Genomic DNA, 57,671 nt, shown 5'->3' with positions numbered 1-57,671 from the left:
TGGCTGATACATTCCCCTGATTACTGTGTAAAACTTGCTGAATATGCTCCCATTGTAAGCGTTCTGTAGACATAACCGTCGTTGCAGGATCCACTGGTAGGTCAGAAATAGCATCGCTTACACCTTTTAGCGCTTTAACTAAAGTCAGCATATCGACCGGCTTAGTTAGGTAGTCGTTAGCCCCTAAACGCATTGCTTCAACGGCGGTTGCTATACTTGCAAACCCTGTCAGTAACACCAAGTGAGAATTCGGTAATATATTACGCAACGGTGAAATCAACGTTAAACCATTGTCGTCTGCTAATTTCATATCTAATAATATATGAGTGGGTAAAAACGTTTTTGCAACGAGTAACGCATTGTGACTATCGTGCGCTTTTTCGCAATTAAATCCTTGTTTGGTGAGGCCGCGCGCGAGCGTATTTGCTAAATTAATATCATCTTCTATGATAAGTAACTTCATAAAACGGCCTCTTGTTTTGCCGTTATTGCTAATTGAACTTTCGCTACACCGCCGCCTTGAGGGTGGTTAAATAACGTTAATGATCCTTGCAGGCGTTCAAGCGTCACATTTGACAGTAGCACTGCCATTCCCATACCTGTTTCGCTGGGCATAAGTTGGCCTCCTAGCTCGCTTAATTGATCTGCTGTAAAGCCCTTACCAAAATCTCGAATTGATAAATTAATCGCAACAGGTTGTTTTTGCGGAAATAGCTGCCAACTTAATGTGATTGTTTGTTTTGCTGTTTGCTGATTTGCTGTTACCGCATTTTGAAGCAGATTTAAAATGGCAGGTAACAACATTGCATCGCTGATAACCGTGTATTGTGGTGTTTCATTTTCCCATATTAGTTGTTGACTAGGGTATTGTAACAACATCGTATCTTGTATTTGCTCAGCTAAGCTAGATAAGGGCATTGAAACTGTTTTGCCTTGAGATCTTAGCTGCTCTGATAGCCGTCTAAAATTGCTCAACTGATTAGTGCATTGCTGTAAGGGTTGCTGCATATCGGCAACAATTGGGTTATCGGGTTGCTCATCAATTAATTCTTCAAACAGTAATTGTAAGTTTGTTATTGGACTTGCTAATTGATGAGTTATTTGCGCAGCTGCGCCATCGAGAGTTACAAGCTGCTCTGCTCTTAATTGTTTTTCGCGGGTGCTGGCAATAATGCGTTCTCTTGAATGTAGTGCACGGTTCATTGCCCCGACTACCAGTGCTATAACACTGGCGCTTATGACAAAGTTAACCCACATCCCGATAAAGTGACTGGTCATATCCATATGATGCATAGTGTGTTGTGGCATTTTAAATAATAAAATACTGTATGCGGCAATTGCTAGCATGGCTATATATGCAAGTCCTTTAGCGCTTACGCTCACTGCTGCAATCATAATAGGTAATAATAATAACGATACAAACGCATTTGTTGCCCCGCCACTAAAGGAGAGTAAGACAGCTAAAAAAAGTACATCAGCCGTAAGCTGCATCAACATCCCAAGCTCTTTAGCTTTACCAACATTACGATAAGCAATAACACTTAAAATCTGAAATACGGCTTCTAGCGAAATAACCACCAGCAAAGGCAGTAATGCTATTTGATGACCTAATAAAAAGTATACGGCAATAACCGCGATGAGCTGAATTACAATTGCGCCACTGCGTAACATCAGCAAACGACTAATAGCAGGATCTGTGCGCATTAAAAATGCCATATTTTTTGCCTAAGGAGTTTTTGAGCAAATAAAAGAGTAGTGGTGTTTAATCGTCATCCATCGAAATACTAAAAACAGCACAGGGAGTGCCTTGATGAAAAACCATTTTCCAATGTCCATCGGTTAAGCGCCACAACGACATACGTAATGAGTAATTAAATTCAGCTCGCGCTGAGCGCCGATAAGCAGCTTGATAGCTTAGCTGTACGATTTCATCACTAAGCATACGCCCTTTAAAGTGTTGATTATAAAATTGCGGAACAACCTCTGTCGGCAATCGTGTTAACACTTGGTACTTATTAAAAACAGTCCCATTGGCAGCAATTTCGATAAAATCATCGTCTAATAACGCGTCCAAAGCTTGCTCTGATTGGCGGACTTCTGGATCAAGTAATTGTCGTTCTGCATCAATTAAATGATTAAACAATGATGCCTTTATTTTGCTGCCCATGATGTACCTTACAATTGGTTTTTATATACGTTGCCTGCTTTCATCACAAACTGCACATTTTTTAATGTCGTTATGTCATCAAGAGGTGAGCCATTTACGCTGATGATATCTGCTTGTTTACCAACACTCAACTGCCCTAGCCTGTCTTGTTGGCCAAGTAACTTTGCTGCATCAACCGTTGCTGACATAATAGCCTGTTTTTCACTCATTCCATATTTAACTAACAGCACAAACTCATCCGCATTAAGCCCATGACGAGAAACGCCTGAATCAGTTCCAAATGCAATGTTAACCTTGTTTTTAAGTGCCAGCTTAAATGAGGCTTCCATTTTAGGGGCGACCTCGCGTACTTTGTCAGCAATGGCTGTTGGCATGTTTGGATTACTAAGCACCTCTTTACTCACCGTTGCACCAGCTAATAATGTTGGCACTAAATACGCGTTGGTTTTATTAAATAGTTCCATGCTCTCTTTTGTTAAATAAGAGCCATGCTCAATTGAATCAACACCTGCTTTTAGCGCCGCATTAATACCTTGCGTTCCATGGGCATGAGCTGTGACCTTGCGCCCTAAATGGTGTGCAGTATCGACTATTGCAGCCAGTTCATCATCACTTAATTGTTGATTAACACCCGCGGCAGTATTACTCAACACACCACCTGTTGCTGTGATTTTGATCACGTCAGCGCCATTTTTTATGACATTTCGTACAGCTCGGCGGCAATCATCGGCACCATTGCACACGCCTAAACTGCTCGTCATTACATCACTTACTTCTTTACGGTAACCATGTAAGTCGCCATGTCCGCCGGTTGCTGTTATTGCATTTCCCGCAGCAAAAATTCGTGGCCCTGTAATATCACCTCGTTCTACTGCGCGCTTAAGCGGAAAAATAACTTTATAATTCCCTCCTAAATCACGTACCGATGTAAACCCAGCATCTAAACTGCGTTTTAAATATTTTATCGAACGCAGCGCGTTATCAGCTTCATATTCAGTTAGCCATTGATGCGGGTTAACTGTCGCATCACGCTCAAAAGTTACATGAACATGCATATCAATAAGCCCTGGCAGCACAAACTGATTTTTTAAATCAAAAACATGCGCATCAGGTAATTTAAGTTCGACAACACTTGGAAAGCCTTTAACAATGTCTGTGATAATGTTGTCTTTAATTATTATGGTGCGCTGTTTTTCAAGTGTTTGCTTCGCCCCTAATAACACGGAACCCGCATATATAACGGTGGTATCTGTTGCAATACTTTGCGGTGAAAGTAGCGTTAAGCTCAAAGTTGCGAGTGTAGTTAATAGTTTTTGTTTCATGTTTGCCTCTTTTTTCAACTACCATTACCGTAATTAACGTGTAATTACCATTATTTACGATGTAACAGACCTATGACCTAGTCTTGTAGCTGGGTTTTTGGTATAAAACACACCATAGATGAAAGATTTCTGACCATTTAAAGAGAACACATAATGACTTACGCACATATAACTGGTTGGGGTAAATGCATTCCACCGGCTCGTATCACTAATGATGATATTAGCCAAATTGTTGATACTAATGATGAATGGATCACCTCGCGCACTGGGATAAAAGCCCGCAGAGTAAGCCATGTTACTACTGCTGAACTGGCAACAGTTGCAGCTAAACATGCGCTTGCCTGTGCTGGCGTTGATGCTAAAGATATTGACCTAGTCATACTCGCAACCTGCACCCCCTCTACAATGGTGGCTAATACGGCATCGCTTGTGCAAAAAAATATTGGTGCCGTAGGTGCAGCAGCTATGGATACAAATGCTGCATGCTCAGGTTTTTTATATGCACTACAAGCAGCAACAGCACAAATACAAGCAGGCATGATTAAAAAAGCAGTGGTTATTGCCGCTGAGCGGATGACTTGGTATATAAACTGGGAACGTCGTGACAGTGCAGTATTATTTGGTGACGGCGCAGGAGCGGTTGTTCTTGAGGCTGCAGAGTCACCCGCTGGACTACTTGCTACTAAAGCGGGTTGTGATAGTGAAGATCGTGATATTTTACACATTAGAAACTGTGGCAGCGACTTAAATAAATACCAGCCTATTGGCCCGTCAGACTTACTCTTTGAAGGCCGTGAGATTTTCAAACGTGCAGTTAAAGGGATGAGCGAAGCGTGCGATGATGTGTTAACACAAGCAGATTTAAGCCTTGATGAAATTGATGTACTTGTTCCGCATCAGGCTAATTTACGTATTATTCAGGCTATTCAACAGCGCTTAAAAGTTGCTGACGAAAAAGTAATGGTAAACATTGGTGAATACGGTAATACATCAGCGGCAACCATTGCAATCGCATTATGTGAAGCTGTAGAGCAAGGTTTAATAAAACCACATGCCAATATAATGTCTGCTGCATTTGGAGCAGGTTTAACGTGGGCTGCAAGTTATATTAAATGGGGTAAGCGTGTAGAACCGATTGCCATCAGTGATGCCGTATTACCGCCATGTGATAAAACAGGGTTAGAGCTAATTGCACCCGCTGTAGCAGCATGCGAAGGTACCGATCGCAAATAACCACGCTGTCGGTAACTATATCAATAAAAAGTAGCGATAAAAAGTATCGCTAAATAGTTACCTAAACAGCATTAATGAGCTTTACGATAAATGCCTAAGCACCATCGTAAAGCTCATTAATTACTTTAATTACTTTAATTACTTTAATTACTTTAATTACTTAAAACGGTTTTGTAAGTAGTTAAATACCGCACGAATACCTAAAGCTTCACCGCCAACTGGGCGCCCCGGTAATGAGCGAATATTCCACGCCATAACATCAAAATGTACCCATGGCGTTTTCGGCTCTACAAATTCTTTTAAATATAAAGCTGCGGTTATTGCACCACCAAATGGAACACTGGCACAGTTAGCCATATCAGCTACGTCACTTTTTAACAAACTTTTATACTGCTCAAATAAGGGTAATTGCCATACAGGATCACTCACATGCATACCTGCATCAATTATACCGTTAGCAACATCACGCTCAGTTGAGAAAAAACCCGGTAACTCGGTCCCTAAAGCAACACGGCAAGCACCCGTTAGCGTAGCAAAATCAACAATCAACTCTGGATCATCATTTTGGGCTTCAGTAAGTGCATCACATAATACTAAGCGCCCTTCGGCATCTGTATTATCAATTTCGACCATTATCCCTTTACGCGTTTTAATCACATCCCCTGGGCGAAATGCATTACGTGACACTGCGTTTTCAACAGCGGGCACTAACACACGTAATCGCACCGGTAAATTGGCTGCCATAATAAGCTGAGCTAATCCTATAACATGCGCTGCGCCGCCCATGTCTTTTTTCATGTTGCGCATACCTGAGCTTGGTTTTAAATCAAGCCCACCCGAGTCAAAACATACACCTTTACCTACTAACGTAATCAAAGGAGCATCTTTTTTACCCCAGTGTAGGTCAAGTAATCGTGGTTTATTCTCGCTCGCACGTCCAACCATATGAATTGTTGGGTAGTTTTGCTCTAGTAACTCATCGCCAACCCACTCGCTAAACTCACCTTCGTAGGTTTGTGCCAAATCCGCCATTACTTGCGATAAATGCTGCGGCATCATGTCTGCGGCGGGTGTATTCACTAAATCACGAACCAAATAAATAGCATTAGCTTGTTGCTTTAAGCGTTCAAATAGCACTTCATCTGCAATTGCTAATTGTGCTTTTACTGCGCTTTTTTCTTTATATTCGCTAAACTCATAGCCGCCTAACATAAAACCAAGTGCAATCTGTTCTAGTTGTTGCTCACATTCTTGTATTTGGTAAGTGCCAGCAGGTAGCTTATTTGCAAGATCTCCAGCTAACCAGAAATCATCAATACTATGTACTAAACAATAAACATGGCTTAATGCGCCACTTTGTGGATTAACAACTAAAGCGAGGCCTTGTTTCTCAAAATCACAACTGTTTAACCAATTTTGTAAAAAAATCGGCTGTTGTTCTTGCCATTCAGCTAAGCCATTTTTAACAATGAAAGATAAGGGTATACCAGAGGAACTATGACGAATTAATGCGCTCATTAAATGACTCATTTAAAATAATATAATGAACAAGCATACCAATATCTAATCCTAAAAGGTATAGCTTGATAACTATCCATTTAACTCGCTGGCATTATTTTTTTACATTTGTCTCATGCTTTTTAGCCTCAGCATCTTCTAAGGCAATCTGTTTATCTATCTCTTTAATCGGTTTATTAATATTAAAAGAACTCGGTAAAACATCAACACCCACCCATTGTCCTAATTTAACAACCAAAGGAATAGTAATAGGCGCAAAGGGTAAAACAGCAAACACACCAAGCCCTAACCCTTTAAGAATATCAACAAATTGTGCATTTGCTTTTTGTAAATCCTCTTTACTTACATCTCCTTGGGTGTAACGCCGGTAAATTGTAAGCATCTCTTTCGTTTCTTGCTTCTCTTGTGCCAAAGCAAGTTTTAAAGCCACCATAGCGCGCCTAAAACGCAACTGTTGGCGCTTTTTACTAATTTTTGCCACCCGCACAGGAGCTCGGTGAATAACTTTATATATTCGCATAAACTCTATTCTCACATAGCCTAAGCACTTAACAAAGCACAATTTAATAAGTCGTATATATATTTGAAAAAAGAAGTGTTTGCTATCAAAAATGGGCTCATACGCTATAATAGTTTCTTTTTAAATCTCCAATATCAACTAGTGAATATAATGCAACAAACTAAAGCAGCGCCCAAGCCACAAAGTGAACAACCAAAGCCACAAAAGCCAGCACCTGATGAATGTTGTGGTGGGGGGAGTTGCTGTCCATGTGTATGGGATGAATACAGAGATAAATTAAAACAGTGGCAACAGAATTTTAGCTAGCAAGACTAAAATCTCCTACTAAATCAATTCAATATGATGTCATAAAAACAACATATACAATTTATTTTTTAACATTTGACCTCATAAACAGCTTAATTTTCAACCACTTCATCTTTCCTTTTCAAAAAAAAGCATTTATTTTCAGTTAGGTAAGTTTACTTTCAATTTTCCTCTATACGAAACCAAAAAAAATTACATTATATTAACGATTTGCAAAATTCATTAACCGTATGTATAACTTATTAGCGTCGAAATTTCATCATTATGGATTTTTGCGAAATAAATATAACTAAACAATCTAATTCTAACCGGGGAAAGTCAGAATGAAATTTAAAAGTAATGCGCTGCAGCACGCAGTAAAGTTCGCACTAGCGACAACAACAGCAGGCTTATTTATGTCTGGTTCTGTGATGGCTGCCGAAGCTGATCAGAGTGAGAAAACCAAAGTTAACAAAAATGTAGAAAAAATCGCCGTGGTAGGAACTCGTTCTGCACCGCGCTCAATTGGTGATTCACCAGTACCTATCGATATTATCGGTGGCGAAGAACTTGGCAAATCAGGTAATACCGATATGCTCGAGCTGCTAAAAGGTGCCATCCCTTCTTTAAACGTTCATTCAATGCCTATCAGTGATGCTGCATCACTTGTTCGTCCTGCTAATTTACGTGGCCTGCCTTCTGATAGCACATTAATTTTACTTAACGGCAAACGTCGTCACCGTGCATCGGTTATTGCTTTTTTAGGCGGCGGTATTAATGATGGCGCACAAGGTGCTGATATTTCAGTTATCCCTAGCATTGCACTAAAACAAGTTGAAGTACTGCGTGACGGTGCTGCGGCTCAATATGGTTCTGACGCGATTGCAGGTGTAATGAACTTTGTACTCAAAGACGCCTCTGAAGGTGGTAGCCTAGAAGTTCGCAAAGGCCAGTATTACGAAGGTGACGGCGATACAACACAAGTCTCTGGTAACATTGGCTTACCATTTACTGATAACGGTTTTGCAAACTTAAGCTTTCAATATAAAACATCGGATGCGACTAGCCGCTCAGTGCAGCGTCCAGACGCTGCAGCACTTGCGGTCGCTGGGGTTCAAGGTATTGCGCCTTTAACTCAAGTTTGGGGAGCTCCTGAAGTTAACGATGATATTTCAATATTTGGTAATGTAGGCTTAGAGCTTACAAATGACTCTGAATTCTATATGTTTGGTAACTACTCAGAACGTGATGTTCGAGGTGGCTTTTATTATCGTAACCCTACTACCCGACCTGGCGTTTATGGCGGTACTATTCGCGATGTCAATGGTACTAATATGCGCCGCCCTGGCGATGATAATCCTGAAGGCCAAAAAGCATGGGATGCTGCAACGCCAACGGTTTTAGTTGGCTCACTTGATGGCTATGATCAACAGTTAGCCTGTCCACTTGTTGAACTTCAAGAAAATGGTGCACCCGATCAAGCAGCAATCGACTCTCTTACTGCAGCAAACTGTTTTGCATTTAATGAAACTATTCCTGGTGGGTTTACGCCTAACTTTGGCGGTAACATTACTGATACATCGTTAACTATCGGTACTAAAGGCGAATTTACCGGTGGTTATCTTGAAGGTGCATTTTATGACTTAAGTGGTACCGTTGGCTTTAATGAATCTCGCTACTTCATTTACGATACATTAAACGCATCCTTAGGCTTAGATAGCCCAAGAGATTTTAGCCCGGGTAAATACACGCAACTTGAGAAAAACTTTAACTTTGACCTTTCTAAAGGTTTTGATTTTGGTTTAGCGTATGACCTGAATGTAGCTGGCGGTTTAGAGTGGCATGAAGAAACCTTTACTGTTACCTCTGGCGATGTAGCATCATTTACAGCAGGCCCTTATACTGATCAAGGCTTTGGTATTGGCTCAAACGGCTTTCCGGGCTTTAAACCTTCGGATGCTGGCGAATACACTCGTCGTAACTACGCCGCTTATGTTGACTTAGAAGCCCCCTTTACTGAAGATTTTTTAATGGGCTTAGCACTTCGTTATGAAGATTATGACTCTTTTGGCTCAACAACTAACTATAAGCTAACTGCTCAATACCACGTAACTGAAGACCTTAATATACGAGGGTCAATTAGCTCAGGTTTTCGCGCTCCGACTGTTGGCCAAGCAAATGTCAGTAATGTACAAACAAATTTAAGCAGCGGCGTATTGGTTGATTCAGCTTTATTACCACCAACAAACCCTATTGCAATACTTAAAGGCGGAACCGAGTTACAACCAGAAGAGTCAAATAGTTATACATTTGGTGCTGTTTACACTATGGGTGATTTGTTCTTCACAGTAGATTATTACAACATCAAAGTGGATGATCGTATTAGCCAGTCTGAAAAAATAGAACTTAGTCAAGCAGATAAAGATGTATTAGATGCAGCAGGTGTTCCTAATGTGCAAAGCCTTGCCCAAGTAAGCTTCTTCACTAATGACTTTGACACTACAACACAAGGTATTGATTTAGTAGCAAACTACTCTGCAGATTTACTTAATGGTAGTTCAACCTTTAGCTTAGCCTACAACTGGAATGAGACGGAAGTAACACGCTCTAGTGATATTACAGGCGCATTTAAAGTAAGCCGACTAGAAAACGACTTGCCAAATCATCGTGCAACGCTAAGCTGGGCACAACAGTGGGAAAGTTTCTCTGCGTTTACCCGCCTAAATTACTTTGGTGAATACCAAGGTGTTCATGTTGATTACGATGCAACGGCAAAAACAGCGGATGCTGCTGTAACACTTGACGCCGAAGTAACCTACTTTGTAAATGATTCAATTAGTTTGTCAGTCGGTGCACAAAACTTATTAGATCAAGATGCTGAAGAGCTGGATTTTACTGCCGCTCCTAACAATAACTGGGGTGGTAAGTACTACGAAACATCGCCATTTGGTATTAATGGTGGTTTTTACTACGTTAAAGCAACTTATACTTTTTAAACAAAGTTAAAAGACGCAGGCGAAATGCTCAAGACATTTCGCCTTTTTCGTTTTATAGTAACTAAAAAACAAATAGCTATAATGTATGCTGCTAAAAAAAGCCAACCAATTACTTGCCGACAACCGTTTAAAAGAAGCTGAATTTCACTTTAAAACCTTACTCGATACGGATCCCCAAAACGGTGAAGCTTTGTTTGGCCTTGGCCGTATTGCACTTAGGTTAGAACGTTTTGATGCCGCAGTATATTTACTACAAAGATCCTGTGAACGATTGCCAAACATGCTTGAGCCATTGCATGCCTTAGCGGACGCATTTAACGGCGTAAACTCCCCCAATGATGCACTTAAAGTACTTGAGTACGCGAAAGCATTGGCAAGTCATAATCCTGAGCCACACTATTATCTTGCCCAGCATTACTTAACCCATGGGGAGCTTGATAAAGCACACACCACTTTTGCGCAAGCCCTCAGCCTTGGGCTCTACCCAGTTACAGCGTATATTTTACTTGAATTAGTGCAATTAGGACGATTTGATAAGCAACATAATTATACCAGTAATTTGCATCATCTTTTAACGCAAACAAATAACCTACACTTAAAAATGATCTGCTATTACGCATTAGCAAAAAGCTACGATCAACTAGATGATATTGAACAAGCAACCAATTACTATACCCTTGCAAATAAGCTACAACGCCAGCTAAGTGATTTTAATACAGATGAATTAACCGCATTTTATCAGCAAATTATTGCGCATAATCCAGCTCCCTTGTTTACGAATATAGAACAAGGATTTAAAGGCACTATTACACCGGTGTTTATAATTGGTATGCCGAGATCCGGCTCAACCTTACTTGAGCAAATTTTAGCAAGTCATAGTGAGTTTGCCAGTATTGGCGAAGATACCAGTATCAGTAATCATGTCGTGGCGTTTATTGAGCAACAAACGAAGCTTCCCTACCCAGAATGTTTAACAGCCTTAACCCCCACATTAATTGAACAAGGCCGTGCTATTTATACAAATAGGCTTAAACAAGCGAAGCCAATCCGCGCTTTTATGGTCAATAAACTACCAGCTAATTATCAATCATTAGGACTCATTAAGCGCTTATTCCCCAATGCCAAATTTATTGATTTAAAACGTGATTTTAACGCCACCGTTTGGTCTGTATTTAGTAACTACTTTGCAGAAAATGAGCCTTATTTTTGCTCAGTACCTGAGTTTAAAACTTACTATGATCTTTACCAAACACTTATGGCACATTGGCACAATGCTCTACCCAATGCGATTTTTACACTTGAGTACGAGCAATTAGTTAGCAACCCGAAAGAACAGCTCAGTCAATTGTTTGGATTTTTAGGCTGTAATTTTGAGCCCCAATGTCTGGATTTTTATAAATCTAAAAAACCAGTTTCCACACTAAGTAAACACGCAATACGCCAGCCCTTAAATAACAAGGCCGTTGAACGTTGGAAACGTTTTGAAGCCCCGTTGCGTCAATTGCTTAATACGCAGCAAACCAATTAACTAAATCGGTAAATTGATCCGCTTTTGCGTTAGGATGAGTCAGCATATTAATGTGATCATAATCAAATTGATGGCCGTGCTTACGCCCATAAATACGTAAGTCTTGCACGCCTTTACCTGACTCATCAATGAACTTTTGAATATCAATAGGTTGAGCAAGCGCCTTATCTTTAACACCTGCAATATGCAGTGTCGGTGGCAAGTGCATCTCACTCACAGCCGCGCCGTAATCAAAGCCATCATCAGAGTCAATCCACGGTTTTTTCTTTGCCCATTGCATACTTTGATAGTGTGACTTTTTAGTCTCATCATCACTGCCCCATTTAAGTTTTTTAGCCGGTAAGTAGCCATGCTTGTTAGCTAAAATTGGCGCTAAAAAATACCAAATAACATTCCCTTGAAAGTACTTTTTAGGGTGATGATTATACAATGAGCGTTTAGTACCAAAATACGCACACGCTTTAACATCCGCAATATAGTGCGGAAATCGAGCAAATACGCTGTTCATCAATACGCCTCCCCACGAATGAGCAACCCAATATGCTGGTGGCTTGCCTTCTAGTTCAGCTATTTTATCTATAAAAGCGGGTATATCCTCGGTAATCGCCTCTGTTTGACCATAATGCGCATGCTTTGAAATACCCGGTTTACTTTCGCCTCGACCACGTAAGTCAGCCACATAACAAACATAACCTTGCTCAGCTAAAAATGGAGCCAATCCTTTATTACTATGTGTATAAAAAATCTTGCCATTTTCAACTGCACCATGCACAAATAACACTGCAGGGCCTTGGCTATTTGGGTTATATATACGTCGTAAATGCAACGTTTGTTGGTCGGCTAATTTAATAAAAACCGACTCTTGTTTAATTGTCATCAAATTACCTATTATTATTTTTAAAGCCCAACTCATCCTACCAGTAAATACACGCTAATATAAGCATGTATACCAAATGACCTCAAGATGCGAACGTCATTGGAATTAAAAGCAATTTAGACAAGGCATTGATTGTAAAGTAAGACCTTGATATTAAGTCCCCGATGAAATGATGAATTTTGTATACTGGGGCGGCTTAGGGATATTTACACCTTAAAATAAATATCTGTTAAACTAATCAACCTGTTTACTCTGCTAGCTATCAATAATGAAATCAGTGCCTAAAAAAGCCAAACTACATCCACGAAATCGCCATAACCAAGGTTACGACTTTGATCACCTTATAACGGTTGAACCTGCATTAAATGTCTTTGTTTCACTCACTCAGTATGGCGAAAAGAGTATTGATTTTAGTGATAATAAAGCAGTCAAAACCCTTAACCAAGCGCTACTAAAAGCATATTACAAGGTCGACTTTTGGGACTTCCCTGAGCATAACTTATGCCCACCAGTCCCTGGACGCGCTGATTATATCCATTACTTAGCTGATTTATTAGCCGCCGACAACCAGGGCGCGATCCCACAAGGTCGGCAAGTAAAAGCGCTTGATATTGGTACCGGCGCAAATATTATCTACCCATTACTTGCAAGCCACGAGTATAACTGGAGCATGACAGGCAGCGATATTGATCCTGCGGCTGTAAAATTAGCCAAACAAATAGTGCAGTTTAATAATCGTAAAATCACTGTGAAAGTTCAAAAACAGCCTGAGCATATTTTTCAGGGCATTATCAATGCCAAAGATTTATTTCATTTAACACTATGTAACCCACCATTTCATGCCAGCGAACAAGAAGCGAAACAAGGCAGTGATCGTAAATGGCGTAATTTGGGCAAAACCCCGACAACTAATTTAAATTTTGGTGGCCAAAATAACGAACTATGGTGTGAAGGCGGTGAAGCACAATTTATTACGACCATGATCACAGAAAGTGCTTTATTTGCAGAGCAGTGCCTGTGGTTTACATCATTGGTGTCTAAAAAAGAAACTTTGGTAACACTGCAAAATGAACTCGCTAAGCACCCAGTTGCAGATGTTAAAATAATTGAAATGGCTCAAGGTCAAAAAGTAAGTCGATTTATTGCTTGGAGCTATTTTGACGAAGCAACTCGCAAAGAAATTTGCCAAGAATTTACACCCATGGAGACACCATGATCGATTTTCGTTCTGATACAGTCACAAGACCTTGCGATGCAATGCGTAACGTGATGTTCAATGCACCTCTGGGGGATGATGTATACTCAAACCTGAGGGATCCCCACGAATATTTATTCATGTAATCCCTCAATATTGACTGTTAAATTTGAGAGTTCGGACAATACACCAATGTTGCTGATCACATCGATATTAATACCATTGCTCTGGTGTTAAAAGAGCGGGGAATTTTAATAAGCCCGAGTAAAACCTTACGTTTAGTTACGCATTTGGATATTACTCGAGCCAACATTGATACATTTATTGAGGTGATATCAAGCGCTCAAGCGCTCCATATTTAACGCTGCTTTATAATGCTTGCGGCACACTGATACATATCGGTCGTTGCCGCCTATTTCTACCTGGTTGCCATCGGCAATTGCATTGCCATCTTCGTCTGTTCTCAATACATGATTAGCTTTACGGCCGCAATGGCATACCGTTTTCAATTCAATCAGTTTATCAGCCCATGCGAGTAAATATTGAGAGCCGCTAAATAACTCGCCTCTAAAATCATTACGCAGCCCATAACACAACACAGGAATGCCCAAGTAGTCCACTACATCGGTCAGTTGCATGACTTGTTCTTTTGATAGGAATTGGCATTCATCGACAAGTATACAATGGCGCTTTTTTTCGCTGTTTAATGACTTTATTAAGTCAAATACATCTTTATTTGCATCAAAAATATGCGCTTTAGCCTCAAGCCCTATACGTGATGACACCTTACCCACACCCGCGCGATTATCTATGGCAGCCGTTAATATTACGGGCTCCATACCTCGCTCGCGGTAATTAAATGCTGATTGTAATAATGTGGTGGATTTACCTGCATTCATCGCAGAATAATAAAAATACAGCTGAGCCATAAAAGTGCCTACCAATAAAAAGTGCGCTAATGCTACATCAAATAACCCATAACATCACCCCTGACTTGGGTAACCTTCGTGTTTAAGTAACCATTGTTTACGCTCAAGCCCACCAGCGTAGCCAGTTAACTTTCCACTGGCACCAATAATTCGATGACACGGCACTATTATGCTAATAGGGTTTTTACCATTTGCAGCACCCACAGCTCGTACCGCCTTTGGGTTACCAATAGCGCGAGCTATATCGCTGTAACTTTGTACTTGCCCAAATGGCACATTTAACAATGCCTGCCATACACTTTTTTGAAAATCAGTGCCTTTGGTATCTAAGTTAATAGTGAAAGTGCGCCGCGTATCATTAAAGTATTCATCAAGCTGACTTATGCACTGATGTATATGAATATTATTTACATCTTTCAATATCTGTTCTGGGTATTCTTTTGCCGGGTAAAAGCCAACATAACTCACTCCTTGCTCAGTCGCTTGAATTATAATGTCATCGAGTGGGCTGGCGATCTTAATTTGTACAATACTCATAATAATTGCTGCCATAGTTGAAATGTTAAATATGAACGAAATGGTGCACACAGTTCATCATTAAAGGGCTTTGCTGCTGCTTGCGCTTTTTTTACTCCCAAGTCACCCGCGAGTAAAATATCAGGCTGGCTTTGCCCCCTAAGTTTTGCGTAATTGACCGTCCAGGGGCCTATACCTTTTAACCCTAACCATTCATCCAACTGTTCGCAATCAGGATTATCAGCACAAAATTGGGCTAGCGCACGTAATGCGTTTTTACGAGCCTGCGGCATTTTAAAAAAATCTAACTCACTGTTTGCAACCGCTTGCGGGTGAGGAAAATAAATACGGTCTTGCTCTTTTTCACCTAATGCTTGAACTAATTGCGCCACTAAGTTGTGTGCAGCCGTTACACTCACCTGCTGACCTAGCACAGCCCGAATGCCCGCCTCAAACGTTGACCAAATACCCGGTAATCGTAACCCTGTTGTTAATTTAATTGCGCCGTGAGTATGTGTCTCAAGGTGATCTTCAATTAATGTAGTATCCGCATCTAAATCAAGTATACGGCGTATCTGAGTTAAAATGGGGTGTAAATAACGCGGTTCATCAATATCTATTGATACTAAAAAATGATGTTTTTGTTCAATAAACTCAGCCGTAAATTGCCCTTTACAACCATGCGTATTAAAACTTCGTCCATAACTATTATCACTTAACCATTCCATAGGTGATATAAGCCTGCGCGCTAAAAACTGATGTAATGCAGCCCAATTATAGGGTGGCCTAAAAGGCAATTTGATCGTCAATGTGGGGTTACTTGGTTTATTAGTTGCGCGCATTTTACTGGGGCAAATATGCAGCTGCTGTAAAAAGGCATCATTAAAACGGCGGATACTGCTAAAGCCCGATGCAAACGCAATTTGCGATACGGGTAAATGTGTTTCTTGCAGTAATTTTTTAGCAAAATGGCATTGATTAAATAGTCGATACTGGGTGACTGAAATACCAAAATACTGCATAAATAAGCGACGTAAATAGCGGCTGCTAACACCTAACCGCGCAGCGAGGTGTTCACAATTTTGTGGCTGGATTAAGTTTTGATCAATTAAGTATTTTGCACGTAATGCGCTGGTTTTGGTTCCTTGCCATGCGCCACTACCTGGGGCACTGTCAGGGCGACATCGTATGCAAGGCCTAAACCCTGCTTGTGCAGCACTATGCGCATATTGATAGTACTGAACATTGTGTTCTTTGGCCGTGGGGGCGGGACAAATTGGTCTGCAATAAATACCGGTACTTTTTACCGCAATAAAAAATACGCCGTCAAAGCGATGATCGCGACTTTGACGGGCACGTTGCCAATGGCTATTATCCATGGAGCTCTCATAACTAACTTTATCTATCAATTAGATTACGTGAAAAACCATACATTACTAGCCATTTTCGGCACTCAATAAAATGTTATGAAATAGCGTCTAGATAACGTCGTTCCACTTCATTCCAATTAATCACATTATAAAAAGCGGCGATGTATTCTGGGCGGCGATTTTGGTATTTCAAGTAGTATGCATGTTCCCATACGTCTAAACCAAGAATAGGTGTATTACCATGCATTAAAGGGCTGTCTTGGTTTAAGCTGCTTTCCACGATTAACGTTTTATCTGCAGTCACACTTAACCATGCCCAACCACTGCCAAAACGACTGACTGCCGCAGCGGTAAATGCCTCTTTAAAGCTGTCAAAGCCTGCAAGCTGCTCAGTGATAGCATCAAATAAAGTACCTGTGGGCTCTCCCCCACCATTTGGACTCATAACAGTCCAAAATAACGAGTGGTTTGCGTGACCGCCACCATGCTCTTGCACAACCTTATTTAATGGGCTTGCTATTGTATCAATATTACGTAATAGCTCATGTACATCCGTATTAGCATACTCAGTATTTTCTAATGCAGCATTGGCTTTATTAATATAAGTTTGATGATGTAATGTGTGGTGAATCTCCATAGTTTTTGCATCTAAGTGCGGCTCTAATGCATCATATTCGTAAGGTAACGCGGGTAATATAAACGCCATAATTGCTCCTTTGGGCTTGCGTAACGTGATCAATGTACTGTGGCAGTATGATCCGGGGTATAACTTAAAGTGTGGTTAATTTTTTCAATTAGTTGCGGGCAGTGGCTGTGGCTTTTTGCAAATTGCACAAGCTCTGTATACGTTTTGTGATGATGATGAGCAACCACGGTGCGTATGGTATTACAAGGGTGCTCAATTAAATGGCTCAGTGTTATATGAACATCACATAACCACTGGCAAGCTTGATCTGATTGGCTCATCGCTCGATAAGTGTCAGCTAAATTATGTGCCGCCACAACCAGCGCTGGGCAACAATGCTCTATGGCTGCAATGACTGACTGGCACGTTTGTGCTTGACTAAACTGGCTTAATAAGTGAGATGCTAAAGTATGTGCGGTGGTGTATTTATCACGCGCTTCCAACAAGGCACCACGTTCAAACGCATAATTACCCGCCATTATATTAGATTGCCAAGGGCTGAGTGCTTGATCTACCTGTGGAAGTTCGGCTTTATTACTAAGCTGGGGATGTGCCATAAAAATCACCTGCGCAAAATTAAATGATGTGCATAATCTACACACCATCACAACTTAATACAAATGATTTTTATTTATATTGCTATTTATTTTCTGCGAAATCTATTAATGCTTGACCAGTTAAACGATAAATTATCCACTCATTTTGAGGCTCAGCGCCCATGCTATTATAAAAATCAATAGCTGGCTTATTCCAATCAAGAACCACCCATTCAAAACGGCCACACTCTTTTGCTATGGCTTGGCGTGCAAGATGTTGCATAATGAGTTTACCCGCTCCTTTACCGCGGCTATCGGGACTCACATACAAATCTTCTAAATAAAGGCCATTTTTGCCAAGCCACGTGGAATAATTATAAAAGTAAACAGCAAAGCCAATCGGTTCATCGCCATCTAAACAAATAACGCTATGGGCTGTTGCGCCATCACTGAATAATGTTTTTAAAATAGCTTGTTCATCTGTTTTAACTGCATCAGGCTCTTTCTCATAAATTGCCAGTTCGGTAATAAAATGCAAAATAGTCGCAGCGTCGCTTGGTAACGCATCGCGTAATATTATCGATGTAGAATTAGTCATGTACTGAGGTCACCTTTGTATGTGAGTATCTGTTGGAATAAAAAGCTCAATGATATTGTTCAAGCTTTTCTTTGAGGGTTTGTAACTGAATCGGCTTGGTAAGATAATCATCCATACCTGACGCTAAGCACAACTCTTTATCTTCATCCATTGCATTAGCAGTTAATGCAATAATAGTGATTTCTTGATGCTTTGTACCTGCATTTCCTTGGCGTATTGAACGTGTTGCATCAAAGCCATCCATAATCGGCATTTGACAATCCATAAGCACCAAATCAAAAAAGTGTGCGGGCTTTTGTGCCAAAATATCAACCGCTTCTTGGCCATTTTCAGCCAACGTTACCTGATAATTTAATTTACTCAACATAAGTTGAGACACTTTTTGATTGATCAAATTATCTTCAACTAACAATAAATGATGTGTTGGATCCTGTTTAGTGTTGCGCAATGAAGAAATATAACCCGAGGTTATCATTGGTAAATCAAGTGCTTTATCTTTATCAGTGATCACTGCCATTGCAGAAATTAAATCGGCCGTGGTGATTGGCTTTGGAAAATACGCTTGGAAACCAGCATCACTATAGCGCTGCGCGCCTTCTAATCCTGCAATACTCGTCATCATAACTAAAGGCATGGCTTTAAAATGCTCGTTTGCTTTTAACAATCGGCACAATTGGATCCCATCCATTTTAGGCATTTGCATATCCAGTACTGCGATATCATACAAGGGATCTTTATTATCAATACACGTTTGGCACATAGCCAAAGCCTGTTCAGCATCGCAAGCTAAGGCAACCGATGCCCCCCAGTGGGCCAATTGTTGACTAATTACCAACCGGTTTGTTTCATTATCATCCACAACCAGAACACGTAATTTATGCATATCTATTGTTGGAATACTGCGTTCTTGTTCGGTGCCTAACTCTAGCATTACTGTCGCCGTAAATTCACAGCCATTGTCAACTTCACTGTACAAAGTAACAGCCCCGCCCATCAACTCACATAACTGTTTGCATATAGCTAAACCTAAACCTGAGCCGCCGTATTCACGCGTAGTCGAGGCATCCACTTGTGAAAATGGGCTAAACAAACTTTGCTGCTTGGCAAGCGGTATACCAATACCCGAGTCTTTGACCTTGATGCTCAATTGGTACTGTTGATCAATGTTTTGCACAGCTGCAGTGATAACAACTTCCCCTTGAGAAGTGAATTTTACTGCGTTGCTAAGTAAGTTTGTCAACACTTGGCGTATTCGCCCAGGGTCACCTTTGAACTGAGATGGCACTAAAGCGACTAAATCGAGAATAATCTCTATTTGTTTTTCTTGCGCCTTAAGCGCCTGCGACTCAGCTACCTCACCAATCAAGTCTCTGGCATTGAAATTAATTGATTCTAAATCAATTTTACCTGCTTCGACTTTTGAAAAATCTAAAATATCATTGATCACGGACAAAAGTGAATGCGCACTATTTTTAGCAATCCCCACTTTAGTTTCAACGGGTTTGGTTAATGGTTCAAGTTCTATTAGCTCTAACATACCCAGTACACCATTCATTGGCGTACGTATTTCATGACTCATAGTTGCTAAAAACTGACTTTTAGCAAGTGCAGCATCATTTGCTTTGGCAAGTGCAACTTTTAATTCTTCCGCTGTTTTCTTACGACTTTGCGACATCAAAACACTGCCAACCAATGTAGCTAAAGAACGCAAATAAGTTTCTTCATTTTGGCTCCAATTATGCTGTTCTCCAACACTCTCAGCACACAAGACACCTAAAATCCCTTCACCTGTTGAGATCACTGCATCCAACATTGATTTGATATTCAACGGCCTTGAATAATCTTTTACAAAATCTAATGATGCGTGGTGAGTGTCCACATTATCTATTGCGACTAAGCCATTTTCAAATATCGCTTTAAAATAATCAGGGTACGCTGTGATATCTAAACACAAAGTATCTTGCGAAAAGCCAGAGCCATCAACATAGAGACTGACGCAATGCATTTTATTAGTACCACGCTCTAATATCCATACAGATGCACGCTGCACGTTAAGTACATCACACATAGATTGTGCGACTAAATCTTTAACCGCGCTAAAATCACCCGCTAATACGTCAGGAGAAACCGTTATACTTGCTAAATTAGTATTATATTGGTTGGTTTTTTCACTTTCTAACTCTAATCGTTTGTAGGTATCTATATTTTGAAAAGAACCATAAACACGAACACAGCGTTCATCTTTTAATTCAACTTGCCCTATCGATTTAACCCAACGTTCTTTACCTGTTTGTGTAATGATGATCAGTTCAACATCCCAACTATTGCCACGAATAACCGCATTTTCGAACAGTTCACTAATTTTGTCTCGGTGTTCGCCTTCCTTATAAAAGTCTAGTGCCTGGGTTATGACTGGCTCAAAATCATCACTTACTTCGTGAATAGCTTTGACTTCTTCAGACCAATAAATCGTATTCGCTTCTAAGTCGACTTCCCATGCACCAATTTGCCCTTGCTTACTCATTGTTTCGAGTAAACTTTGCTGACGATATAATTGCAATTGAGTATTGTAGCGCTCAGTTATATCTAAAATAAAACCGTCTAGATAAAGTACATTCCCTTGTGAATCATATACTCCTTGACCTTTTTCATGTACCCAATGGACGTTACCATCTAGTGCAATCAGCCTATATTCCACAGACCAAGGCAGTTTGAGTGCAACCTGTTCATTTATTACTGTTTCAATGTGTTGAACATCGTCAGGGTGCACTATTTGTGCAAAACTTAATTGGTAGTTATCTACAATATCAAAAGGCTCATAGCCGGTAATCGCTTTAGTCTGGTCGCTCATATATAGCATTGTCCATTGCTTATCATGTTTACATCGATAAACAATGCCTGGAATATTGCCCACCAAAGACGCAAATCTATCGCGACTTTGCTGAAGTTGATATTCAGTTTCCTTGTGTGCCGTAATATCTAAGTGAGTGCCAATCATACGTTTTGGTGTGCCGTCGCTATTCCATTCAACAACACGGCCTGTATCTAAAATCCAAACCCATTGACCATTTTTGTGCTTCATACGTGATTCGGCAACATAGTTGTCAGATTGACCACAAAAGTGCTCAGTTAGTTTTTTCTCTGATACGATAGCATCATCTGGGTGAACATTATCTAGCCAAGTATTAATCGTCGTTGGTTCAAGCTCTTTTAAATCATAACCAATTATTTCAGCCCAACGATTGTTAAAGTAAACCTTACTTGTATCAATGTACCAATCCCATACACCCACTGCGGTACTATCTAGTACCAACTCTAGTTGTGTTTTATGCTGCTCTAACTCCATTTCTTGAAGTTTTAAGCTTGTGATATCAGTACGAATAGCGATATAACTTTGCGGTTTGCCTTGTTCATTTAAAAATGGCGCTATTGTTGTATCTAACCAATATAACGCGCCACTTTTATTACGGTTACAGATCTGCGCATGCCAAACATTACCCTTTTCCAACGTGTTGTACATATTTTCAAAGAAACTTCTTGAGTGAGTTCCTGAATTCAATATTCGATGATTTTGGCCCAGTAATTCAGCTTCTTCATAGCCACTTATTTCGCAAAACTTTTTATTAACAAAAGAAATAGTCCCTTTTATATCGGTCACGGCCACAATCGCATGCTCATCTAATGCACTTTTTTGTTCCGCTAATTCTTTTAAGGCAAGCTGTAATGCAGCACTTTGCTCTTGTAATCGTGTTTGATGCTGCGCCTTTACCGTTATCAGTTGCTCTAAATCAATGGATAATTGGTTTAATTCACTAGAGTCATTGAGGATCGGAATATTTTCTCTAAGTCCCTGCGTCACTTGCGTTGTTGCATTCGCCAGTACTATTAATGGGTTTGATAGGCGTCTACCAAACCACCATGAAAGCATCAAAATAACCAGTAATGCAAAACCATTTAACCATACTGCAAGCTTTTTATATTCAGTAGCACCTTCAAGCATCACTGCAGCGGGTTTTTCTACCACGAGTTGCCAACCTGTGGCGTTTAAAAAGTCTAAATCACTTAAAATGGCGTAATATTTTGCACCATCCGTTTTGGTATAACTAAACACCTTGTCTAATGGTTGCTCATCAGTCAAATTTTCAGTAAAGCTCAACCCGCCATCAGTATCAGTGTTTTGAACCAATTCACCATTTTTAATAATATAAAATGTAAGCTTTTCGTTTATATCATGTATATGCGCTAAGTTTTTAAGTAGGCCTTGGAAGTTAACGTCAACAAGAACAATCGATTTTAAACGTTGATCCCCTTCACCCATTGGCAAAGCAATAAAGTGATTATGGGCTTTTTCACCTAACACAGACACAAACACACTCGGTTTACCTTGTTCAATTTGAGCCAACATAGTAATGAGTTGATCTTGATGCAAATGAGAAAATAAACCATCTGTGACAGGGATTGGGGTATTAATAGGGTTTGCGAGTATATGAATTTGATTTACAAAATCATAGCGCCCTACAAATTCGTTAACTAATAATTGTTTATGAAGTGGGCTGTGACGTAATTGTTCGTTTAATAAATATAAATCTTTTATATGATCTGCAAACCAAATATCTGCAAATTGTTTACCAATACTACTTAGCTCTCTGAGCTCTATGCGGGCACTTTTATCCAGAGAATTAGTAACGTGTATAAAGCTGAACCACGAAAGCAAACATAAAGGTGCTAAAGAGATTATAATAAAAGTAACAATCAACTTACTTCGGATTGACTGCACTTTACTATCTAACACACTTTTTTTCATTGCTTTCCCTATCCCAACCTTCGGTTTTAACTCAACTTTTATTGTTAATATATTAAGGCATTAAATACTACAAGACGCAAGCTTATACGTGTCATGAATAGGCTTAATATACAAAAACTCATTAATTATTTTTACTTTAGCTGGGCGATACAGGCAAAATACTTACAAGCTATGATTGCTATAAAGAGCAAGCTAACAACGCAGGGGTATGTAACTTTAAGTATAAATTTAACATTGGTGGCTTGGGTATACGAACACTATGGTCGTTAATGGCATTAACGCCTGTATTTTTTACTATCAACGATCTTTACTTTTTGGCACAAAAGGTACACTAAGCACTTTTGATGGACTAAATACCCCGCAAACTTTATTTTTCCGATAATCGCTTTTACACTTATTAATCAACAAGTGTAAAAGGACTGCACGATGAAGTTTGTATTGTCTATTTTAATAATAAACCACCTCTGCTTTTTGGGCTTTGAATACGCAATAACTTCAATGCTAAATGATCAAATAAGCTCATCAAGCGCATCGAGCTACGCTAAACTTTATGTCATTTTAGTTTTTCCTGTTCAATTATTACTAGAACTTACATTTTTTATCGCCATGCTCTATCAAGCCTTCATTGTTTTTAAGTGGCGAGCAAATGGCACATTATGGATTGGGTTTATAGCGACTTTTTTAATGGTCATCTTTTAGCGTGTCACTGTTGGCCTCACTTAAAAGAGAAATGCAAATACAAAACTGTTCATAAACCAACCATTAACGCAAATTTAAACGAGAATCAAACTCAATATTAACCATATGATTTAAAAGGAAAATACTTGCATTTATGTCGATATAGACTAAACTTGTCACAATTATGATTTAAAGGTACGCCATTATGAAAGGTAATCAAAAAGTTATCGACAGCTTCAATAGGTTGTTAGCAAATGAACTTGCTGCAATCGATCAGTATTTTATCCACTCTCGTATGTATGATGATTGGGGCCTAGATAAACTTTATGTACGCCTGAATCACGAAATGGAAGAAGAGAAAGACCACGCTGATTGGCTAATCAAACGTATTTTGTTCCTTGAGGGTGTACCAAATATGACTAAACGTCGTGATCTTATTATTGGTCATGATGTAAAATCTATGATGCAAAATGATCTAACACTTGAACTCGAAGTAGTTGCCTGTGTTAAAGATGTTATTGCAACATGTGAAGAAGAAAAAGATTACCAATCACGTGAAATACTTGAAAAGCTATTGTTTGATACTGAAGAAGATCACGTTTACTGGCTTGAACAACAACTTGGTTTGATTGATAAAATTGGTAGCCAAAACTATCACCAATCACAAATGGGCGAATAGGAGCTAAAATATGAAAGGTGATAAAGACGTTCTTATTGCATTAAATAAGATACTAGCCAATGAGCTTGTGGCAATAAATCAGTATTTTTTACATGCACGTATGTTTAAAGATTTTGGTTTTAGTGTGCTGGATAAAGCAGACTACAAAACTTCAATTCAAAAAATGAAAAATGCAGACCGTTTAATTGAGCGTATCTTATTTTTAGAAGGCTTACCGAATCTACAGGATTTAGGTCGTTTACGTATTGGTGAAAATAGCGAAGAAATGATTGCAGCCAATATGAGTTTTGAACTTGATTCACTTGTTGATTTAAAAGAAGCGATTAAACTTGCTGAAAGTAAAAAAGATTATATTAGCCGCGAAGCGCTAGATAATATTTTAACTGAACAAGAAGAGCAAATTGACTGGTTAGAAACACAACAGCTGCTGATTAAGAGCGCAGGCATTGAAAACTACTTACAGTCGCAGATGTAACATTATCTGACACTAAAAAAAGCAGCCTTGGCTGCTTTTTTTATATGTACTTTAATCGAAACAATATTAAGCAACTTGGTCGGTGATATCAGCTATTTGAATCAATTTGCGATTGAGAATTTTTTTTGTACAACCACAGCATTTTCCACATTGGCTGCCAACGTTCAGCTCTTTACTTAGCTCTCGCATCGTAGTCGCGCCTTCGTCAATTGCTTGTTCAATTTTTTTATCTGTCACACCATGACATAAACAGATATACATGAATACAAACCACTCTCAATAACATTTAGTAAATACATATTAATCTAAACGAAAATAGTTATCAATATTTATTTGTACAATTTTTTTACTATTTATTGCTTCTTTTGCAAGGTGTTGATTTTTAAAAGCAGACGATATTTAGTCTCAATTAATGATAGGAAATTTATAATGTTCTACTAATTCTGATGTGACTGCTACAAGGGCGCTAACAACATGCTAATAGCTAACTTCTTCACTTTAACGACAAGAGCGAGCCTACTAAAAATATCAATAACGATTAAGTTGTGATTTATAATTACCGCAAATAGCGATTGTAATGAGTAACAGCGATCTTCAAAGACTATTAGAGGATAAGACTTATAAAGTTCAACACAAAAAATTATGGATCTACGCAAATATTTATACGCAAAGGCCCTATCTACAGTGACTAGTGTGCATTAACGCTAACTCTTCTGTTATTTTGATTACACGTTAACTAATACAGTAACAGCCCTTTGCATCTGAAATAACTAATTCACTATTAAAACCTGCGAGTAAGTTTGATATCACTAACTCAACAAAGCCATCAGATGCAGAGCATGCGAGCCCTTCTGAGAGTTTTTTCGAATTATTTCACTATTTTAAGGATCTTTTTAAAAAGTGGCGTTGCTGCAACTTCTGTCCACTGAAAAATAACACTCTCAGCACAACTGATCACAGCCCCTGCTTGGCGCAATTGTTCTACAGCCAAATCGCGATGTAAATCATTTCGCGAGCTCACACCGTCTAATAGTATAAAAATATCAAAACCATGCGCGATTAAATCCAAACACGTTTGCAATACGCATACATGAGCCTCCATACCTACTACAATAATTTGTGGGCGATTATATTTTTTCATTAAAGGAATGAAATTAGGCTCCAAACACGCACTAAAATGACTTTTATCAAAATAGTTACCATTGGGTGCGAGTGCTTTTAATTGTTGTTCGGTATCACCTAGACCTTGTTTATATTGTTGTGTAAACACGATAGGAATCGAATGCAATTGTGCTGCCTGTATTAATTGGCTGGTAACGTCTACCACAGTTTGATAATGCAACATTGCGGGGCGCAGTTTTTCTTGAATATCCACTACTAAGAGAACACTTTGAGACGCTTGTACATTGTAGAAATGACGCATAATACACTCCTTATTTTATTGGGGCCAAACTTAATCATAACCCTTTTATCATTTATCGCTAATTCTTTAATTAAACTATAAATTCTTATGCTATATTTAGCATTCTACTAACATAATTTTAGCTTCATTATTGGGATAGCCTTATAAGTGCGTTTGCATATTGTTGTTTTCATTTTATTCGCCTTACTCTGCATTTTATACAGCACTACTTCACATGCTCAAAATTATGCGCTACAACTGCAACGTCTCTCCCCTGATGAGGGTTTATCTCAAGGTTACGTCACCAACACATTACAAGATCATCTTGGCTTTGTTTGGATTGGTACAAAACAAGGACTCAACCGTTTCGATGGATATCAGGTAAAAACATTCACGGGTGAGCAAGGGTTAGACCAAGCATCGATTTTATTCCTATTTGCCACCGAAAGTGATGAGATTTTTGTCTCAACAGAATATTCAGGGGCTTTTCTTATTAACCCGGTAACACTCGTCACCAGAAAGGTTTATTCAGGAAAACTAAGTGAAGAAGATAAACGTTACTCTCCTATTAATGCGGTTAAACAAAGAGGGACTCTTTTTTATTACGCTATCAATGACCACGTTTATACGTTTGATAGTAAACACAGCACCTTCACACATACATTTTCAATAAATAAACCTGAACACCTTGTTCGTGCATTAACTATTCATAATAACTTTATTTACATAGCAACTAGCAATGGCTTGTATTCTAAATCTTTGATTGATGATCACATCACCAAAATCCCACTGCTGAGCAAAGACAAACTAAATGAAGATAATAATAATATAAAGTTCTTACATGTAGACCCTCAATTAGGTTTGATGGTTGGTACTGTTGAAGGCTTTTATAGCATTTCTCTCGATAAAAATAGCCAGTTCGACTTTGCAAATATAAAAACGCTAATACCGCATCACAATATTTGGGATTATATAAATACACCCTTTGGTGAGTTTGTTGTCACTCAAGATGGCTTATATCAATATGACCGTCACACTAATCAAAGCTTATTTATACTGCGGTTCGATCAAAGTAAATTTAACATGACCGATAATACTATTTTAGATGTCATGGTAGATAAAACAGGATTAATGTGGCTTGCATCTCGCTCACAAGGTGTTTTTACGTGGTCAACGTTTGCTCGTCGTTTTAATAACATCGAAATTACAAGTCGAGATAAATTACATAGTAATGTCGTATTATCTGTTTTTCAAGATGACACTAATGCACTTTGGCTAGGTACTAATAACGGTTTAACACGCATTAATGAAAAAGCGGGTATTACCAAAACTTACCTAGCAACAGCAGATACAAAAGCATTTTATGGACAATATAGCGTATATGGCATTGCCCCTGCCGAGCTAAACGAACCAAACAGATTTTTATGGCTATTGCTTTATAATGGCCTAGCTTTGTTTGATAAACAAACAGAAAAACTGCTTCCAACTCCAATGCAAGGGATCACCCAGAATATTTTGACCGAAGGACCAACATATGGTTACTACCAAATTCAAACAGATACATTTGCATTTTTTAGCGAAAAAGATTTTTATATTTACGATGGTAAAACAGGTAACACACGCCCCATTAGGGGCCTCAAGGAGCAACTTGATCCTATTAACGTGCATAGATTTTTAAAACCTCTTAATACCTATCCTGATGATCATCTTATAAGCGTCTCTGGTGCACTTTATCGTTATAATGAAAAGCGTGAAAGGTTAACTTTACTCTACGAAGTTAAAAATTATAATCCACTGTCCTATATTACGATAGATGATTGGGTACTGGACTATAACAATATCCTTTGGCTTGCTTCTTCTCAAGAAGGCTTAATAGGCTTAGATGCTAATACCTATGAAGAAAAATACAGAGTCAATCTCGCCAGCGGTCTAAAAACAAAATCGATCTTCGCTTTACAGATAGATCCTTTTGGTTTTTTATGGGTAAGTAGTCAAAATGGCTTGTACCGACTCAATTTAAGTTCAATGCAAATTGATACTTACACTGTTAGTGATGGTTTAACCGTTAATGAATTCAATGTTGATTCACATACTCCGTTAAGTGATGGGAGACTGGCATTTGGCACAACGTTAGGGTTGTTAACTTTAGCCCCGCAAGATTTTTTATCTGTACCAAGTGACCAACAAAATATTACAACCGAAATTACTGATATATCATTATTTTCTCGTCCACTCGACTACCACCCATTAAAATATAGTGAACAACCTCTTCAGTTAAACTCCGAAGATATGGGTTTAGAAGTCAGTTTTTCGAATTTTAATTTTCAGCATATAGACAAAACACACTATAAAGTGTCTTTACAAGGCCCAAGCCCTTTTAGTTATGAAAAAATAAAAAATAATAATGTTTTTTTTACTAAACTCCCTCCTGGCGATTATCAATTATCCATTTCCGCATACCATATACATGGTTCTGGAATGGGTAAAACCCGAACTCTGGATTTTAGTATTGCATACGCACCGTGGCGCTCTCCTCTTGCAATCAGCCTTTATTTTATTATTGGACTCTTTATATTATTTATTATTTTTTGGCAATATAGATCACGGCAACAAACGATAAAACTAGCTCACGATAAAATACTCGACTCGCAACAGCAAACTGAGCTTGCGTTATCTAGCAGTAAAAGTGGCGTGTGGGAAGTAAACTTTTTAACGCGCAGCGCCACTCAGCACCGAGTAAAGCACGAGCTAGGGTATGAAACCCTACCCCATACACACAGTTTTGAACAATTTACTGCGTTAATTCACCCTGATGACAAGCGCCAGTTAAGCTTGGATTGGGCTGCATTCCTAGAACAAAAAAACCAGCAACAATGGCAAGCGACATACCGTTTAAAGCACGCATTAGGCCACTGGCTGTGGTATCAAGATATTGGGGAAGTCATTGAAACCGATGAAAATAAAAAACCAATTCGTGTATCGGGTATATATACAAATATCACAGAAAGTCGTGCAACAGCGCAGCAAGCAGCGGTTTTAGGTGAAGCATTTAGTCAAATAAATGATTGGTTGTTAATCTTAGATCATCAATTACTCCCCTTTTCTGTTAATAACAGTTTTGCAGATGCTTTTTCTGTTGATTCAAGCCCCGCCACTTTAAATTTAAAAGGGTTTTTAGCTGCGTTAGGCAAACAACAATACGCTGATTACATTAAGATACTAAATTCACTAAAACCCCGACAAAACTGGCGTGGTGATGCATACATAAAAACCAGAACAAACCCATCGCACCCAATTCACATTAGTATTACTGCTGTTGCTAAAGACAGTGACTTCGTCAGTTATTATGTCGTGGTTATATCTGATCTAACTGAGCAAAAAAGAGCAGAAAACGAACTTAGGTACTTAGCTAATTACGATCCATTAACGAAGCTCCCTAACCGCACACTGATGTATCAAAAAATCAATCGGGCAATAAAAGATGCCGATAAGCGTCAAACTTTATCAGCATTGTTATTTATAGATTTAGACAAATTTAAACCTGTAAATGACTCATTTGGTCACGCGGTAGGCGATCAGCTACTATGCGATATTACGCAAAGAGTCAATGCGATGTTAGATAGCGATGGAGTTTTAGGCCGTCAAAGTGGTGATGAATTTTTGCTCTTAGTAAATAACCTCAACTCACCTCAGGCACTTAGCGCACAAGTCAAAGCACTTACTATCGAACTCGCTAAAAGGGTTGTTATTGATGATTTTGCCATTAACATATCAGCAAGTATCGGTGTTGCTCTTTATCCCTTTGATGCAAAAACCGCAGATCAATTGATCCGACATGCTGACATCGCAATGATGCATGCTAAACAATCTGGGCGTAATGGGTTTAAGTTTTTTACTGAGCAAATGAATGACCAAATTACACAAAAACTCTTGTTAGAAAATGCATTAAAGGATGCATTTAAAGATGATCTACTTTTCAATAACTATCAGCCAATTGTGAATGTAAAAAGTAAAAAAATCAAAGGTGTGGAGCTACTGATGCGCTGGCAACATGAAGGCCAGTTTATCTCCCCAGCTAAATTTATCCCTATTGCAGAAGAAACAGGCCTAATTGATGTACTGACCGAACAAGCACTTTCCCGTGCACTTAAAGAGTTAGCGCCTTTGTTACGTGCTAACCCACGTTTTTATTTATCTCTGAATTTATCGCCAGTACATATACTAAAATCCAACTTAACAGAGCGCTTATTGTTCATTCTCACTCAACACCATATAAAGCCTGTACAACTGCGTTTAGAAATTACTGAAAACACGCTACTTGATGATAAAAATAAAGCAGCAAAGCAGCTACAAACACTCAGAAATGCAGGATTTAAATTATTACTCGATGATTTTGGTACTGGTTATTCGTCTTTGACCTACTTAAATCAATTTCCAATCGACGTGATAAAAATCGATCAAAGTTTTGTTCGTAAAATCGGTCAAGACAGTGGTAATGAATCAATATTAAAGACCATTCATACACTTGCTGAAAACCTTAACCTTTATTGTATTGCTGAAGGCGTTGAGACAATCGAACAAATACGCTTTTTAAACCGCATTGGTTGTTATGATTTACAAGGGTATTATTTTGCACGGCCAATTACCGCTGATAAGTTATTAAGTGATGACTACATTAATAACGTGATTGATAAACTACAAAGCATTTAAAAAAGAAGCGAATGCTTCTGAAATAAAATAGCCTCAAACTTAAGGTTTACAACTAGAGCGTGTTGACCTTTGTGGATTGAAATTCGTTCAATCTAGGGGCGATTTTATCGCGGCGCGAGGTTTGTAGCCTAGCGGGCTCGATAACTGCTCCTGCGTTATCGCCTATTTATGGGGAACAACCACACACCATAGGCGCTGTCTTGCCTAAATACCAAATAGACTGCTGCAAAATCAATCACGAAAGGTCAACACGCCCTAGTATTAATAACGTCTAATCGCGGTTAGTAAATTACCGAAAATGATCATGATTTTAGCGTTCCGACCCATTTATTTAAACACTTATAAAGCAATATTCTATCAACTGGCTTAGCAATAAAATCATTCATGCCTACCTGTAAACACCGTTTTTGATCATCTTCAAACGCATTTGCTGTAATCGCAATAATAATTACATCAGCATACTTTTCAGGGTGAGTTCGTATCGCACGCGTACACTGAAAACCGTCCATATTAGGCATCTGACAGTCCATTAAAATAATGTCAGCTTTCATGGTCTCTAAACACACAAGTGCTTTTTCGCCATCGCTCGCTATATGTAATGAGCACCCAGTGTCTCCAACCATTTTTGAAATAACCATCTGATTAATTGGATTATCTTCAACAAGCAGTACATTAAAATCAGATAAATCAGGCACAGGTTGTTCATTATTAACCGGCTCAGATAATTGCGCGACTTTCACAGGCACAGCGATTGTAAAGCAACTTCCCTCACCTTCTTTGCTTTTTAGTTTTAAATTGCCGCCCATTAATTCTACGATTCGCTTACAAATAGCCAGCCCCAGCCCAGTGCCACCATATTGCCGTGTGGTTGATATATCGGCCTGCGTAAACTCTTTAAATAGCTGACTTTGTTGTTTTTCCGAAATACCAATTCCCGTATCACTAATTGACAACGATAACGTGCCGTCAAAATATGAAACTGACATTTCAATTTTACCGCTTTTAGTAAATTTACCTGCATTATTAAGCACGTTGTTCACAATTTGACTTAACCTAAGAGGATCGAGCTCCATAACTTGAGGTACATTGGCAGAAATCTCTAATGTAAAAGCAACGCCTTTTTGCAGTCCTGTATTGGTAAATACTAATGTCAGTTGATTTAACAATTGATGTAAATCGACTGATCTTGTATCGAGTTTCAGTGCGCCAGCTTCAATTTTAGAAAAATCTAAAATATCATTTAGGATCAGTAAAAGATTGTTTGCGCTTTGTTGAATCATTTGAAGGTGCTCACTACCTTCTTGGTTTATTGCTTTATTTTTAAGTAATATATCTGTTAGGCCAATAATACCATTAAGTGGTGTGCGTATTTCATGGCTCATATTTGCTAAAAATTGCGATTTAGCCTGACTTGCTTTATTCGCCAGCGCAACCGCTTTAATCAACTCATCTGTTTTTTCGTTTACTTGAAATTCCAAGCTCACATTAAAGTTTTTTAAACGCTGATTTAGTGCTTCATTTTCATTATTTACTTGCTCTAAATCTCTAAAATTTGACGTCAAATTAAATGCAAGTGTTGCAAATTGACGCTGTAAACTAAACACTTCAAGCCATGAATTATAAGGATTATCGATGGTTGTTGCCGTTGCCGTGGGCTCAAACTCATCTATTTGGGCTGATAACTGCTTTATTGGCCTCACTAGCCAACGGCTCAATTGAGTTATAAAAATGCTGATCAAAGCAATCACAACTAATGCTAAAAATAAAGACTGTCCCCATGCGCTTGCTGCAACTAAATTTGCATATTTTCGCTTCAATAATGTTGCAACATACCAGCCTTGCTGCTCCGATAGATAAGATTGCACATAATACTGCTCTCCATCAAGTTCTGTTACCATCACACCACGTTCGTCACCACGTAAAGCATCTAGTTGTATTGAGCTTAATTGATTCAATACCCGATAGTGATCGCCTAATGTGCTAAATACAACTTGTTTACTCGCATCTAAAACAATCAACTCACCGTCGTTTTCAAATATTATGGGTCTAAAGCGAAAGAAAAAATCAAAAACAAGTGAGCCTTCAACAATACCTTGAAACTCGCTATTTTTGTAAATAGGAGCGGACACACCAACAATAGGCACATTGCCTAATCCCCTACTTTTAAATATATTTGAAATATACCCTTTAGGTGAGTCTTTGCCTTTTATATAGTAATCGCGGTCGGCAATAGAGGGGGCATCATCTTTTAAGCTTTCTTTTAAACTCATTGGATTAAAAATACGTGCAATAGCCTTATTATCACTCACAATAGAAGAACGTAAGTTTGGGTACAGCCCCATTAAATGGTTTAGCGCAAGCTCCTCATCAATTCCTTGCTCAATTGCTTTTGCGGTAAGCACTACGCCTCGACGATAGTCATTCAGATACAAATCGATTTTGGCCGCAATATCTTTCGACTTTTCTCCTAATTGCGATTTAACTTCATATTCAATACGCGAGTAGTGATTATTCGTAAGCACGATAGTTGTTAAAATCACCACCAATATAATAAGTAAGCTAACGATATAATTAAGAATTTTGTACAGGGATAGGTCGCGGGTTTGCCAAGATTTTTTTAAAAAGAAGAAGCTAAGTAAATCAATCACACTTAAAACAATGGCAGCATTTAAAAAATATTTAACTAAAGCTGTGGCAATTTCTAAGGCTGGGAGCTTCACAAAAAAATAGCCAAAAACAGCTAAAAGGGGTGTACCTATTAGTAACCAGTATACAAGGCCCCTAACAAATAAAGGTTTAGCGCTGCGACAACAAAAAAAGTAAAGCCATATTACCTCGCCAGTAAAGACAAGTGATGGCCAACAATGCCCCCAACGATAAAATATAAATGCGGCACTAAATACACATGTGAGCAAGGCATAACGTAAGCCAAAGCACAATAATGTAAGAACAACAAAAAATTGACCAAACAAAAATTCAGAGCTGTCTAAAAACCAAAAAGGCAATAAGTTAACAGCCCCTGCAAGTAAACCCAGTACTACTGAACAACTAAAAGCAAAATATCGTTGCTGAAAAATCGGCAAAGGCTTACCCTATAAAAGATCCATACTAATAAAAGTAAAAGAAAAAACCCATTTTGCCAAGCAAATAAGTCCATTTAATTTAGTGCGTACAACCATTACTTTCAATTTGCAGTACACTAGTAACCACATTAAATTGTTGCGCAAGCAATTGCTCCACCTTTAATCGGCATGCCTCGTCGTGTTTTTCTTTTGTACAATGTTGTTTTAAGACAACATGCGCACCAACAACAAGCTCTTTTTCGCGCCTAATGACAGTTACATTGTGTACATTTTCAACGTGCTCAACTTTGCTTATCGCACTTTCAATATCGCCTACATCAGGCAATTTAGCCTTATTGAGCCATAACCCTTTAACACAGCTAATAATCACTTTTACACCGGTAAACATCACAAACAAAGCGATTAACATGCTTGAAAGTATATCAATCACTGTCCAGCCAGTAAGGTAAATCAATACGCCGGCAATAAAAGTAGACACCGTCGAAATTAAATCAAAGAACGAATGTAAGAAAACGGCATAAACATTAATACTTGCTTTGCGCCCTTTATATAAAACCCACGCAGCAGCGCCATGAAAAAGAAAGCCCGTTGCGGCTATTACAGACATCAAATAACTATTTACAGGTGCGCCTTGGCCCTCATGGTGATGTAAAAAACGCTCCCCCCCTTCAAACAAAATAACCATGCTAATTGCTAAATAAAGACACCCATTTAACAAGCCACCACTTAACTCTGCTTTTTGATATCCATCATTATAGTTTTTTGCTAAATGAATAGCTAAACTCGAGGCAATAAGCGCGATAAATAACGAACTATTATGTACAAATAAGTGCCCTGCATCAGCCATAACAGCGAGAGAATTAGCATAGTAAGCCCCTATAACTTGAATGACCATAAAAGAACATGTGATAGCTAATGCTATTAGTAATCGACGTCTGGAAGCTTTGTGAGTTGTAATATCGGTCATGAAAAGCGGTTTTTACCTATGCTTAATGGTGCTAAGAGTCATCATTTTTAAAGATGCAGGAAAGAGTAATGATATACAATATCAATTGTAATACTTCCTATGACTAAACGCACTAAAAACTTAGTACTAACCCACAGCAATCTCGCAGCAATTTAAGTAACTATCTATTTAAACAAAAAAGTACCATTCTCATTCAATTCACGTTAAGCTAAAAGTGTTAACAAGACGTTAGGGAAACCAGTGAACAACGCTTCTACAGGTACAATAGATTCAGTAAAAGACATATGGCATGCACTCCAGGCTTTGCCCATAACAATAGCGTTATTTGATCAGCGCACTGATTCTGTTTTTGCCAACCCATCAGCGCAAACACTACTAGGGATCCCCGCTTTAGTTACCTCTGCACATGATGCCTTATCCCATTTACATCTTTTTGAGACACTAGATACCAGCTTACCTTCAAACGTTAAGCCACCAATCCACCTCGAAAACGGACAAAATATAAATGTTCGTTACAGCTATATTGCACAAAACCTTATCGCACTTATTTTTGAAGTGCAGCATGAACCTGATAATCAAGCCGATTTTGATGAGGTCATCGCGAAAATATCAGCTCAATTAATTGATATTCAAACTGAAAACCTAGATCAACAAATTGAAAGTGCTTTAGAGGCCATAGGCACATTCTGTCATGCTGATCGCAGCTACCTGTTTCAATTTAGTAACGATGGCAAAGAAATGAGTAATACCCATGAATGGGTTAATAACAACATCAATCCCTTTAAAGATGAATTACAAAATATTCCACAAAACTCATTGCCTTACTTTTTTAAAACTATGAACGAAAAACACGTCTTTAACGTGCCTAACGTAAGCCTGTTACCCGTTCAGGCGGCCGCAGAAAGAGAAGAGTTTGAATCTGAAGGCATTAAATCGGTTTTATGCATTGGCCTACGGTCAGACAATACACTATTTGGTTTTATAGGCTGTGATTGCGTTAGCAAAGCACATAATTGGACTAATACTGATTTAATTCGTATAAAGTTAGTAGGCGAAATAATTGCAAATGCACTTAAAAATGTTGTTTATAAACAACGTTTAGAACAAACCCAACATCAGCTGTTAATTGCAAACCAAGAACTTAAACTTCAAGCAAACATCGATAGCCTGACCGGCATAGCCAACCGACGCTGTTTTGATCAAACTTTAACGAATGAAATACAAAGAGCAACACGCACCTTGCAGCCCGTCAGTTTAATCATCTGCGATATAGATTACTTTAAGTTATACAACGATAATAACGGCCACCAAAAAGGTGACGACGTTTTAAGGCAAGTAGCCCAAGCACTGCAAGCACAATGTAAACGCCAAGGTGATTTAGCAACCCGTTATGGCGGTGAAGAATTCGCTATTATTCTCCCGAGTATTGATACACAGCACTGCCTACAATTTGCCGACTTATTACAGCAAAGAATACATGAGTTGAATATCCCGCACTTATACTCTGACATTTCACCACAACTTACTTTAAGTATTGGTTGCCATACCTGCTTTGTAAGTAAAGATACAACACCACAAACCATGATTAGCGCCGCAGACAAAGCACTCTACAACGCCAAAAATGCAGGCCGAAACCAAGTTCAGCAGATAGATTGAATCAAAAGTAAATCATCAACAATGATATTAATTCACAACCTAAACCATGTATATTGCGGGTCGTACTTTAGCGCGAGAAACCCCGAATGATCACGCTAAGCTAGCGATTTATAACCCATCCATGGAGCTTGGTTACATCGATCACTCATCACCTAAATACCAGTACCGTAGGTCGTGCTTTAGCGCGAGAAACCCCGAATGATCACGCTAAGCTAGCGATTTATAATCCATCCATGGAGCTTGGTTACATCGGTCACTCATCACCTAAATACCAGTACCGTAGGTCGTGCTTTAGCGCGAGAAACCCCGAATAATCACGCTAAGCTAACGATTTACAATCCATCCAAGGGCTTGGTTACATCGGTCATCCATCGCCTAAATACCAGTACCGTAGGTCGTGCTTTAGCGCGAGAAACCCCGAATGATTACGCTAAGCTAGCGATTTATATCCATCCAAGGGCTTGGTTACATCGATCACTCATCACCTAAATACCAGTACCGTAGGTCGTGCTTTAGCGCGAGAAACCCCGAATGATCACGCTAAGCTAGCGATTTACAATCCATCCAAGGGCTTGCTTACACCGGTCATCCATGACCTTACTTCCTCAGGCTGCACTGTTTATTCGGTAAATCGTTTCGGTCCATCGTCACCTAAGCTGCCTGTGCGGCAGTGAACTAACGTTGAACCAACATTAGCGTGTAAATCCATCCAAGAGCTTGGTTACACCGGTCACTCATCACCTAAATACCAGTAGCGTAGGTCGTGCTTTAGCGCGAGTAACCCCGAATGATCACGCTAAGCTAGCGATTTATAATCCATCCATGGAGCTTGGTTACATCGATCACTCATCACCTAAATACCAGTACCGTAGGTCGTGCTTTAGCGCGAGAAACCCCGAATGATCACGCTAAGCTAACGATTTATAATCCATCCAAGGGCTTGGTTACACCGGTCACTCATCGCCTAAATACCAGTACCGTAGGTCGTGCTTTAGCGCGAGTAACCCCGAATGATCACGCTAAGCTAGCGATTTATAATCCATCCAAGGGCTTGGTTACACCGGTCACTCATCACCTACCAGTACCGTAGGTCGTGCTTTAGCACGAGAAACCCCGAATAATCACGCTAAGCTAACGATTTATAATCCATCCATGGAGCTTGGTTACATCGGTCATCCATGACCTCACTTCCTCAGGCTGCACTGTTTATTCGGTAAATCGTTTCGGTCCATCGTCACCTAAGCTGCCTGTGCGGCAGTGAACACTCCTGCACCACACAACCCTAATCATTGGATTTTCTAAGCTGCCTGCGTGGCAGTGAACTCTCCGAGCGGTACGTTTAACGTAACGGCAATTTTCTAAGCTGCCTGCGTGGCAGTGAACAAATTGCTAGCTTGATAATCAGTCCAAGTGATTTTCTAAGCTGCCTGCGTGGCAGTGAACCATACTGAATACGCGCCAGTGTATGACCAAATTTTCTAAGCTGCCTGCGTGGCAGTGAACATATAAGCCCAATCTGTACTGTTCTTATCATTTTTCTAAGCTGCCTGCGTGGCAGTGAACTAAACAGTGCCTTTAAACGTCCCGCCTGCGGCTTTCTAAGCTGCCTGCGTGGCAGTGAACATCAAACGGCTTATCGCGAGGTTGCTAGCAAATTTCTAAGCTGCCTGCGTGGCAGTGAACACCCGCAAGTTGGCGGCGGGCTTAAATACAATTTTCTAAGCTGCCTGCGTGGCAGTGAACATATTTACGATGTACCTGCCCCTACTAAGCCCTTTCTAAGCTGCCTGCGTGGCAGTGAACCGCAACCTGCATTTTCATGTTTCTCGGTAACGTTTCTAAGCTGCCTGCGTGGCAGTGAACTAAAATCAGCCGCACTTCGAGCAGTTGGTACATTTCTAAGCTGCCTGCGTGGCAGTGAACAGGTACTGTGAATATAATTTCACAGTTTACAGTTTCTAAGCTGCCTGCGTGGCAGTGAACTCATACCATCGCTTAACTTTTGCCTGCCGCTTTTTCTAAGCTGCCTGCGTGGCAGTGAACTAACAAAAAAATTGTCTATTGCTGAAAACAAATTTCTAAGCTGCCTGCGTGGCAGTGAACTGTCAGCATCATCAGGTTCTGGTCGTTTATCTTTTCTAAGCTGCCTGCGTGGCAGTGAACGTGTTTTTCGCCTTATCTCTGTAATTATTAGATTTCTAAGCTGCCTGCGTGGCAGTGAACTGATCATGGAATGGTTTTCAAGTTTAGTGGGTTTTCTAAGCTGCCTGCGTGGCAGTGAACATTCACCTTTTTAATAAACCCAATTTTGCAATTTTCTAAGCTGCCTGCGTGGCAGTGAACTATTTATTCAATCATTCACTGACAGCGGCTACTTTCTAAGCTGCCTGCGTGGCAGTGAACACCCATTTAACACGAGAGGCCAAATCGGTAGCTTTCTAAGCTGCCTGCGTGGCAGTGAACGTGCTGGCACCATTCGACTAATTAGGCCGTAATTTCTAAGCTGCCTGCGTGGCAGTGAACTTGCCAACGCTGACCGTGTATTTGTTGTGGAATTTCTAAGCTGCCTGCGTGGCAGTGAACAAACAACAGATTTTAATCGGGATTCAAACAAATTTTCTAAGCTGCCTGCGTGGCAGTGAACAACCGCCTGTTAATTATGTCCTTTGGCTTGGCTTTCTAAGCTGCCTGCGTGGCAGTGAACTTTACAATCTTAGACATTGCGCGGCTCCAATGTTTCTAAGCTGCCTGCGTGGCAGTGAACACTCATAGGCTTTTTTGTAGTCATCTTCAGTTTTTCTAAGCTGCCTGCGTGGCAGTGAACGCGTAGCGGGTGATTTTGTCGCGCTGGCCTGTTTTCTAAGCTGCCTGCGTGGCAGTGAACAGTTAAAACCATTTAGCATAAAAGTTATGCCATTTCTAAGCTGCCTGTGTGGCAGTGAACACGACGGAACCAAAAAGGACGGTACTGGTGGATTTCTAAGCTGCCTGTGTGGCAGTGAACACACGGTAAAAGCGGTTATACTTACACAATACTTTCTAAGCTGCCTGTGTGGCAGTGAACATTTTATTAACCACTCCAACACTAAAATGGGTTTTCTAAGCTGCCTGTGTGGCAGTGAACTTGAATTGTCACGCACTATTTCAGAGTGCCCGTTTCTAAGCTGCCTGTGTGGCAGTGAACCATCGACACCGATGGAAGCTTTCTTAACATCATTTCTAAGCTGCCTGTGTGGCAGTGAACAAAGGATCTTTTTTATTGCACCACACCATTGATTTCTAAGCTGCCTGTGTGGCAGTGAACGTTAACGCGGTAATGCTCATCAACGGTTACAATTTCTAAGCTGCCTGTGTGGCAGTGAACATTCAACACCTTCAAAAATTAGATGTGTTTTATTTCTAAGCTGCCTGTGTGGCAGTGAACGTAAAACAATGTCTTCACGATTTAATTTATTATTTCTAAGCTGCCTGTGTGGCAGTGAACGGGCATTTGAAACATACAGCGAATCATTTGATTTTCTAAGCTGCCTGTGTGGCAGTGAACATCTGCTAAAGGAACTAATGACATTCCAAAACTTTCTAAGCTGCCTGTGTGGCAGTGAACTAGCAGCATGGCAAAACAACTTTGGTGATGCTTTTCTAAGCTGCCTGTGTGGCAGTGAACAGCAAACAACAAAGGTGAATACCCGTATAATTTTTCTAAGCTGCCTGTGTGGCAGTGAACTAACAGTACAAAACTTATCTTCGGCGGGCTCTTTTCTAAGCTGCCTGTGTGGCAGTGAACAACAAAGCTTGGGGCATATTTTAGCACGCAATGTTTCTAAGCTGCCTGTGTGGCAGTGAACTAAAATACCCGAACGCGGGTTTTGTGCTGAATTTTCTAAGCTGCCTGTGTGGCAGTGAACAAGATCACTTTGATACACTTGGCGGGATTGCTTTTCTAAGCTGCCTGTGTGGCAGTGAACGCTGGAGTAACAGCGGACAGCATAGCAACGGCTTTCTAAGCTGCCTGTGTGGCAGTGAACCACAGCAATAGTAATCGCGGTCAATCTCGGCGTTTCTAAGCTGCCTGTGTGGCAGTGAACAATTACAAAATCGCCAATATGACATGGTTAAATTTCTAAGCTGCCTGTGTGGCAGTGAACTGGAATGACATTCACACAACCTTCAACCGTTTTTTCTAAGCTGCCTGTGTGGCAGTGAACGCGAAAAGAGCGAAATTTTCGCTCTTTTTAATTTTCTAAGCTGCCTGTGTGGCAGTGAACGTTAATCAATGGGGGTGAATATGGCGGCTAAATTTCTAAGCTGCCTGTGTGGCAGTGAACTTAACCTAAAACAATACGTTTAACAGGGCGAGTTTCTAAGCTGCCTGTGTGGCAGTGAACGTTATTGATACTTGCAACGTAATCTTTTGTTATTTCTAAGCTGCCTGTGTGGCAGTGAACACATTAACGTTGATAAAAAATCAGAGTCGTTTTTTCTAAGCTGCCTGTGTGGCAGTGAACCTTTTCATCTAAGTATGTAGCAATAACAACTATTTCTAAGCTGCCTGTGTGGCAGTGAACCATCCCACCGCGTTGACACGTTCCCGTCGTGCTTTCTAAGCTGCCTGTGTGGCAGTGAACTAAGTGCTGTTGTGCTTTGTAATGATGCATAATTTCTAAGCTGCCTGTGTGGCAGTGAACCACAGTAAAAATGGCCGTGCACCTGCCACAAATTTCTAAGCTGCCTGTGTGGCAGTGAACAACTTGCCTTTTTATCTGCAAAATCTGCATAATTTCTAAGCTGCCTGTGTGGCAGTGAACGCGTCCATAACTGTAATGTTAGTTTCCCAAACTTTCTAAGCTGCCTGTGTGGCAGTGAACGTTGACTAATACCCCCTTGAATAAATTGAGGTTTTCTAAGCTGCCTGTGTGGCAGTGAACCATGACCGCAAAATAAATACAAACTACCGTTTTTTCTAAGCTGCCTGTGTGGCAGTGAACTCATAAGTAATAGATGGGCAGAGTCAACAATATTTCTAAGCTGCCTGTGTGGCAGTGAACGGTTTTCGTTTTGTTCAACTTTTACTGTCCCTTTTCTAAGCTGCCTGTGTGGCAGTGAACGGTTGTTTTTTAACTCTGCGGCCACGGCTTCAGTTTCTAAGCTGCCTGTGTGGCAGTGAACAATGCTGAGTTAATACCACTGTTATTGATGTTTTTCTAAGCTGCCTGTGTGGCAGTGAACTTAGGTAAGCCCACTTGCATGCCTACGTTCGCTTTCTAAGCTGCCTGTGTGGCAGTGAACATGATACCCATACCATCTGGTCACCCGTTGGTTTTCTAAGCTGCCTGTGTGGCAGTGAACATGCAATGGCGCGTGGCTGCTTTCGTTTTGCATTTCTAAGCTGCCTGTGTGGCAGTGAACAGTGTGAAGTAACATCAACGACTTGGATTGACTTTCTAAGCTGCCTGTGCGGCAGTGAACGTTAATCCAGTACGACGCGCCTGTTTCAGGATTTTCTAAGCTGCCTGTGCGGCAGTGAACCCTGACAAACTATTCACTTAATGCGCTATATATTTCTAAGCTGCCTGTGCGGCAGTGAACTTAATGTGACAAGGGGGTGTGTTCCTCTTGCAGTTTCTAAGCTGCCTGTGCGGCAGTGAACGTTAATCCAGTACGACGCGCCTGTTTCAGGATTTTCTAAGCTGCCTGTGCGGCAGTGAACAATAGAATATCAGGCAAAAAATAAGTTACAACAGGTGATTAGGTAAAATTATCTATTTTTACCTAATTTTTTAGTGATGTTGTAACTTATTGTTTTAGTTTCTAATTTTTAAAGAGCAAAAATAAAGGTTAAAACTGGGGAATACTAGCCAGCTTTTCTTTATTGCTGTGATTTACACTTAAACCATAACAATTAAATATGCCTGTTTGTTTTTTCCCAATTTCTACCTTTTTGATAAATAGTGGAAATTTTCTACTGTTAGCTGCATCACGTTGTTTAGTTTCTTGGCTTTCTAACCAAATAAAAGGTAATGAGTTAACGGCTTTGGGTTTAGTTTTTTCAAGCTCTGCTAAACAAGTATCAAGCGGTTGACCTGATTTTTCAGCCCAACGTTGTGCTTTACTTAACATATCTTTTTCTATACGCGCCTCACCTTTTACATGCTGTCTAACAAAAGCCGCATAGGTCACATTTTCTGGTACTGGTTTGATCGACTTAATATGTACATAATCTTCCAAACGATTTAGCCATTTTGCTATTTTTAATTTAGTGAGCTGTGCCTCATCATTTGCCAACAACCTTAATTGATTGCCGAGCGGAAATTCATGCTCACCACTTTTTTCAGTGCTATAGCGAGGAAAACTCACTGCAATCGCCGACTCATTTTCAGCGACTTTATTATCAACTAAGGCGATATGCACTTGTTGGTAAACCTTTTGCCAAATGAACCCGAGCGTTATGTCTGCCTCTGGTAATAAGGTGATGTCGAGATAATATTTCATTTTCTTTTTACCTATCTGAAGTAAAAGACTATTTATCGCTTTCGCCAAAAACACCACCACGCACTAAAATTGCCATCACGTAATGTTCATCTTCAATTCGCTCAAGTTCTGCGCCGCGCGCCCATTTATCGAAGAAGGTGTAAAAATCTTGTTTGTCTTTTGGCGTTCTGTACGCTTTTCCTAAATTAGTTACTGCACCATAAGGTTCTATTGCGATAGGCCCAGCGGTTTTTTCGCTATCATCAAATTCAGGATACCAAGTATCAATGCTGCGCAGTGCATTACCTACTTTTTGCGAATGCATTGCGGCAATTCCTTGGTTATCGTACAAAATTTTGCTTTTTTTACCTTTACCTTTGTCAAGCACTAACTCTTCACTTGGGTAGACCTCTTGCGCCTTGCCCACTTGTACAAAGCAATTAATTTCTAACATTAAAAAATCATCATCGCTTGCTAAAGCCGTAGCGATCCGTTCACCTAGTTCAATAACCTGTTGATCGTCATTATTGAAGTGGCGGGTACTAAACTTTGTTGCATCAAATACCCATGATTGCTTACTGTCTTTATTTAATGCATTCACTTGTACTTCTATATTTTCAGCGCCAACTCGGTTACGCCATAAAAAACGAGCATTAGCCAAATTTAAAGCATAACGCTTGCCTAATTCTTTAAAGCCTTCTTTACCTATGTAATCACGTACAGCACTACTGTAACTTTGTTTAAAGAGTGCGTTGTTACACGCTGAAGGTTGATGAACGCCACCAAGCACTTTTAAGGTAAAGTGTAGCTTTAAGGTGTCTTGTTCTGGTGCAAGTGCACAACTATCCACAGTTTGTAAATTGGCTTTTTCTACTTCTGCGTTTAGCTTTACAGGATCACTTTTAATCGCCGCTTTTAAACGATTTGAAATAGTACCGCGCACTGATTTTTCAATTAATTTCAGTGGTGTTTGATGCGCTTTATTGTTACGTTCATTCCATTGTGTGCCATACATATAACCATCAGATGGTACTAATTTCTTTTCAAATGCGAGTACTGATGCGGTATCTTGATTTTTAGCCATGATAATTTTCCTTTAATAAATTAAGTTATGCGTAATAAGAGTCTTCAATTTCTTGTTCTGTTTGAATAATTTTTTGAGTTTGAGCACAAAGATATAAGTTATTGGTTTGATCTGTTTGATAGCGCCACAATATTTCATCAATTGATTTAATGCTGTGTGGCATTTTAAATTCCCCCAAAGTCACAATACTTTCAGCGAAACGATGCGGGGTGTTTGGATCACGCTGATTTTTAGCTTCACCTAATTCAGTCAAACCATGAAAACCGGTCGCAATAGGCACAATCCAACCTTTGTTTTTTCGTTTACTTGCCCATATCACTTTTTCTTCATTCGTTTCATCTACTACTTTTTCACAGTGATGATGAATAACGAGATTATCTAATAAAGCATCCATTGCATCTTGCCCCGCTGCCATTGCCTCAACCATTAAGTCTCTACGCTCAATAATGGCGTAACCGGGCATAAGCTTTCGTGTTAGATTATTTAAATCCTTTGGGTTTCCCACTTCAACTTTAAAAAACAGAGGTTCTTTAAAGCTTAAAATATCCCCACCAGCCATTTTCATATTGCTATTAAGTAAGTGGGTTATCTTTTCTTGTAAGGCTTGTTCATCGTCTTTTTCAATTCCTGTGTATTCAAGTACTAATGACACGTCTAAATGACAACGCGCTTCTTCGATAAATGCACTTCTTGCGCCTGTTTTATCTAACGGATTGCCCGTGCCGATAATTGAATGAACGAAATCATCTACACCTTTATGGGTTTGTAAATCACACTGGTGACTAATTACGGCAACGCTATTAAATTTAAAACTCGTATAACCTTGAGCGCTTAACTTTCGTTGTAATGCGTGCACCGCGCCAAGCCAAGCAGTCATGGCAGGAAAACCAATAGTAAACGGGCTAGAAAGTGCATTGGCGTTATGTACTTTTATATGGGGTAATAATAACAATCGCTTTATGTTGTTCATTTCAAAAACTCCCTATTACGTTCAATCACTTCTGCAAAGTGAAAACGCTCAGCATCACCTAATTTGATGGCTTTTTTATCTAGCACCTTTTCATAACTACGCGTTAACCATGCGGATATTTCAGTGGTGAGTGAATTTAACCATTGCTCTGATTTTTCTCTATCATCAGCAAAATCATCATGTAGCCAAGTGCGTTGCACGCTTGATAATGAAGACGTATCAGCATGGAATTGTGCTTGTGAAACAGCGCGCACTGACCACATTTTTTCAATAAGTAAATCTATGATTTGTTGGAGGTTACGATCTCTCGCATCACGCAGTTTGATATTGTTATAGTCAGTCTGAAATAGTTTATGCAATGCTTTAAAAGCATCGGCGTATTCATATTTTTTAAATGACTCGGTAAAAAAATCACTTTTCGGAAAATGTATACTGCGCTTTTCAATACTCGGTGGTAACGATGATAAAAGGTGTGCTTTACCGCCATTTTGATTATTTAAAACACTAATATTTTGCGGTTTAGTTCCACCGTACCCTATTGTAGTTAAGCCGTAAATTTCACTGAAATCCTGCTCACTAAATTCATTTTTACGCTTTTTATCACGACGTTCTTTTACTTCGTCTGAAAAACGCAATTTATCTAAGCGAGAACGTAATTGATAAACTATGCCCGAATTAGTTAGTAGTGATAATTGATGATAATCATCGTCAACAGGGAAATATACTTGTTTGATTTTAGAGCTAGTTTGAGCTTCAACATCCTTAATCATTGCTAATAAACCTACTTTCAAATCACCATATGGTTCGGTGCAATAACTTAATATTTTCCTCGCTTGTTCGCTATCCTCACGCAAGTGCTCAAAAAATCGCTTACCATCAGCTAAAGTTAAAGACAGGAAAGCTCCTATTTCACCTATACTACCCACTTCTGCGCCATTACCTGTCGAATCTAAATTAATCCCTATAACATTTCCTGTTTTTAGAAATCCATTATTTTCAAAATTTCCTAGATGAATAACAGGTGACACATAAGTTTTCTTTTTTATATTGGTATCGGAAGCTCCAACATCTGGATGAGTAAATTTACTAGGGTGACTTGAAAGAGCCCTTTTAATAGCCCCATTTGATGCATAAGATAACCAATTATTAAGAGAATAATGTGAATCACACTCTTTTATTAAACTCTCCTTTATCTCAATAGGCATTGCAGCTTTAATTTTTTTTCTTTTCCAATTTTCTTTTAACTTTTCAAAAAAATTATCTACTTCAGTTGCTAACATTACTGACCACCTTTTTTATTCACTTTAACTAACCCTAATTGGTCGCTATATTCGTATTGTGCATTCTCACGTTCTACCATATTTATTTCTCCGTAACGTAATGACACTCGCTTAGGTGTAGCTAACCACGGCTCGCTGAGATACTTGGTTAACAAGTTTTTATAATTACGTTCAAACCATAAATTTTGTCGCTGCTGTTCTGTTAATTCTATTTTCTTGATGTTTAGTATCGTTTCTCGATTAATCACTTGATCATTAATATCTAGCAAAGCCTTACCCTTTTCGTCTTTTTCAGTAAAGTAGCATTCGTCTTCATTTTCGTTATAAAACAAAAATAAGTTAATGCTTGGCTCACTTTTTCTAAAAGGGGTTAACACTTGTGGCAAAGCGGTTAAGTACCATGTTTCGGTTAAGTAACCTTGTAGGGTGTTTGCGCCAAATGCAGAAAAGTTTGTTAATTGTGTTGCGGTCACTTGATGCTCAATGAACGCTAATAACTGCTTATCTGCTTGGGTAGGCACTTTTATTCTAGGAATGGCATTTAAACTTTCGTTAATACGTGTTTCATTCACTAATTTATTGAGGTCGTGGCTGTGTAGGGTTTTATCCCAACCGTCTTCATAACCCGGTTTAATGAAATACTTTCCATCTGGCTTATCATTGGTTTTAAATGCCTTGAAGTTATATTGCATTACGCCAATATTAGCCATTTCAACTGCCTCGGCTCTGTGACGCCTTACACGTCCAGCTAGTTGCACAATTGAGCGATAAGATGAGGGTTCAATAATCGCCCAATCAAAGTCATGATCGCGGCCTACTTCTTCAACAGGGGTTGCCACTAAAATAAACAGTATACTGTTAATATTACTATTGTTTTTAGCGCATGAGTCAAGATGTTTACGGATCACTGGATTGGAAAATGCTTGTTGTGGTGCCCCAGCTTTTTCTTTACGTTTTAACACGTCATCGAGGTGTTTTTCTTGTTCATGTCGTAGCAACAAAACTTGTTGACTATGATAAGCCATTACTTTTACTTGAGTATCTTGTGGGTAGTCGGCTTGTAATAAATATTTAGTTAACTCTACACATGGCGTTATATTGGCCACTCGTATCACACCAAATGAAACTTTGATTGCTGTTGTAGGATCAATACTATGATGCAGTTGATGTTTAGTTAAAGTCGCTTGCTTTACTGTTGAAAAATAATGAGACTGCTTGCTTTCTTCAGCTTCATTTTTTGGTGTTGATTCGTCTATCGAGAGTAAAAGACAAGGCACAATTTCTGCTTTACGTTTAGCGACTTGTTTATTTAAGCTGTTAACTCGTTTGTTTATAAAGTTGCCATGATTAGCTTGATATTGCTCAAGGGGGCTATTGCTTTGTGTTAAATCACTTTGTGTTACGTTAACGCTATAAACGTGTGTGGTAAATTCATCTATCCATGCGCAGCCTATTTCAGCTTTTGCTTCGTCTCGACTTTTGGTAAAAATTTGCCAACCTTTTTTGTAAGCATTAAAATAGCCTAGTGCTAAATCTGGCGGAATAGTTGCTGATGAAATCATCACTTTTCTACCTAACATACCCGCTAAGTGAATAAGTCTACCAATTGCGATTAAATCATCACCGGTAAAATCATCTATTTCATCTATCACCAAATCTGACGACATTAACCGTAAGCTAGGCAAGATATAGCGCCCACCTCGTTTGGTTTCTGTCGCTGCCATTAAGTGGTCAATGGTGCACGCTAGCACTGGCGCATATAAAAACTGTTTATCTTTAGTGCACGTTAATACCGTACTTAACCCTTCTTCGGGTATTTCACAATCATAATCTATAAATTCATCTAATAAAGCTTCTTGAGACTCAGAGCCTAATACCTCGCCAGTGATTTCATCTTGTTTAATTTCTCGTTGGTTGTGCAATTCAGCAACCGCCCTTGAACCTATTAGTACGGCAAAATCAGCATTAGTTAAACCTATTCGGTCACGATATTCATCACCTGTTTGTAAAGTTAATGTACGTAACCCCAAAGCAAGAATATAACGTAAGCTTTTACCGTCAGCCGATAACGCACGCATAACCTTAGCGTTAGCAAAGGTTTTACCACAACCTGTGCTTGCCATGTTAACGGCAAAAAAACCGGTTACTTTTTTGTCTTGTTGTGTTTTCCATTCATTAATTTCGGTTACGGCTTTATCTTGCCATTTGAATGCCGTGGGACTCGCCTTTCTTAATGCTTGAATATCTGTTGCAACGGGGGGTTCTTTTTCAAATGCTGGTAATAAATGTGCGGTGTCTAAAGCATTTTTTGCCACGCCTACCAAGTGCTCATCAAGCTTTTGCTTTAGTTCGCTGGTATCTCGATCAGTATTAGCGAATAACCCTGTGCTATCTTGCCAATTTTTGGCGGCATTTTGTGATGAATAAAAGTGATCCCCTAACATCAAACATAACCGCGCATGGTGTAACACCAAACGATAACTACCGTCTTTCATAGCCGATTCAAGTAAAGGTAAGTTATTTAGTAGACTAGTTGCCCAACGTTTTATTTGTTTTCGCCATTCTTTCGATTCAGACAACAAACCATTAGGAAATTCAAAACACTGCTCAACACGTTTATTGTATTCTGCAAGGTCTTGAATGTTTTCATAACCCCATTTTTGAGTGATGCGTTTGAGCATTGAAGATAAATCAGGTGCTTTTTCATCGCGCCAATCACTCTTTATATAAGGCAAGCGGTGATGCGAAACTATTAACCAAGCTAACAATTTAGCCCCATTTGGAAGTTTATCTAATGGTGTTGAATTTTGCGTTTTAAGGCTTACTTTTAATTGTGTTTCAGTAAAAGCGTTTTGCGCTAATTCGGCTAGCCATGTTTCATCATTTTTACTATTTACTAAGGCATTAAGTAATAAAACAGAAATCCATTCATGCCTTAACGGATCACCTTTAAATTTATTTTTACTATTAGGGTTTAACTTCTCTTGAAATAAACGAGACGCTTTCCCCCAGTCATGGAGCAATGCTGAGAGTGCAGTAAGTGACTTAATTAACGGTAGGTATTTCCAATCATTTTCTATTTTACTGTTTAACAATTTTTTTCTCGTACTATTAACTGGTACTACGCCCTGCTCATTAAATTTATTTTTGTTCCCCACCACCCACAAAAACTGACTTCTTGCTCGGCTACGTATCCAGTGGCAACTGACTGCGGTGCTTTTGCTGGCTGTTTGTCGTAGCATTTTTTTAACGGTGACTAAGCCGTCTTCGGTGATGAGCGTTTGCCATGTGTTGTCACCTATACGATTAGCGAAGGCATCAAGTACGCGGCGGGTCTTCTTTAAGGCGTTTTTTTCGCATTGTGATATAAAGGTGACCATCATGGCATTAAGGCCTTCTCGCTTTGACGCGCTAAAGCACGACCTACAGTGTCACGCGCTAAAGCACGACCTACAGAGTCATGCGCTGAAGCACGACCTACAGAGTCATGCGCTAAAGCACGACCTACAGTGTCATGCGCTGAAGCACGATCTACAGAAACGTTATGCATTTTTATCTATCTCTGCATGTGTGGTTAAAGCAATGCTTTTTACAGTTTCGAACATGAAATCGAGTGCTTTATGATCGGTAAATGCTTGTAATATTTGTTGGCGAAACTCTTGCTCGGTTGCGTTTTCTTTCGCGCAAATAAATGCCCAAGGCAGAACGAGTGTGTCTTTTATTAAATCAGCTATATCAAACACTAATGCGCCTCTTCTGGTTTTCCCGTGCATTACGGCAAAACCGTGGGGAATACCTAATACCCACAAGCAGCTTGCGGCTAAGCCATAGGCTAAGTAATTACCGTGGTTTAGAAAGTCATTCGCTAAGTCTGTAGATTTATGCTCACATTTAAAGTCTGTTGTTTGTGTGGCATTAGCTGCAAACTTATAAAGTGCTTTAGTGAGCTGCGCTTCGGTTAGTAGTAATTCGTTTTGTTTGGTGGCGCTTTCTGTGCGTTGGTTAAAGGTCGATAATGCACTTTCTAAATCGGTGAGATTAAAACCATTTTGTTTTAGGTCTTTATCTTTTTGCCAAATTTTAGTGAGGTATTCAATTCGCGCTGCTTGGATCATTTTTGCCGCTATCAGGCGTTTTTCATCATCAAACCAAAAGCGCATCCAACCTTGCAGATATTCTGTTGGACGATATTCACTTTGTGGTGTTAGCCATTCTATAGGTTGCTCAACGTCATTTGCCATATAAAGCGGTGTGCCACCGCCGCCACTAAAACCCACTAATACGCCAGCTTGGGCTAGCATTCGCATTGCGGCTTGGGTAATTGATGTGCCGTTACCCAATAAAATTACGGTTGTATTTGCGATTGGAATATTAAAATAGAGATTCTCTTTCGTGCCTTCGGTTAAATAAAGTACACGCCCATCCTTTTGCATAACACGGCAATATTCCAAGCAATAAATGTTTGCGCGCTTTGAATGCAAAATTGCTTTTAGATCTGATGAGCTAAAGTTTTCCATAACAGTTCCTATTTTGTAAGTGCGCCTACTTTAGATTTGCTTTAGTACTGTTTCAACACTGTATATTTATCACCTGCTGAGTTTTTACGCATGTTTAGTATTACCATGCCATATAAGGTTTAAGTGCCTCTAAGCATGTTGGACTTAAAATAATTTGTTGGGCTTCGGGTTTGGTTTGGTAGCTGTCTAGGTGAAGTTGTTTAAGTAAGTACAGTAATAGCGCGGCGCGTACGGTTATTTTACGTTGGTAACGGCCATTTGGCTGTTTTGTCATTTGATGATCGAGTGCGATAATGTGGGCGCGTTCTGGGGTTAAACGCGGATCGGGCTCTATCACTACGGTTAATTGAGTTTGCCACAATGTGTCGTGACTTTGGTCATATTGCGCCCCCCCTTCAAACTCACATTCACCATTAAAGCGTGTTAGTACAAAGTCTCTAAAGCCACTGTTTTTTTCACAATAGGCGCGTACGTGCCAACGCATACCGTCAAATATTAGATTATGTGGGCTTATTATGCGTGATTCAAATTCGGGGCTGGACACTGAAGCATAGCCTACATCAACTCTTAATCCTTGATTTAATGCACGTAGCACGCCCCTTATTTTGTGCGGTTCAATACTAATTAGTGGTGAACTAAGCCAAGTAAATTGCTGCCAAGTAAGTGTATCTTCACCTTGATTGGCTAGCTTTAAATACGCTGTTAGGTCAAGGTCGATTAAGCATGGGGAAAAGTCTTTTGTTGCTTCATACCCTTTAAGTGAACTGTTGTAACGTAGGCTCTGTGGGTAAAACTGTATATAGTCTTGAATAATATTTGACGCACTTGAACGGCTAATTGCAAAGTGCTTTTGCAAATGATTTGTGGTTAACCGCCCTTCCCAATGAATAATAAGTTCAATAAAATTAAAGCGTCTACGGGTTATATAGTCGAATTGTGGTGTCATGCGTTCCCTGCACTTTTACTGTGACTAATTTAAGTTATCAGAAAAATTATTGATTACAAGCAGAATTCCTTTTCTGCTTGTAAGGGCGTGTTGACCTTTCAGGATTAAAATTTGTTCCAACAAGGGGCGATTTAATCGCAGCGCGAGATTTGTAACCTAGTGGGCTAAGTAAAAGTCGAGCAAAGCTTCCGCGTCCTGCTCACGCCCCTTGGAAGAACCCCGAAGAGCAGCGTGTGTTTGGCATTTATGCTGCGTTATCGCCTACTTATGGGGAACAACCACACACCATAGGCTCTGCCTTGCCTAAATACCAAACATACTGCTGCAAATTTAACCTCGAAAGATAAACATGCCCTAGCTTGTTTAAATCAAAAATTAAACATGCTTTCTAGCGCATCGTCAAAAGACATAGGCATATGGCGTTTATTATTAATCCGATCATTTAGCTCTTCTTTAAGTAGTTTTACTGTGGTGCAGTATCCTAAACGCTCGGATATTTCTTCACACTCACTATTTAAAGCAGCGATATGATTAGTAAAATTATGTTTAATTTGCGCTTTACTACGACCATTAAATTTACGCCATACGAGTGAATGCGGATCATTGCCTTCTTTTTGCTGGCGGTGCAGTTTATTTAACTCAACTATTTTATTTTGCAGTAGCGGAATTAAGTTAGCTTTAGTTTCTTCATCAAAATCTACGTCGTCATCAAAATGAGTTATGTATAACTGCAATAAGGTAAAGCCATCTTTTGCTTTACGGGCCTGCCCTAGTTGCTGCATAAGTTCGTGCTTTTCAGCCTTTTTGGTTGGATCAGGCTCTTTGTCCGGGTGAAGTTTTGCTGCTAAACGTTTATACATTTTGTTTAGTTGCGAGCTTTTAAATAGCTTTTCTAATTTTGCATCCGTCTTTTGTTGTTTAATTTCATCGCGGTCGAATCGTTCGAATTGATCAAAAAAATCATCCCAGTCTTCATCTTGTTCTGCATGTGCATTGCCTGGATTAAATGCATCGTCGTCGCTTTCTTCATCCTCACCAAAGCCTTGTTCATCAAGATGCTGATAAAGTTTTTGGGGATTGACGGCAATTTCTCTCAAGTCTTCATCTGTTAACTCTAAACCGGGGAAATCTTGTTGGAGCATAGTTCGTAAAAGATTCAACTGGGATGAATCAATTGCATTAACTGTATCGTGATTGTGCTTGCTTAAATGCGATTGAAAGATTTGCGTTACTTTTTCAATTTCCAACTCACCAATAAATGGGTGCCCTGATAAGTATTCTAAATCTTCGTTTATCCAATCTACAAGCTCATTGCGCTGCTCAATCGTCAGGCTTTTACGCTGAATAAATTTACTCAGATGAATAATTTGCTCTGCCATCATACGGGCTTGGTGGTGCTCGTGAGGCTCCACTTGCTCTTTAAACTGATTGAATAGCGTACTTTTTTTAATCTCAAAGTTTGCGTTACGCTTGGTGTGCTTATCTATTCGCTGCCATAAACGTTCTAATTCTGATGCAGGTTTCGCTGTCGCTTGCTGTTTTACATTTTGTAAAAAAGTTGTGTTTGTTTTCATTAAAGCTCGTATCTCATCATATTTACACGCATAATCATTGCTCTAGTCTAATAAAAAATCTAAGGAGAGTATACATGGACCCAATTGCGCAAATATTCAACATGCTGTTTACTGTCGAAGCGTTTTTACTCATTTTTGTATTAGTGCTGCTTAAAAGCAGTGTTAAGTTTGTACCACAAAACCGTGCTTGGTTAATCGAACGTTTTGGTAAATATCAATCAACTAAAGAAGCCGGATTAAACTTTATTATCCCATTTATTGATCGTATTGCCGCAGATCGCAGCTTAAAAGAACAAGCACAAGATGTGCCTTCTCAATCGGCCATCACTAAAGACAACATTTCATTGATTGTTGATGGTGTTTTATACTTTAGGGTACTTGACCCATACCGCGCCACTTACGGTGTTGACGATTATGTATTTGCTGTCACTCAACTTTCGCAAACAACCATGCGTTCAGAGCTTGGTAAAATGGAACTTGATAAAACCTTTGAAGAACGTGATCTACTCAATACCAATATCGTAAGCGCAATTAACCAAGCGGCTGAGCCGTGGGGTATTCAAGTATTACGGTACGAGATTAAAGACATTGTGCCACCGCAATCTGTAATGGAAGCGATGGAAGCGCAAATGAAGGCCGAGCGTGTTAAACGTGCACAGATTTTAGAATCAGAAGGTGATCGCCAAGCTAACATCAATGTTGCCGAAGGTAAAAAGCAAGCCCAAGTATTAGCTGCCGAAGCTGAAAAAGCAGAACAAATACTGCGCGCTGAAGGTGAAGCTAAAGCGATTATTGCCGTTGCAGAAGCACAAGCTGATGCATTACGTAAAGTCGGTGAAGCTGCTGATACTGAACAAGGGCAAAAAGCAATTCAATTAGATCTTGCGTCAAAAGCAATTGCCGCTAAACAAGCTATTGCTAAAGAATCTTCAGTTGTTTTACTACCAGATAACGGGACTGATGCCAGCTCAATGGTGGCACAAGCAATGTCGATTATTAATACGTTAAATACTAAACAAAAAAGCTAAACGACTAAGGGGATAATCATGGATCTCATTACTAATAATTTACCTGAAGTGCTGATGATTTTAGGCATTGCAGCTCTCATTATTGAGGTTGCTGTATTAGGAATGTCGACTTTTATATTATTATTTTTAGGCATGTCGTTGTTTGCAACCGGTTTGATGATGAATTTTTCAATATTGGATAATTCATTAACGACTGCATTGTGGAGTAATACCCTTGTAACAGCGGCACTGGCTGCTTTACTGTGGAAACCTCTTAAGCGTATGCAAGACAATGTAGACACTAAAGAAGTTAAAAGTGATTTTGCTGAGCTCGATTTTATACTCAATAGCCATGTTGATGAGCAGGGTCTTAGTACACATTCATACTCTGGGATCAGCTGGAAGCTAAAAAGTCACCAACCAATATCCGCTGGTACGCATGTTAAAGTAGTAAAAAAAGAAGTTGGTGTAATGTGGGTTGAAACGCTTTAATTATCTCAATAAAAATCAAATAACGTGAAGCTATTTCACGTTATTTGCCTCTCATGTCTTATATATTTTTTGTAACAAAAAACATTTCTTTTTATTTCAAAAATCAAAGCAATTAAGTGCTTTAATCCATCAAAAATCAATTAAACCTACTCAGAGTTAATATAATAAACATAAAAAGATACAAATTTGTTAACCAACTTTTATCTTTAACGGTAGCTTAATTTTATTCAATAAAGCAAAAAATCTTTTGCTTGTTCCTGTTACCTTTTCCCGTTAGTTTAATTAGCCATAATTATAAAAATAAAAGTCAGCATATGATCAGGGTCGAAAATCTTTGCCGTACTTATGGTGCAGGTGAAACGCAAGTAATTGCATTAGATAACGTATCGTTACATATTAAAGAAGGTGAATTTGTCGCGGTGATGGGCGCATCCGGCTCAGGAAAGTCTACTTTAATGAATATTTTAGGGTGTCTCGACACGCCAACTTCTGGTAATTATTTACTTTCTGATGAAAGTATAAAGGAGGTACATGACGAGAGCCTTTCTGCTATTCGCAATAAGAAAATTGGCTTTATATTTCAAACCTTTCACTTGTTAACACGACTAAGCGCACAAGAAAATGTTGCCCTACCACTGCGCTATACCGATATGCCAAAACAACAAGCTAGTGATCGCGCAATGGCGATGCTTGATAAGGTTGGTTTACAAAATCGTGCGCACCATAAACCATTTGAAATGTCAGGGGGGCAACGTCAGCGCGTTGCCATCGCCAGAGCATTAGTGAATAACCCGCAAGTAATTTTTGCAGATGAACCTACCGGTAACCTCGATAGCAAAACATCCCATGAAATAATGGAGTTACTGTGCTCGCTCCACCAGCAAGGACACACCTTAGTCATGGTTACACATGAAGAAGATATTGCAGCTTACGCTAAACGCGTAATTCGAATGAAAGATGGTGTAGTGATTGAGGACAGCGGATGTTAAAAAATAAACTGATTAAAACCAGCCTTATCTTACTTTTTAGTAGTTTATCATTTTCAACTTTTGCCCAAAGCTTATTGCTCAGTGGCGAACTAAAAGCCAGTGAAAATCAAATATTCTACGCTCCCAAGTCAGATACATGGCGTGTGCAAGTCCAATGGATGATGGAGGAAGGCGAAATAGCGCAAAAAGGTGATACCGTTGTAGTATTTGATAGCGGCACAATTGCAACTGAAATAGAGCAAGATGAAGTTAACCTTGAAGCCGCACAAGAAGAGCTTATTAGGATCACCACCAGTAATAAAGAAAATCAAATTGAAGCTGAGTTTAACTTTAAGCGCTCTGAGCTTTTATTAGAACGTGCGCGTATTGATGCTGCTATTCCTCAAGTTAATTTAAGTACTTATGACTATCAAAAAAATCAGCTTGAATTTGAGAAGGCTTTAATTAATAAACAAAAAGCATCTGAAGAACTGTTGCAAGTAAAAACAGAGAATAACGTTGCTTATAACAAACAATTACTAACCATTGAACAATTAAAAACTAATCTTGAATATAACAAAAATCAGCTTGCTAGTATGAGTATTCAAGCTCTGCGATCGGGGCCCGTATTATATGCCAACCACCCGTGGAATGGCGAAAAAGCGTTTGTAGGTATGACTGCGCAACCGGGTTGGAAAATTGCCGAAATACCAGCCATGAGTGAGCTTTATATTGAAGCATGGGTACATGAAATTGATTACCATCAGTTAAAGCTCGGACAACAGGCACAGTTACTATTTGACGCCTATTTACAACAGCCACTAAGCGCTACGCTAAGCGAAGTCTCAACTCAACCAGAAGAACGCTTACAATGGGGAAAAGACGCTTATTTTAGAACTCGTTTTAATTTTAGCGCTGTTGCATTAAATCTGTTGCCAGGTATGAGCGCAAAGCTAACAATAGGAGCAGATACAGATGAGGAATAAAGCCTTATTAGTATGTACAGTAATCATGTTTGTGTGTGTATTAAGCGCATGCAATGACGAGAGCCAACAAACCCATGTTGTTAAAAGCAGTGACATTGCTATTACCGTCAATGCTAACGGCGAGTTGGAATCTTCAACAACAGCAATCATTGCCCCGCCGTCTGTCGCCCGTATGTGGCAATACCAAATTAAAACGATGAAACCTGAAAATACACACGTTAAGCAAGGTGAAGTCATTGTCTCGTTCGACGACAAACAAGTTCGAGATAAACTAATTGAAAAACAATCAGAGTTACTTCGGGCAAAAAAACAGCTAGAAAATGCCCAAAATAAAGAACTCATCAAAGAACAAGAGTTAACACTCTCCGTGGCTGAAATGAAAATGAATTACGATAAAGCTAAACGCAAAGCAGATATTGTCGATCATTCTCGTTCTGAAGTTGACCGTAAAAAATCACAAATTGATTTTACAATTGCAAACAATGATTTAACCCTGGCTAAAAGTAAACAAACCTTTCAACAACAAAGCAAAGAGTTAAATCTAAAAATGGCAAAGAGCAAGGTTGCTCGGCTACAGAGCGAAGTGGACGGATATTTACAAGATATTGATCGTCTTAAAGTAAAAGCCCCGATAGATGGCCTAGTAATTT

General features: G+C 39.4%; 44 protein-coding genes, 2 pseudogenes and 1 CRISPR repeat array (2 of these 47 cut by a window edge). Of the genes and pseudogenes, 18 read left to right on the top strand and 28 right to left on the bottom strand.

The features are described from left to right. The 4 genes in view from ADS77_RS09250 to ADS77_RS09235 are tightly spaced (at most 58 nt apart) and all read right to left on the bottom strand, a layout consistent with a single transcriptional unit that may run on beyond the window. Positions 1-463, bottom strand: the 5' portion of a protein-coding gene (locus tag ADS77_RS09250) for a response regulator transcription factor (protein WP_054454031.1). 71 nt of this gene lie to the left of the window's left edge; the window shows 463 of its 534 coding nt (coding positions 1-463); its start codon is at positions 461-463; its stop codon lies off the left edge, out of view. After that, positions 460-1,704 carry a sensor histidine kinase gene (locus ADS77_RS09245; protein ID WP_054205067.1) on the bottom strand — a complete coding sequence of 415 codons (1,245 nt, stop codon included), beginning with the start codon at positions 1,702-1,704 and terminating at the stop codon, positions 460-462. Before ADS77_RS09245 ends, ADS77_RS09250 begins: the two co-directional genes overlap by 4 nt. 58 nt (positions 1,705-1,762) lie before the next feature. Beyond that, complete coding sequence (locus ADS77_RS09240; RefSeq protein ID WP_054204986.1) at positions 1,763-2,167, bottom strand: DUF4440 domain-containing protein; 405 nt, start codon at positions 2,165-2,167, stop codon at positions 1,763-1,765. 8 nt (positions 2,168-2,175) lie between these two features. Further along, entirely contained in the window at positions 2,176-3,489 is a 1,314-nt protein-coding gene (locus ADS77_RS09235; RefSeq protein ID WP_054454029.1) for a metal-dependent hydrolase family protein, read from the bottom strand. A 153-nt stretch (positions 3,490-3,642) separates the two neighbouring features. Here ADS77_RS09235 and ADS77_RS09230 point away from each other — a divergent pair, with 153 nt between their 5' ends. Further along, entirely contained in the window at positions 3,643-4,722 is a 1,080-nt protein-coding gene (locus ADS77_RS09230) for a ketoacyl-ACP synthase III (RefSeq protein WP_054204987.1), read from the top strand. A 156-nt stretch (positions 4,723-4,878) separates the two neighbouring features. On the opposite strand, the gene ADS77_RS09225 is transcribed toward ADS77_RS09230, so the two are convergent. Then, the gene (locus ADS77_RS09225) at positions 4,879-6,240 is read right to left on the bottom strand and encodes a leucyl aminopeptidase family protein (RefSeq protein ID WP_054204988.1); all 1,362 of its coding nucleotides are present in this window, start codon (positions 6,238-6,240) and stop codon (positions 4,879-4,881) included. A 94-nt stretch (positions 6,241-6,334) separates the two neighbouring features. Continuing rightward, positions 6,335-6,760, bottom strand: coding sequence for a hypothetical protein (locus ADS77_RS09220; RefSeq protein WP_054204989.1), 426 nt, complete (start codon positions 6,758-6,760; stop codon positions 6,335-6,337). A 150-nt stretch (positions 6,761-6,910) separates the two neighbouring features. On the opposite strand from ADS77_RS09220, the gene ADS77_RS21620 reads away from it, so the two are divergent. The 3 genes from ADS77_RS21620 (at position 6,911) to ADS77_RS09205 (ending at position 11,569) form a co-directional block, all read left to right on the top strand. Beyond that, positions 6,911-7,066, top strand: a complete 156-nt coding sequence (locus ADS77_RS21620; protein ID WP_082355650.1) for an oxidoreductase-like domain-containing protein — start codon at positions 6,911-6,913, stop codon at positions 7,064-7,066. Between the two features lie 323 nt (positions 7,067-7,389). Next, on the top strand, positions 7,390-10,041 hold the full coding sequence (locus ADS77_RS09210; protein WP_054454025.1) for a TonB-dependent receptor plug domain-containing protein: 2,652 nt from the start codon (positions 7,390-7,392) through the stop codon (positions 10,039-10,041). A gap of 85 nt (positions 10,042-10,126) precedes the next feature. Next, positions 10,127-11,569 (top strand): tetratricopeptide repeat-containing sulfotransferase family protein, encoded by a 1,443-nt coding sequence (locus ADS77_RS09205; RefSeq protein ID WP_054454024.1) that lies wholly within the window; start codon positions 10,127-10,129, stop codon positions 11,567-11,569. On the opposite strand, the gene ADS77_RS09200 is transcribed toward ADS77_RS09205, so the two are convergent. Continuing rightward, positions 11,547-12,446: an alpha/beta fold hydrolase gene (locus tag ADS77_RS09200; RefSeq protein ID WP_054454023.1), complete on the bottom strand. Its 900-nt coding sequence runs from the start codon at positions 12,444-12,446 to the stop codon at positions 11,547-11,549. The genes ADS77_RS09205 and ADS77_RS09200 overlap by 23 nt on opposite strands. Positions 12,447-12,714: 268 nt before the next feature. Here ADS77_RS09200 and rlmF point away from each other — a divergent pair, with 268 nt between their 5' ends. After that, a complete protein-coding gene (gene rlmF, locus ADS77_RS09195) occupies positions 12,715-13,662 on the top strand; it encodes a 23S rRNA (adenine(1618)-N(6))-methyltransferase RlmF (protein ID WP_054454021.1) in 948 nt (315 codons plus the stop codon). After that, positions 13,659-13,754, top strand: a pseudogene (locus ADS77_RS22135) (beta-eliminating lyase-related protein); the annotation flags it as partial. The gene rlmF and the pseudogene ADS77_RS22135, both read left to right, overlap by 4 nt. A gap of 222 nt (positions 13,755-13,976) precedes the next feature. On the opposite strand, the gene ADS77_RS09190 reads toward ADS77_RS22135, so the two are convergent. The 7 genes from ADS77_RS09190 to ADS77_RS09160 all read right to left on the bottom strand — a co-directional run bounded on the left by ADS77_RS09190 (position 13,977) and on the right by ADS77_RS09160 (position 23,079). Then, positions 13,977-14,570 (bottom strand): thymidine kinase, encoded by a 594-nt coding sequence (locus ADS77_RS09190; protein WP_054454019.1) that lies wholly within the window; start codon positions 14,568-14,570, stop codon positions 13,977-13,979. A gap of 54 nt (positions 14,571-14,624) precedes the next feature. Then, the gene (locus ADS77_RS09185) at positions 14,625-15,107 is read right to left on the bottom strand and encodes a methylated-DNA--[protein]-cysteine S-methyltransferase (protein ID WP_054454112.1); all 483 of its coding nucleotides are present in this window, start codon (positions 15,105-15,107) and stop codon (positions 14,625-14,627) included. Then, complete coding sequence (locus ADS77_RS09180; protein WP_054454017.1) at positions 15,104-16,465, bottom strand: DNA-3-methyladenine glycosylase 2 family protein; 1,362 nt, start codon at positions 16,463-16,465, stop codon at positions 15,104-15,106. Before ADS77_RS09180 ends, ADS77_RS09185 begins: the two co-directional genes overlap by 4 nt. A gap of 85 nt (positions 16,466-16,550) precedes the next feature. Continuing rightward, positions 16,551-17,162: a superoxide dismutase gene (locus ADS77_RS09175; protein WP_054454015.1), complete on the bottom strand. Its 612-nt coding sequence runs from the start codon at positions 17,160-17,162 to the stop codon at positions 16,551-16,553. A 29-nt stretch (positions 17,163-17,191) separates the two neighbouring features. Next, positions 17,192-17,698 carry a hypothetical protein gene (locus ADS77_RS09170; protein ID WP_054454013.1) on the bottom strand — a complete coding sequence of 169 codons (507 nt, stop codon included), beginning with the start codon at positions 17,696-17,698 and terminating at the stop codon, positions 17,192-17,194. 82 nt (positions 17,699-17,780) lie between these two features. Further along, positions 17,781-18,275 carry a GNAT family N-acetyltransferase gene (locus tag ADS77_RS09165; RefSeq protein ID WP_054204999.1) on the bottom strand — a complete coding sequence of 165 codons (495 nt, stop codon included), beginning with the start codon at positions 18,273-18,275 and terminating at the stop codon, positions 17,781-17,783. Between the two features lie 46 nt (positions 18,276-18,321). After that, positions 18,322-23,079, bottom strand: coding sequence for a PAS domain-containing protein (locus tag ADS77_RS09160; RefSeq protein ID WP_054454011.1), 4,758 nt, complete (start codon positions 23,077-23,079; stop codon positions 18,322-18,324). 426 nt (positions 23,080-23,505) lie between these two features. Between ADS77_RS09160 and ADS77_RS09155 the strand changes: the two genes are divergently transcribed. The 3 genes from ADS77_RS09155 (at position 23,506) to bfr (ADS77_RS09145) (ending at position 24,911) form a co-directional block, all read left to right on the top strand. Continuing rightward, on the top strand, positions 23,506-23,778 hold the full coding sequence (locus ADS77_RS09155; protein WP_054205001.1) for a hypothetical protein: 273 nt from the start codon (positions 23,506-23,508) through the stop codon (positions 23,776-23,778). A 184-nt stretch (positions 23,779-23,962) separates the two neighbouring features. Next, positions 23,963-24,436: a bacterioferritin gene (gene bfr / locus ADS77_RS09150; protein WP_054205002.1), complete on the top strand. Its 474-nt coding sequence runs from the start codon at positions 23,963-23,965 to the stop codon at positions 24,434-24,436. Between the two features lie 10 nt (positions 24,437-24,446). Continuing rightward, a complete protein-coding gene (gene bfr, locus ADS77_RS09145) occupies positions 24,447-24,911 on the top strand; it encodes a bacterioferritin (protein ID WP_054205003.1) in 465 nt (154 codons plus the stop codon). A 66-nt stretch (positions 24,912-24,977) separates the two neighbouring features. Here bfr (ADS77_RS09145) and ADS77_RS09140 read toward each other — a convergent pair whose 3' ends face one another. The 3 genes and pseudogenes from ADS77_RS09140 to ADS77_RS09135 all read right to left on the bottom strand — a co-directional run bounded on the left by ADS77_RS09140 (position 24,978) and on the right by ADS77_RS09135 (position 26,334). Next, complete coding sequence (locus ADS77_RS09140) at positions 24,978-25,172, bottom strand: (2Fe-2S)-binding protein (protein WP_054205004.1); 195 nt, start codon at positions 25,170-25,172, stop codon at positions 24,978-24,980. A gap of 471 nt (positions 25,173-25,643) precedes the next feature. Further along, positions 25,644-25,769, bottom strand: a pseudogene (locus tag ADS77_RS22690) (DUF6436 domain-containing protein); the annotation flags it as partial. Between the two features lie 10 nt (positions 25,770-25,779). Next, entirely contained in the window at positions 25,780-26,334 is a 555-nt protein-coding gene (locus ADS77_RS09135; protein WP_054454009.1) for an isochorismatase family protein, read from the bottom strand. A gap of 147 nt (positions 26,335-26,481) precedes the next feature. Here ADS77_RS09135 and ADS77_RS09130 point away from each other — a divergent pair, with 147 nt between their 5' ends. Next, a complete protein-coding gene (locus tag ADS77_RS09130) occupies positions 26,482-31,023 on the top strand; it encodes an EAL domain-containing protein (protein WP_054454007.1) in 4,542 nt (1,513 codons plus the stop codon). Positions 31,024-31,325: 302 nt separating this feature from the next. On the opposite strand, the gene ADS77_RS09125 is transcribed toward ADS77_RS09130, so the two are convergent. Continuing rightward, complete coding sequence (locus ADS77_RS09125) at positions 31,326-33,743, bottom strand: hybrid sensor histidine kinase/response regulator (protein WP_316244666.1); 2,418 nt, start codon at positions 33,741-33,743, stop codon at positions 31,326-31,328. Positions 33,744-34,185: 442 nt separating this feature from the next. Next, complete coding sequence (locus tag ADS77_RS09120; RefSeq protein ID WP_054205008.1) at positions 34,186-35,073, bottom strand: cation diffusion facilitator family transporter; 888 nt, start codon at positions 35,071-35,073, stop codon at positions 34,186-34,188. Between the two features lie 240 nt (positions 35,074-35,313). Between ADS77_RS09120 and ADS77_RS09115 the strand changes: the two genes are divergently transcribed. From ADS77_RS09115 to ADS77_RS22120, 3 genes are all read left to right on the top strand, one after another. Continuing rightward, positions 35,314-36,729 carry a diguanylate cyclase domain-containing protein gene (locus ADS77_RS09115; protein ID WP_235575746.1) on the top strand — a complete coding sequence of 472 codons (1,416 nt, stop codon included), beginning with the start codon at positions 35,314-35,316 and terminating at the stop codon, positions 36,727-36,729. Positions 36,730-36,969: 240 nt separating this feature from the next. Then, a complete protein-coding gene (locus ADS77_RS22125; RefSeq protein ID WP_152960601.1) occupies positions 36,970-37,218 on the top strand; it encodes a hypothetical protein in 249 nt (82 codons plus the stop codon). A 340-nt stretch (positions 37,219-37,558) separates the two neighbouring features. After that, positions 37,559-37,819, top strand: a complete 261-nt coding sequence (locus tag ADS77_RS22120; protein ID WP_152960600.1) for a hypothetical protein — start codon at positions 37,559-37,561, stop codon at positions 37,817-37,819. A 145-nt stretch (positions 37,820-37,964) separates the two neighbouring features. Beyond that, a CRISPR array of direct repeats spans positions 37,965-42,436; the repeat unit is 28 nt; unit sequence TTTCTAAGCTGCCTGTGTGGCAGTGAAC. A gap of 128 nt (positions 42,437-42,564) precedes the next feature. Here the strand turns inward: ADS77_RS22120 and cas6f are convergent. The 9 genes from cas6f to ADS77_RS09075 all read right to left on the bottom strand — a co-directional run bounded on the left by cas6f (position 42,565) and on the right by ADS77_RS09075 (position 53,568). Next, on the bottom strand, positions 42,565-43,218 hold the full coding sequence (cas6f, locus tag ADS77_RS09110) for a type I-F CRISPR-associated endoribonuclease Cas6/Csy4 (protein WP_054454002.1): 654 nt from the start codon (positions 43,216-43,218) through the stop codon (positions 42,565-42,567). 28 nt (positions 43,219-43,246) lie between these two features. Continuing rightward, positions 43,247-44,281 (bottom strand): type I-F CRISPR-associated protein Csy3, encoded by a 1,035-nt coding sequence (csy3, locus tag ADS77_RS09105; RefSeq protein ID WP_054454000.1) that lies wholly within the window; start codon positions 44,279-44,281, stop codon positions 43,247-43,249. Positions 44,282-44,306: 25 nt separating this feature from the next. Next, the gene (gene csy2, locus ADS77_RS09100) at positions 44,307-45,251 is read right to left on the bottom strand and encodes a type I-F CRISPR-associated protein Csy2 (RefSeq protein ID WP_054453998.1); all 945 of its coding nucleotides are present in this window, start codon (positions 45,249-45,251) and stop codon (positions 44,307-44,309) included. Then, entirely contained in the window at positions 45,248-46,531 is a 1,284-nt protein-coding gene (locus tag ADS77_RS09095; RefSeq protein WP_054453996.1) for a type I-F CRISPR-associated protein Csy1, read from the bottom strand. Before ADS77_RS09095 ends, csy2 begins: the two co-directional genes overlap by 4 nt. Further along, positions 46,531-49,914, bottom strand: a complete 3,384-nt coding sequence (gene cas3f / locus ADS77_RS09090) for a type I-F CRISPR-associated helicase Cas3f (RefSeq protein ID WP_054453994.1) — start codon at positions 49,912-49,914, stop codon at positions 46,531-46,533. Before cas3f ends, ADS77_RS09095 begins: the two co-directional genes overlap by 1 nt. Next, positions 49,911-50,081, bottom strand: coding sequence for a hypothetical protein (locus tag ADS77_RS22355; protein ID WP_161803878.1), 171 nt, complete (start codon positions 50,079-50,081; stop codon positions 49,911-49,913). Before ADS77_RS22355 ends, cas3f begins: the two co-directional genes overlap by 4 nt. After that, positions 50,074-51,048 (bottom strand): type I-F CRISPR-associated endonuclease Cas1f, encoded by a 975-nt coding sequence (cas1f, locus tag ADS77_RS09085; RefSeq protein WP_054453992.1) that lies wholly within the window; start codon positions 51,046-51,048, stop codon positions 50,074-50,076. Before cas1f ends, ADS77_RS22355 begins: the two co-directional genes overlap by 8 nt. Positions 51,049-51,148: 100 nt before the next feature. Then, positions 51,149-51,994: a WYL domain-containing protein gene (locus tag ADS77_RS09080; RefSeq protein WP_054453990.1), complete on the bottom strand. Its 846-nt coding sequence runs from the start codon at positions 51,992-51,994 to the stop codon at positions 51,149-51,151. Positions 51,995-52,362: 368 nt separating this feature from the next. Further along, the gene (locus ADS77_RS09075; protein ID WP_054205018.1) at positions 52,363-53,568 is read right to left on the bottom strand and encodes a J domain-containing protein; all 1,206 of its coding nucleotides are present in this window, start codon (positions 53,566-53,568) and stop codon (positions 52,363-52,365) included. Positions 53,569-53,642: 74 nt separating this feature from the next. On the opposite strand from ADS77_RS09075, the gene ADS77_RS09070 reads away from it, so the two are divergent. The 5 genes from ADS77_RS09070 to ADS77_RS09050 all read left to right on the top strand — a co-directional run. Next, positions 53,643-54,596: an SPFH domain-containing protein gene (locus tag ADS77_RS09070; RefSeq protein WP_054205019.1), complete on the top strand. Its 954-nt coding sequence runs from the start codon at positions 53,643-53,645 to the stop codon at positions 54,594-54,596. 18 nt (positions 54,597-54,614) lie between these two features. Further along, positions 54,615-55,067, top strand: a complete 453-nt coding sequence (locus ADS77_RS09065; RefSeq protein WP_054453988.1) for an NfeD family protein — start codon at positions 54,615-54,617, stop codon at positions 55,065-55,067. Between the two features lie 314 nt (positions 55,068-55,381). Then, positions 55,382-56,056, top strand: a complete 675-nt coding sequence (locus ADS77_RS09060) for an ABC transporter ATP-binding protein (RefSeq protein ID WP_054205021.1) — start codon at positions 55,382-55,384, stop codon at positions 56,054-56,056. Next, positions 56,050-57,021, top strand: a complete 972-nt coding sequence (locus ADS77_RS09055) for an HlyD family secretion protein (protein ID WP_054453986.1) — start codon at positions 56,050-56,052, stop codon at positions 57,019-57,021. Before ADS77_RS09060 ends, ADS77_RS09055 begins: the two co-directional genes overlap by 7 nt. Continuing rightward, positions 57,011-57,671, top strand: the 5' portion of a protein-coding gene (locus ADS77_RS09050) for an efflux RND transporter periplasmic adaptor subunit (protein WP_054453984.1). The gene runs 509 nt beyond the window's last position; only the first 661 of its 1,170 coding nucleotides appear in the window; its start codon is at positions 57,011-57,013; its stop codon lies beyond the right edge, outside the window. Before ADS77_RS09055 ends, ADS77_RS09050 begins: the two co-directional genes overlap by 11 nt.

It is taken from the genome of Pseudoalteromonas porphyrae, from assembly GCF_001298125.1.
Classification (GTDB): Bacteria; Pseudomonadota; Gammaproteobacteria; order Enterobacterales; family Alteromonadaceae; genus Pseudoalteromonas; species Pseudoalteromonas neustonica.
The sequence above is the reverse complement of the archived record's forward strand: the minus strand, read 5'-3'. Positions and strand labels throughout refer to the sequence as shown.

Bases quoted from the DNA above. Each gene is read 5' to 3' on its own strand.
- ADS77_RS09095 (WP_054453996.1), bottom strand. From the start codon at position 46,531: ATGTTAGCAACTGAAGTAGATAATTTTTTTGAAAAGTTAAAAGAAAAT.
- ADS77_RS09120 (WP_054205008.1), bottom strand. From the start codon at position 35,073: ATGACCGATATTACAACTCACAAAGCTTCCAGACGTCGATTACTAATA.
- ADS77_RS09175 (WP_054454015.1), bottom strand. From the start codon at position 17,162: ATGGCGTTTATATTACCCGCGTTACCTTACGAATATGATGCATTAGAG.
- ADS77_RS09200 (WP_054454023.1), bottom strand. From the start codon at position 12,446: ATGACAATTAAACAAGAGTCGGTTTTTATTAAATTAGCCGACCAACAA.
- ADS77_RS09165 (WP_054204999.1), bottom strand. From the start codon at position 18,275: ATGACTAATTCTACATCGATAATATTACGCGATGCGTTACCAAGCGAC.
- ADS77_RS09245 (WP_054205067.1), bottom strand. From the start codon at position 1,704: ATGCGCACAGATCCTGCTATTAGTCGTTTGCTGATGTTACGCAGTGGC.
- ADS77_RS21620 (WP_082355650.1), top strand. From the start codon at position 6,911: ATGCAACAAACTAAAGCAGCGCCCAAGCCACAAAGTGAACAACCAAAG.
- ADS77_RS09220 (WP_054204989.1), bottom strand. From the start codon at position 6,760: ATGCGAATATATAAAGTTATTCACCGAGCTCCTGTGCGGGTGGCAAAA.
- ADS77_RS09230 (WP_054204987.1), top strand. From the start codon at position 3,643: ATGACTTACGCACATATAACTGGTTGGGGTAAATGCATTCCACCGGCT.
- ADS77_RS09055 (WP_054453986.1), top strand. From the start codon at position 56,050: ATGTTAAAAAATAAACTGATTAAAACCAGCCTTATCTTACTTTTTAGT.
- ADS77_RS09075 (WP_054205018.1), bottom strand. From the start codon at position 53,568: ATGAAAACAAACACAACTTTTTTACAAAATGTAAAACAGCAAGCGACA.
- ADS77_RS09190 (WP_054454019.1), bottom strand. From the start codon at position 14,570: ATGGCTCAGCTGTATTTTTATTATTCTGCGATGAATGCAGGTAAATCC.
- bfr (WP_054205002.1), top strand. From the start codon at position 23,963: ATGAAAGGTAATCAAAAAGTTATCGACAGCTTCAATAGGTTGTTAGCA.
- ADS77_RS09140 (WP_054205004.1), bottom strand. From the start codon at position 25,172: ATGTATATCTGTTTATGTCATGGTGTGACAGATAAAAAAATTGAACAA.
- rlmF (WP_054454021.1), top strand. From the start codon at position 12,715: ATGAAATCAGTGCCTAAAAAAGCCAAACTACATCCACGAAATCGCCAT.
- ADS77_RS09185 (WP_054454112.1), bottom strand. From the start codon at position 15,107: ATGAGTATTGTACAAATTAAGATCGCCAGCCCACTCGATGACATTATA.
- cas3f (WP_054453994.1), bottom strand. From the start codon at position 49,914: ATGATGGTCACCTTTATATCACAATGCGAAAAAAACGCCTTAAAGAAG.
- ADS77_RS09205 (WP_054454024.1), top strand. From the start codon at position 10,127: ATGCTGCTAAAAAAAGCCAACCAATTACTTGCCGACAACCGTTTAAAA.
- ADS77_RS09210 (WP_054454025.1), top strand. From the start codon at position 7,390: ATGAAATTTAAAAGTAATGCGCTGCAGCACGCAGTAAAGTTCGCACTA.
- ADS77_RS09170 (WP_054454013.1), bottom strand. From the start codon at position 17,698: ATGGCACATCCCCAGCTTAGTAATAAAGCCGAACTTCCACAGGTAGAT.
- bfr (WP_054205003.1), top strand. From the start codon at position 24,447: ATGAAAGGTGATAAAGACGTTCTTATTGCATTAAATAAGATACTAGCC.
- ADS77_RS09240 (WP_054204986.1), bottom strand. From the start codon at position 2,167: ATGGGCAGCAAAATAAAGGCATCATTGTTTAATCATTTAATTGATGCA.
- ADS77_RS09225 (WP_054204988.1), bottom strand. From the start codon at position 6,240: ATGAGCGCATTAATTCGTCATAGTTCCTCTGGTATACCCTTATCTTTC.
- ADS77_RS09235 (WP_054454029.1), bottom strand. From the start codon at position 3,489: ATGAAACAAAAACTATTAACTACACTCGCAACTTTGAGCTTAACGCTA.
- ADS77_RS09060 (WP_054205021.1), top strand. From the start codon at position 55,382: ATGATCAGGGTCGAAAATCTTTGCCGTACTTATGGTGCAGGTGAAACG.
- ADS77_RS09080 (WP_054453990.1), bottom strand. From the start codon at position 51,994: ATGACACCACAATTCGACTATATAACCCGTAGACGCTTTAATTTTATT.
- csy2 (WP_054453998.1), bottom strand. From the start codon at position 45,251: ATGAACAACATAAAGCGATTGTTATTATTACCCCATATAAAAGTACAT.
- ADS77_RS22355 (WP_161803878.1), bottom strand. From the start codon at position 50,081: ATGCATAACGTTTCTGTAGATCGTGCTTCAGCGCATGACACTGTAGGT.
- ADS77_RS09135 (WP_054454009.1), bottom strand. From the start codon at position 26,334: ATGCGTCATTTCTACAATGTACAAGCGTCTCAAAGTGTTCTCTTAGTA.
- csy3 (WP_054454000.1), bottom strand. From the start codon at position 44,281: ATGGCTAAAAATCAAGATACCGCATCAGTACTCGCATTTGAAAAGAAA.
- ADS77_RS09155 (WP_054205001.1), top strand. From the start codon at position 23,506: ATGAAGTTTGTATTGTCTATTTTAATAATAAACCACCTCTGCTTTTTG.
- cas6f (WP_054454002.1), bottom strand. From the start codon at position 43,218: ATGAAATATTATCTCGACATCACCTTATTACCAGAGGCAGACATAACG.
- ADS77_RS09160 (WP_054454011.1), bottom strand. From the start codon at position 23,079: ATGAAAAAAAGTGTGTTAGATAGTAAAGTGCAGTCAATCCGAAGTAAG.
- cas1f (WP_054453992.1), bottom strand. From the start codon at position 51,048: ATGGAAAACTTTAGCTCATCAGATCTAAAAGCAATTTTGCATTCAAAG.
- ADS77_RS09065 (WP_054453988.1), top strand. From the start codon at position 54,615: ATGGATCTCATTACTAATAATTTACCTGAAGTGCTGATGATTTTAGGC.
- ADS77_RS09070 (WP_054205019.1), top strand. From the start codon at position 53,643: ATGGACCCAATTGCGCAAATATTCAACATGCTGTTTACTGTCGAAGCG.
- ADS77_RS09180 (WP_054454017.1), bottom strand. From the start codon at position 16,465: ATGGATAATAGCCATTGGCAACGTGCCCGTCAAAGTCGCGATCATCGC.